The sequence below is a fragment of the Desulfosporosinus shakirovi genome (genome assembly GCF_020595055.1).
In the GTDB taxonomy this organism is placed as follows: domain Bacteria; phylum Bacillota; class Desulfitobacteriia; order Desulfitobacteriales; family Desulfitobacteriaceae; genus Desulfosporosinus; species Desulfosporosinus shakirovi.
Map to the genome: position 1 here is coordinate 1 of NZ_JAJDOO010000024.1, position 57,671 is coordinate 57,671.

The 57,671-nt window shown below is 42.4% G+C and carries 42 protein-coding genes (1 of these 42 running past the window's edge); 2 read left to right on the forward strand and 40 right to left on the reverse strand.

Going from position 1 to position 57,671, the window contains the following annotated elements; genetic code table 11:
* Positions 1-247: 247 nt before the first annotated feature.
* From LJE72_RS17860 to LJE72_RS17895, 8 genes are read right to left on the reverse strand one after another with little or no spacing between them, the layout of a single operon-like run.
* Positions 248-1,387 carry a cysteine desulfurase family protein gene (locus LJE72_RS17860; RefSeq protein ID WP_229249281.1) on the reverse strand — a complete coding sequence of 380 codons (1,140 nt, stop codon included), beginning with the start codon at positions 1,385-1,387 and terminating at the stop codon, positions 248-250.
* A 10-nt stretch (positions 1,388-1,397) separates the two neighbouring features.
* Positions 1,398-1,595 carry a hypothetical protein gene (locus LJE72_RS17865; RefSeq protein ID WP_229249282.1) on the reverse strand — a complete coding sequence of 66 codons (198 nt, stop codon included), beginning with the start codon at positions 1,593-1,595 and terminating at the stop codon, positions 1,398-1,400.
* Between the two features lie 4 nt (positions 1,596-1,599).
* Complete coding sequence (gene brxL, locus LJE72_RS17870; protein ID WP_229249283.1) at positions 1,600-3,090, reverse strand: BREX system Lon protease-like protein BrxL; 1,491 nt, start codon at positions 3,088-3,090, stop codon at positions 1,600-1,602.
* Between the two features lie 13 nt (positions 3,091-3,103).
* Positions 3,104-5,350 carry a BREX-4 system phosphatase PglZ gene (gene pglZ / locus LJE72_RS17875; RefSeq protein WP_229249284.1) on the reverse strand — a complete coding sequence of 749 codons (2,247 nt, stop codon included), beginning with the start codon at positions 5,348-5,350 and terminating at the stop codon, positions 3,104-3,106.
* A 1-nt stretch (position 5,351) separates the two neighbouring features.
* Positions 5,352-9,491 carry a hypothetical protein gene (locus LJE72_RS17880; protein ID WP_229249285.1) on the reverse strand — a complete coding sequence of 1,380 codons (4,140 nt, stop codon included), beginning with the start codon at positions 9,489-9,491 and terminating at the stop codon, positions 5,352-5,354.
* The gene (locus tag LJE72_RS17885; RefSeq protein WP_229249286.1) at positions 9,484-11,880 is read right to left on the reverse strand and encodes a phosphoadenosine phosphosulfate reductase domain-containing protein; all 2,397 of its coding nucleotides are present in this window, start codon (positions 11,878-11,880) and stop codon (positions 9,484-9,486) included. Before LJE72_RS17885 ends, LJE72_RS17880 begins: the two co-directional genes overlap by 8 nt.
* 2 nt (positions 11,881-11,882) lie before the next feature.
* Positions 11,883-14,063 (reverse strand): hypothetical protein, encoded by a 2,181-nt coding sequence (locus tag LJE72_RS17890; protein WP_229249287.1) that lies wholly within the window; start codon positions 14,061-14,063, stop codon positions 11,883-11,885.
* 45 nt (positions 14,064-14,108) lie between these two features.
* Positions 14,109-14,405 (reverse strand): helix-turn-helix transcriptional regulator, encoded by a 297-nt coding sequence (locus LJE72_RS17895; protein ID WP_229249288.1) that lies wholly within the window; start codon positions 14,403-14,405, stop codon positions 14,109-14,111.
* A gap of 334 nt (positions 14,406-14,739) precedes the next feature.
* Here LJE72_RS17895 and LJE72_RS17900 point away from each other — a divergent pair, with 334 nt between their 5' ends.
* The gene (locus tag LJE72_RS17900; protein ID WP_229249289.1) at positions 14,740-16,188 is read left to right on the forward strand and encodes an IS1182 family transposase; all 1,449 of its coding nucleotides are present in this window, start codon (positions 14,740-14,742) and stop codon (positions 16,186-16,188) included.
* A 355-nt stretch (positions 16,189-16,543) separates the two neighbouring features.
* On the opposite strand, the gene rlmD is transcribed toward LJE72_RS17900, so the two are convergent.
* The 17 genes from rlmD to gatC all read right to left on the reverse strand — a co-directional run bounded on the left by rlmD (position 16,544) and on the right by gatC (position 37,106).
* Entirely contained in the window at positions 16,544-17,827 is a 1,284-nt protein-coding gene (gene rlmD, locus LJE72_RS17905) for a 23S rRNA (uracil(1939)-C(5))-methyltransferase RlmD (RefSeq protein WP_229249291.1), read from the reverse strand.
* Positions 17,828-17,856: 29 nt separating this feature from the next.
* On the reverse strand, positions 17,857-18,564 hold the full coding sequence (locus LJE72_RS17910) for a CPBP family intramembrane glutamic endopeptidase (protein ID WP_229249293.1): 708 nt from the start codon (positions 18,562-18,564) through the stop codon (positions 17,857-17,859).
* A gap of 249 nt (positions 18,565-18,813) precedes the next feature.
* Entirely contained in the window at positions 18,814-20,142 is a 1,329-nt protein-coding gene (locus LJE72_RS17915; protein WP_229249295.1) for an acetyl-CoA hydrolase/transferase family protein, read from the reverse strand.
* 139 nt (positions 20,143-20,281) lie between these two features.
* Positions 20,282-21,460, reverse strand: coding sequence for an acetyl-CoA C-acetyltransferase (locus LJE72_RS17920; RefSeq protein WP_229249297.1), 1,179 nt, complete (start codon positions 21,458-21,460; stop codon positions 20,282-20,284).
* A 120-nt stretch (positions 21,461-21,580) separates the two neighbouring features.
* Positions 21,581-22,720 (reverse strand): acyl-CoA dehydrogenase, encoded by a 1,140-nt coding sequence (locus LJE72_RS17925; RefSeq protein WP_229249298.1) that lies wholly within the window; start codon positions 22,718-22,720, stop codon positions 21,581-21,583.
* 71 nt (positions 22,721-22,791) lie between these two features.
* Positions 22,792-23,574, reverse strand: a complete 783-nt coding sequence (locus tag LJE72_RS17930) for a short-chain-enoyl-CoA hydratase (RefSeq protein WP_229249300.1) — start codon at positions 23,572-23,574, stop codon at positions 22,792-22,794.
* Positions 23,575-23,601: 27 nt separating this feature from the next.
* Positions 23,602-24,447 carry a 3-hydroxybutyryl-CoA dehydrogenase gene (locus tag LJE72_RS17935; protein ID WP_229249303.1) on the reverse strand — a complete coding sequence of 282 codons (846 nt, stop codon included), beginning with the start codon at positions 24,445-24,447 and terminating at the stop codon, positions 23,602-23,604.
* 316 nt (positions 24,448-24,763) lie between these two features.
* On the reverse strand, positions 24,764-26,500 hold the full coding sequence (locus tag LJE72_RS17940; RefSeq protein ID WP_229249306.1) for a sigma-54 interaction domain-containing protein: 1,737 nt from the start codon (positions 26,498-26,500) through the stop codon (positions 24,764-24,766).
* A gap of 166 nt (positions 26,501-26,666) precedes the next feature.
* Positions 26,667-27,806, reverse strand: a complete 1,140-nt coding sequence (locus LJE72_RS17945) for an acyl-CoA dehydrogenase (RefSeq protein ID WP_229249385.1) — start codon at positions 27,804-27,806, stop codon at positions 26,667-26,669.
* Positions 27,807-27,846: 40 nt separating this feature from the next.
* Positions 27,847-29,034, reverse strand: a complete 1,188-nt coding sequence (locus LJE72_RS17950; protein WP_229249308.1) for an acetyl-CoA C-acetyltransferase — start codon at positions 29,032-29,034, stop codon at positions 27,847-27,849.
* Positions 29,035-29,137: 103 nt separating this feature from the next.
* On the reverse strand, positions 29,138-30,436 hold the full coding sequence (locus LJE72_RS17955) for an acetyl-CoA hydrolase/transferase family protein (protein ID WP_229249310.1): 1,299 nt from the start codon (positions 30,434-30,436) through the stop codon (positions 29,138-29,140).
* 177 nt (positions 30,437-30,613) lie between these two features.
* Positions 30,614-31,387, reverse strand: a complete 774-nt coding sequence (locus tag LJE72_RS17960; RefSeq protein WP_229249317.1) for a hypothetical protein — start codon at positions 31,385-31,387, stop codon at positions 30,614-30,616.
* Complete coding sequence (locus LJE72_RS17965) at positions 31,366-31,848, reverse strand: hypothetical protein (protein WP_229249319.1); 483 nt, start codon at positions 31,846-31,848, stop codon at positions 31,366-31,368. The genes LJE72_RS17960 and LJE72_RS17965 overlap by 22 nt, the downstream gene beginning before the upstream one ends.
* Before the next feature lie 655 nt (positions 31,849-32,503).
* Positions 32,504-33,634: a homocitrate synthase gene (nifV, locus tag LJE72_RS17970; RefSeq protein ID WP_229249320.1), complete on the reverse strand. Its 1,131-nt coding sequence runs from the start codon at positions 33,632-33,634 to the stop codon at positions 32,504-32,506.
* A 228-nt stretch (positions 33,635-33,862) separates the two neighbouring features.
* Positions 33,863-35,311, reverse strand: coding sequence for an Asp-tRNA(Asn)/Glu-tRNA(Gln) amidotransferase subunit GatB (gene gatB / locus LJE72_RS17975; protein WP_229249322.1), 1,449 nt, complete (start codon positions 35,309-35,311; stop codon positions 33,863-33,865).
* Complete coding sequence (gene gatA / locus LJE72_RS17980) at positions 35,298-36,788, reverse strand: Asp-tRNA(Asn)/Glu-tRNA(Gln) amidotransferase subunit GatA (RefSeq protein ID WP_229249324.1); 1,491 nt, start codon at positions 36,786-36,788, stop codon at positions 35,298-35,300. The genes gatB and gatA overlap by 14 nt, the downstream gene beginning before the upstream one ends.
* A gap of 27 nt (positions 36,789-36,815) precedes the next feature.
* Entirely contained in the window at positions 36,816-37,106 is a 291-nt protein-coding gene (gatC, locus tag LJE72_RS17985) for an Asp-tRNA(Asn)/Glu-tRNA(Gln) amidotransferase subunit GatC (protein ID WP_229249326.1), read from the reverse strand.
* Positions 37,107-37,289: 183 nt separating this feature from the next.
* Here gatC and LJE72_RS17990 point away from each other — a divergent pair, with 183 nt between their 5' ends.
* Positions 37,290-37,487 (forward strand): hypothetical protein, encoded by a 198-nt coding sequence (locus LJE72_RS17990; protein WP_229249328.1) that lies wholly within the window; start codon positions 37,290-37,292, stop codon positions 37,485-37,487.
* Positions 37,488-37,658: 171 nt separating this feature from the next.
* On the opposite strand, the gene ligA is transcribed toward LJE72_RS17990, so the two are convergent.
* From ligA to LJE72_RS18070, 15 genes are all read right to left on the reverse strand, one after another.
* Positions 37,659-39,641, reverse strand: a complete 1,983-nt coding sequence (gene ligA / locus LJE72_RS17995) for an NAD-dependent DNA ligase LigA (protein ID WP_229249330.1) — start codon at positions 39,639-39,641, stop codon at positions 37,659-37,661.
* A gap of 331 nt (positions 39,642-39,972) precedes the next feature.
* On the reverse strand, positions 39,973-40,905 hold the full coding sequence (locus tag LJE72_RS18000; protein WP_229249332.1) for a manganese-dependent inorganic pyrophosphatase: 933 nt from the start codon (positions 40,903-40,905) through the stop codon (positions 39,973-39,975).
* A 62-nt stretch (positions 40,906-40,967) separates the two neighbouring features.
* Entirely contained in the window at positions 40,968-44,315 is a 3,348-nt protein-coding gene (locus LJE72_RS18005; RefSeq protein WP_312038944.1) for a UvrD-helicase domain-containing protein, read from the reverse strand.
* A gap of 390 nt (positions 44,316-44,705) precedes the next feature.
* Positions 44,706-46,547 (reverse strand): ASKHA domain-containing protein, encoded by a 1,842-nt coding sequence (locus tag LJE72_RS18015; RefSeq protein ID WP_229249339.1) that lies wholly within the window; start codon positions 46,545-46,547, stop codon positions 44,706-44,708.
* 109 nt (positions 46,548-46,656) lie between these two features.
* The gene (locus tag LJE72_RS18020) at positions 46,657-47,886 is read right to left on the reverse strand and encodes a multidrug effflux MFS transporter (protein WP_229249341.1); all 1,230 of its coding nucleotides are present in this window, start codon (positions 47,884-47,886) and stop codon (positions 46,657-46,659) included.
* Positions 47,887-48,213: 327 nt separating this feature from the next.
* Positions 48,214-48,837 carry a cobalamin B12-binding domain-containing protein gene (locus LJE72_RS18025; RefSeq protein ID WP_229249348.1) on the reverse strand — a complete coding sequence of 208 codons (624 nt, stop codon included), beginning with the start codon at positions 48,835-48,837 and terminating at the stop codon, positions 48,214-48,216.
* A gap of 95 nt (positions 48,838-48,932) precedes the next feature.
* Positions 48,933-49,103, reverse strand: a complete 171-nt coding sequence (locus LJE72_RS18030; RefSeq protein WP_229249349.1) for a hypothetical protein — start codon at positions 49,101-49,103, stop codon at positions 48,933-48,935.
* 21 nt (positions 49,104-49,124) lie between these two features.
* The gene (locus LJE72_RS18035; RefSeq protein ID WP_229249350.1) at positions 49,125-50,297 is read right to left on the reverse strand and encodes a uroporphyrinogen decarboxylase family protein; all 1,173 of its coding nucleotides are present in this window, start codon (positions 50,295-50,297) and stop codon (positions 49,125-49,127) included.
* 69 nt (positions 50,298-50,366) lie between these two features.
* On the reverse strand, positions 50,367-51,164 hold the full coding sequence (locus tag LJE72_RS18040; RefSeq protein ID WP_229249351.1) for a dihydropteroate synthase: 798 nt from the start codon (positions 51,162-51,164) through the stop codon (positions 50,367-50,369).
* A 266-nt stretch (positions 51,165-51,430) separates the two neighbouring features.
* On the reverse strand, positions 51,431-52,072 hold the full coding sequence (locus LJE72_RS18045) for a cobalamin B12-binding domain-containing protein (protein ID WP_229249354.1): 642 nt from the start codon (positions 52,070-52,072) through the stop codon (positions 51,431-51,433).
* A 20-nt stretch (positions 52,073-52,092) separates the two neighbouring features.
* Positions 52,093-52,833 (reverse strand): GntR family transcriptional regulator, encoded by a 741-nt coding sequence (locus LJE72_RS18050; protein ID WP_248286450.1) that lies wholly within the window; start codon positions 52,831-52,833, stop codon positions 52,093-52,095.
* 208 nt (positions 52,834-53,041) lie between these two features.
* A complete protein-coding gene (asnS, locus tag LJE72_RS18055) occupies positions 53,042-54,433 on the reverse strand; it encodes an asparagine--tRNA ligase (protein WP_229249356.1) in 1,392 nt (463 codons plus the stop codon).
* Between the two features lie 78 nt (positions 54,434-54,511).
* Positions 54,512-56,530 (reverse strand): methyl-accepting chemotaxis protein, encoded by a 2,019-nt coding sequence (locus LJE72_RS18060; protein WP_229249357.1) that lies wholly within the window; start codon positions 56,528-56,530, stop codon positions 54,512-54,514.
* 502 nt (positions 56,531-57,032) lie between these two features.
* Positions 57,033-57,509: a DUF523 domain-containing protein gene (locus LJE72_RS18065; protein WP_229249358.1), complete on the reverse strand. Its 477-nt coding sequence runs from the start codon at positions 57,507-57,509 to the stop codon at positions 57,033-57,035.
* A 35-nt stretch (positions 57,510-57,544) separates the two neighbouring features.
* Positions 57,545-57,671, reverse strand: partial view of a MutS family DNA mismatch repair protein gene (locus LJE72_RS18070; RefSeq protein ID WP_396391414.1) — the 3' portion only. The gene runs 1,664 nt beyond the window's last position; 127 of the gene's 1,791 nt are visible here — the last part of the coding sequence; the start codon falls outside the window, past its right edge — the gene reads right to left on this strand; it ends in the stop codon at positions 57,545-57,547.

Genomic DNA, 57,671 nt, shown 5'->3' on the forward strand with positions numbered 1-57,671 from the left:
GCTGATCTGCCTTTAGGAATTCGGATGGTTTTTGCGAACATTTATTGACACTATCCTTATGTCCTCTTATTCATTCGATTATTTGAATGTTATTTGGATGTTATATAGATAATGGGAAGTTATAGTTATACAAATATAAGGCATTGCTCCTATTTTTCACCCTATCTTTTAATAAATCCAAATTTAATCGACTTTTCTTACTGTAAGACTATCTTTCTCCATAATAGCATTTAGCAAACGGATGTCATTAGCGGTTCGCGACGATTTTCGAGTATGCACTGGAAACCGCTGCAACAATTTTCTCGGCTTCTTCTGCGGTATTATACCTTCCGTATGAGATGCGAATTGATGATTTCGCTTGTTGTTCAGTCAATCCCAATGCAAGCAGAACGTGCGATGGAGTGTCTTTGCCAGAATTACAAGCAGAACTCGTGGAAACGCAAATTCCCTTCATGTCCAGCAAGTGCATCACAGCTTCACCAGAAACATAAGGAACGGTTATGTTCACAATACCCGGTAACCGCATTGCACCTTCGCCATTGATGCAAATTTCAGGGATTACTTCTTTCAGTCTTTTGATGGTAATCTTAACTAAATCGGAGAGTTTTTCTCTCATCTCAGTAATATCAGCTACACTTTCCTCAAGCGCACAACCTAATGCGACTATTCCTGCAACATTTTCAGTTCCGGCGCGAAGTCCTTGTTCCTGTTCACCACCAAATACTAATGGTGGCAATTTCAGACCTGACCGCTTATACAATATCCCAGTACCTTTCGCCCCGTTAAACTTATGGGCAGATGCAGACAAAAAATCAATCTGCAAGTCATGAACATCTATAGGAATATGTCCTGCCGCTTGAACTGCATCGGTATGAAATAAAATTCCCCTCTCATTTAGAAGTTTTCCAATTTCCTCTATTGGCTGGATTGTTCCAACTTCGTTATTGGCAAACATAATAGATACAAGTTTTGTGGTCGGCTTTATTGCCGATTTCACATCGTTTACCGAAATACACCCATTGCTGTCTACTGGCAAATATGTAACCTCTACACCGCATTGCTCAAGTGCATGGCAAGCATTCAACACGGAGTGATGTTCAATAGATGATGTAATAATATGAACTGCCTCACTGCAATAAGCTTCCGCAATACTTCGAAAGACCCAGCTATTCGCTTCCGACCCGCCGGAGGTAAATGTGATTTCAGATGGTTCTGCACCGATAGCCACGGCAACTTGCCGTCTTGACCGTACAATAGCTCGCTTTGCTTTTGTTCCAAGCGAATATTGGCTCGAAGCGTTACCATACTGATCCCTCAAAAACGGAAGCATATTTTCAAAAGCCAAATCAGATATTCTTGTTGTGGCAGCATTATCAGCATAAATCACAATTTTCCCCCTAAAACAGAATACAGCCTTGCTCTTTGAACTCTTCAATCTTTACTAACAGAAATTCAGTATCCACTTCCAAATATTCCGCAAGGCAATCAAGACAATAGAAATACTTGGAGTTTTTATCCAGCAGTTTCTTTGTCAGCCCGATTTCATTTTTATTTAGGTTTTCTTTTCCGCAAACATAACAGCTTTTCTTATCCAAAGTATCACACCTCTTGTTCTTCTTTGTCTGCTCGGACACTGAATACAGGAATATCCTTACCTCTATACTCCTCATCAAGAACACCAAGTTGATATTTTATGGTATCACGCATCTTACGTGCTCTATCAAGGCAATACCGCTTAAATTCACGAGCAGTAATATCGCTGGGTTGGCGCACATTGGGAAACAGCAACTTAAGATAGGCAGTCGCAATACGTTTGACAGCTTCAGTATCACGTGTATCTGCTGCTTCGGGAACTTCAATAAGTTCATCTACAATAGCTCGATAACTCATATCTTCACGTAGCTCGTGAAGTATTGAGCAAAAATATTCCGAATTTAACGCCCAACCTGCAACCTTTAGGTCATCATTCATTCGTGGTATGTTCCAACCCTTGATAAATCCGTGGAAGCGTTCTATCAGTGCCGATTCATGGAACACGGACGGCAACTCTTTAAACATATTGCTATAACCATCAGCATCCATTGTTTCTTTCCTTATGTTTCCACAAAGAATAACGCCAGCATCAGCAGTTCCTTCGTAGTTACCAACCGTAAAAATACCTGATTCAAGGTAGCCTTTTAATGCTGCTCGCATTTCATCTGCATCAGTAAATGATATGGTCTGCACTTCGTCAAGGGTTATGAAATCATTTCCTGACACCAGACCAACTGTACGCTTGTTTTGGTCGTAGAACATTTTCGCACGACTCATAATACCGCCGCTTGAAAGCCACCCATAACGGCTAACACGACCAAAAAGATACGACTTACCAGTTCCCTTTGGAGCAAGTTCTATGAGATTCAGGCGTTTCTCCACAAAAGGAAGCAAACGAGTTAGCATTGTTAGCTTCTTTTCCTCATCACCAAGGTATCCGCTTGCGTTGTAGTCTACCGCTCCTAACAGGACATCAATCCATTCAGATGTGTTGAACTCCCTACGAGCATCTTTGTAATAGTCAATATCTATTGTATATGGGCAGAATGTTTTAAATGCTGTTAGCTTGATTTTACCCCTATTCGCTCCTTTGGCTCTGTTTTTTTGAAACTCCATATCATAGTCATCCGGGGGACGATAACCTATCTCAACCATGCCCCAAGTTTCACGACCGCGCACCAAATCATCCTTACACGTTTGCCAAACTACATCCTCAATGATTGTGTCTTTGCTCGACAATCCGAAGTCCGGCAAAGCAAAGGACACTTCTCCTGTTTTGATGTCGATATCTATGGAAACCTTAGCCAGAAATTTTACACGCTCATGTTCAATTATCACTCGATTTTTTATAGAGGTCCAGTCATCCTTGCGAGGCAAGTAAGTACGCACAAAACGCACCAATTCGTCAGAATCGAAATAACCATTTTCGTCCTCAAATTTCTTTAGGAGCCAGTCACGCATAAAAGACGGCAGACTCAGTGCAGAAAAGAAGTTACTTTTCTTGAGGTCTTTATAGACGACCATCTCATCAAAGCAATTTCTGAGTTTCTCTATCATCAAAATTCACCTCCTAAAATAAGTCGAATAAATTGTCAAAATCGTCATTAGATTTTCCGCTCTTACCTTTCGCCTTAATCAAAACTTGACCGATTAAATCATCTCCTGCATAAACATCTGCTGGATAGTCACCAGCACGTTTTGTATCAGGAAGAGCGACCTCATAATGATTCTCATCTGTAGGCAAGGCGATATAACGCTTGCCATTCAATACAAGCGACACATCACTCAGTGTAGTATTGATAAACAATGTTATATTTGTTCCGGTACGGAAATCTACTGTTACATCATCCTCCACAAGTTTCACTGTTACATTGGCTTTTTTCAATGTAAGTTCAATAATCGGAATTACTACTTCCTCAAGAGAAGCACCTCCGTGAACTTCAACATTAGCCGCACGACTTCCTTTGAATCTGCCATAATCAGCAAGAACAAGGTATCCCTTCTCTGCTGCTGCAAATGGTAAATCATATGGTTCAAATAACTTACAGCAACGACCGGAATGCTCGCCTTTGGTATCTGTATCATACTTTTCTTCTTTACGGCGAAGAACGGCAAGTCGGGAAGCTCCGTGGTCGCTTGCTATTACAAAGTGCTTACAGCGACGTAAAGCCAGTTCAGTGGCAGCCCTATCAATAACCTCAGCAATTATTTCTAATTCTTTAACGAGATGAATAGGCATTTCGTTAATTGTAAAGTTATATCCCCCAGCATCCTTATGTTTCGTTTCATCAAGTGTATCCAACTTTTCCTTTTTTCCTGTCCAATCATCGTAGAAACTGCGATTCATTTCAGTTATAGTCGGCAAATCAGCACGAGCAATGTTTATGGAAATTGAAAGTCCTCGATTGCGTGCCAATTCTGAAATATATGCCAGATATTCAACTCCGAGAGCATCAAGCCAAAATAGGAATGATTCATTCTTGTCAAAAGTATTGATAATCTCGCTCCGTTGGGGAAGCAGATTATATTTGCGAAGTATGGAAAGTTCATCTACCTTAGTCAAAAAATCTTCTTCAAGGGCATTAGAAATCTTTTGGCGTTTATAAGCATCGAAATAGTCGGTCAGTAAGGCAGATAATTCGCCACAATTAAATATATACTGCTTCTGGTACGCTTCTAACGCAGGATACTTATCAGAAATTTGTGGAACAAATCCATTTTTTGCAACCCATGAAATTATTTCTTCTCGCTCAGTTTTCGTCCTGTCCGTGAGCTTATATATGCCTTCGGAAGGGTCTTTCCGATTATTGATGACAAAATCCGCAATATCCGGCTCAGGAAACTTTTCTACAAGGATTTTCCTTTCTGCATAGAAGTCCGAAAAGCGCTTGTCTGTATGATGAATGTCGATTATTTCATTCAGCACATTTGCTCTAAAGTCCTCGAAACAACTTGTTTTTTCTGCTACAAATCGAAGATAGGTGTTTTTAAGTGCAGTTGCCTTTTGCTTTATTGCTATGAAGTACAACCAGTTTCTAAAATCACTACCCGAGATACGAGCATAAAAATTCGTTTCAAGGTTTCCACTATAACCATATTTATCGAAAATTTTATCAACAGTGCTGTCCTCCTGATTAAGTTCCGAGAGCAACTCAGACCACTGAGTATCGCTGCCACAAGAACGAGGCAGTCCAAAGCCGAGAATAGTGAACTTTATACCTTCATAGGCATTGTTAATTCTGTGTATTGTAAACAAGGCATTATCGAGTTGCGCGGCTGTGTTGACAACGACATTTCCACACTCTCCATCTTCAAGCTTTGAGAGCATAGCTTGAAAACCTTGTTCTGCTGACAATCCAACAGAAGGGGATGAAAGAGTAAACGACAAATCACAGACCGCATTGTCTACAACGCTAAAGCGGCGGTTATCAAAGCGAGGGTCTGCTTGTAAATCTGCAATTTGTGTAACAAGCCCACGCAATACAAATACAACCTTTGCTCCGCCGATATTCATATCTTTTAGATACGATAAAACATTTGCTGCTTCTACATTTCCTTTAAAGCCCAAATACTCGCCAAGGCCTAATATGAGCAACTTTTTGTCCTTTACATTGACATCGGCTGTTTTGATATGCTCAAATAACTCGTCAGTATCCGGAAATTTGTCATATTGGCAAAAGGTACTTACTCTGACAGGAACAAATCCGAGAATGGAAAGTTCCTCAACGACAGAAGTAAGCTGTCCGTCGCTTACAAACAAGAAATATGGTGTTTTGACAGACGAAGTTAAGTATCTGCTTACCGCTTCAAGTTGCATCTTATTTTCCACCCCCACTTGCTAATATTTCAATTCCCACTGCCATACTTTCCTTAACAAGTCGTTTAAGATACTGCTTCAACTGTTGTAGATCATCCATTTCATCAATTTTATGGAGAGCTTTATCGCTGCCGCCGGAATTATATTCAGCTTCAGCCAGTTGTTTTACTTTATTCTTAACTGTTGGATTCCCATACCAGCCATAAGTATCTCCTTCAATCGACAAATGTTCAAGTGCATCTCTCACTTTGCCCAATTCAGGAAGCATTGCTCGGTACTCGCCAATAATGTCACGCACAAAAGCAACATTGCACTTTTCTTCATCAGATAAGACATCGAAGAGTTCTGTAGTTTCTAAGAATTCAAGTGCTGCTTTGATTTCAGCATCAGTTCCCCAACTCCTGTTTAGGGTTTCAAATGACTTTTTCGCAGCACCAAACTCAGCTTCTGAAACACAACATAATATAGGTGTTCTATGATGAACTGACCAGTCGTGAGGGTTCTTTGTGCCTGTTTTGTCCCTCCAGAGCTTAAAAAGCTGAGTTTTTAATTGACTTTTGCGATATTCCTCTGCAGCTTCTTTAACCTTTGAATTGCAGTCTGTTTTTGACAGTTCATATAGACCTACCGATGAATTTCCTTTTACATCGTTGATGTCATTGACACTCAAATTTTCAAGATAAAGTGCATAGACTTCAGCAAAAATTCTTTTGTCATTATTCAGCAAGTCCTTGATTTCTGCACTATGTTCTGTTAACCCCAACAAAAAAACTTTCAGTTGGTCGGGCAGCACATCTGAATGCTGATATACTTTCAATAGTGTATCAAATACCTTTGAGAGGGTAGGGTATTTTACGCGTAGTGTTTCACAGGAGATACCAAGAAATTTTAAACGCTCACGCCATTCCTTAAAAGCTTCTGACAGTGAGTGTGCTGAAGTATCTAAGATTGCATTACTTTTCTTTACTATGCCATATTCGGTCAGCAACTTACGGATTTCGTCTTCTCCAGTCTGTTTATCCCATAAGCACGAATGTTTAACTCCAAACAATTTGCGAATGTCAGCAATTACATTGTCTTCTGCATCGATTTCCTTGGCAAGCTCCATTATCCTGCCACCCTCAAACGAACGCAAATATTCTTCCATTCCTTTGCGACATTTATCGCTTTTCAGTAGTGCGAATAAGTTATCGGCAAGAGTAGGTTTTGTAGATGCAATTTTCCCAATCTCAACAGCCTTTGTATGTGCTTCATTTCCTTCTTTTTGAACAAGCTCAATATATTTTCGAACAACATCAAAGACCCCTGCTGCATCAATCTCCTCAAGCCCCCATACAGGCAAACCTAAACCACGCATTTTTACCGTAACCGCAGAAGCCGCTTGTCCGACAGATGAACACGAATTTGGAATAATGTCCCATGCTTTTTCGGTAAGCTCATAGAATGCTTTCTCATCAGGGGTCATCTTTACAATGTAAGTCGGCTTCGGTGTCTTTCCAATGTAGTTACCTATCATTTCTGCAAGCTTGTCCGGTGTCATAGGCTCATGTCCACTAGATGAATCGCTGTAACGATACGGCTCACTACCGTATTCTTTCAACAAGAAACCTGTTATAAATGCGGACAGATTGCATGGAGCAAAGCCATACTTGTTTTCGAGGAAGTCATATATTTCGCCAATGGAAATCTGTCCACTCTGGAATGCATCCTCAATAAGTTTATCTACTTCAATTTTAATTTTTGTGATACTAAGCGAGGAAACAGTTGGATTCTCCCAATATCTATCCATATTCCACACAGTAGGCAGAACGTGTTTCTCTATGCCCACGACAACACCACTTGTACTTTGGGTAATGCCGCCTTTAGCCGATGGTTTCGCCTGTGTCAGTTTCATCTGATTCTCTGTGAGATTTTTGGCAAAATCAAACACAAGCGGAAAACGGGTGGTAACAATAGTTTGAAGAACACTTGTTACTCCTTGCCCGTTACCCAGCTTTTCACCTTCCTGATTCGTATATGTATAAACAACAAAGTGGCCATTGTAAATACGGTTTTTCCATTCTTGGTCTAATACGCGACGGGCCTTATCCGAGTTCTCCCGTGATGACGTATTGTTATTTCCATTGTAATACATTGCCATTGCAGAAAATTCCACATACTGCTCGAACGCTTCCATTCCAAGCGGAGTTGATAGTGCATCTATAAATACAATATTCTCATATTGCTTATCTGTAATGACCTCTTTAATTGTCTTGCGGAATCCGGCAGCTTCAGTTTCGTCTTTTGAAAATGCGATAACAGCGTGAAAGTTCCAGCCCGTTGCTTTATCACGCATAATATTGATTGTGCGTGTGAAGTCAGTAACTGTTACAGGCGTGATTTTTCCTGTGTTCAGCTCAGATTCAAAACGCAAACGGAGAGCAGGTGAAAGCGACAGCACAGTAGATAGTCCGCCTTCTGTTACAAGTTTTGATGTTGTACTACTTTGACGAACATCTTTCTTATAGCCGTCAATCTTCGCTTGGTCGCCGGCAAGCACTGCAGCAACATAAACAGAACGCCCACCGCTTATCGGATGAAGAACTAATATTCCTTTTTTTTCAAGTCCCTTTGCTAAATTTTTGCAAGACACATCTAAACCAGAGGAGATGCCCTCAAACACATAGCTGAGATTTTGTTCTGTAGCCTTAAATAGGTCAATAGCACCACCCAATCGTTGATCTATCGCCTGCATGATAAGTACCGCTTTCAATACAGCTTGCTCATCTTCTCTCAGATTTTGCTGCTGAGGGAATGTGTCTAAAATAAGTCGTATATCGGAAGTAAGATTATCCTTACCATTTTCGTAGAAGAAGTTCCACAGCATATCTACAGTGAGCAGTGGATGGTCATCTTCTGGACCTGTGGTTTCAATAAACCATTGAAATGCTTTTACATCATCCATGTTTGAAGACTTGATGAAATCAAACATGCTGCGTTGGTTTGACTGGAATGCAGAAGCAATGTTTTTTAGTATCAATGCTGCTATTGGGTGAATCGGCACAATGTTTTTCATAACTTGTGGGTCTTCAATCTTTGCAGCCTTCATTACCGCTGTTCGTGAAGCAGCAAGTTGTTCATTTAAATCGCCATCCACTAATACATTCCAGCTATCCTTTGCAGATTGTTTCACATTGAACGCGTGCCCAATAAGCTCAAACGCAATATTGTCCGGAAGAGTTATCTCCGTAAAGTCAAAACGCTGCCTAACCACTTTCCATGACTGGTCTTGATTAGACATAACATAATCGGTTTGGTGTGTTACGACTATAAGATAAAACGGTATTTCTTGACATAGAGATACGATATTCTGAAATTCATCCAGTGAATTGTTGTTTTTAAAATATCCACTGAATTCATCCCAAACAAATACAATTTTTATATCGTTCTGTTTTATGACAGCACGAATCCATGCCTTAAGACTCTCAGCATCTAATGAAAATGCTGTAATACCATCTTCGGCAAGACGAAAAAGGTTGTTCATCAGATTTCTTACATCGCCGCTTCTTTGCAAAGCAGACAGCACTTCATCTGCTGTGGATTGTGAAAAGACCGCTGACCATTTTGGCTTTTTCAGCAGTTCGTCAATGATAAACTTATTTTCTTTAATCCAAGCGATAGCATTATCCTTTAGCGTATTTTCGCCTAAATGCTTTGCATTTGCCGAGATAAGGGCAGCCTTCAAACTCTCCTGTATAGCAAAGAAAAATTCGCGCGGAGTGCTGATACCGCCGGAAGCATAACGATGTGCTGTCACTATACCGCGAGACTTATGACCGAGCAGTTTTTGAAGCAAATCGCTATGCTTTTGTAGTAGCTCATACTTTTTCCAATAGTCTTGAAGCTCATCTTCCGGAGCTTCAAGGATTTTTCTGAGTGCCAACGCACACTGGCTCTTGCCTGTGCCATATGCACCATGAATCCAAAGAGAACGCTTTGTGCTACCGCCAAGCATATACTCGGTCTTTTTCAAAAGACTGATAAATGTTTCATGGGGATATGTATTATCCCAAGGAGCGCCCGCATTGATTGCAGAGTCATCAATGCAAGGAAAATACGCTTCGTCAATATCAAAATACTCACGATACTTGTTATTAGCCATTCGCTACGTCCTCCTTAAACAAATCAAGGGCATCCACCGAAGTTTTATCTTCTGCAAGTGTTATTTTTTCAAGGTCGTTCGTGAAGGATGCTGTAATGAATTCCGGATACCTCGCTGAAAGCCCCAACAGTATCGGTGTCATATCCTCACGGTCAAGACCGAAAATACGAGTAGGACTTATCCCATCACGGTCAATACTATCGTTGAGAAGCGTGGCAAGGGTAAACTCTTTGTAGTCATTACACGTTTCTGCAAACTTGAACAAACCGTACAAAACCACTCGTGGGTCGGTAACAGAGCATTTTGTTCGCACAAGTTCGCCTTCTTTAGTAACATATCCGAAGTTGAGGGTGGTGCCAAATGGAGTTTCTGTCAGACGTTTGAAAGCACCACAAATAGACTTGGCTACGGGCGGTTTAACATCATGAGCAACCAACATATCTTCAGCTTCTTTGCGTATGTAAGTCTTTCCAATGTCAAAATTTCTTACATACCATTCAATCTGTGGGTTTTCAAATACAAGATTAAGTAGGATTAATCCTTGTGCCACATCTGTATCCCAACCAATTGTAGAAACCAACTCAGTAAATTCGCTGACTTTATTCTTTTCAGCTAATTTTGCATCTTTTAAAAGACGCTTGAAAAATGATATTTGCTCTGGGCCTAAATTGTGTTCTGAGAAGAAGTCATTCTTCTTCTCAAAGAAAGCTGCTAACCATTCAGTTTTAGGCGCATGGTTAGACATTGTGTTTAAACTCCTCATGGGTTTTCCTCCTCCTTGCGGATGGCGTAATGAGTGATATCGTAAACATCCGCTATCTATTTCATGGCACTTATGACATTGAATACATCCATTGATACTTATTCGGTTTCCAACAAATCGTATTGCTCCATTTGGGCAGTTAGCTTCACATACTCGGCAACCATTACAGCAAGCGGCTTTGTGGAACACTTGGCGGAATAGTCTGCCTAACAGTGGATTTTTCTTTGCAACTTCTTCTTTTAACCGAGCAATATACCCTGTTTTTGTTTCTTGGATTGAAAAACCGTCTTTGTCTATATCAATGGTCTTAATCCATTCTTGCCAATCGGAAGCCGGGTTTTCGATTTCAATAATTAAAAATCCATCTTCTATGCGTTCAGAGCAACGGTTTGGATTATCAGCTAAATCCCTGCCATTCTTTCTTGCACTCCATCCACCGCTTTTCACATACTCATCTACATTTATATTGCTTCTTCCGTTCGATTGCTTTATGAAGTCAAAGTAGCTACTTACTTCGGCAGTATAGTTTTCAAATTCAACATAACCAGCCTTACCTCCACCCATAGGACAGCAGATACAGCCAACCCTTGCACTTCCTTTTTTATAGGCCCCGTTAATTAACACATCATTCACATATATATAAAGCCACACCTCTGCTGAAGTCCATTCAAGAATGGAATTGTGGCTGTATTGCCCCTTTATCTTTTTGCCGTCATTAAAGTAATCGTACTCTGCACGACTGGCACTTTCTTGTGCGCGAACACCCACAAATGCCAATCCGGTGTAATCGTCTTTCCCGGTAATCTCTCGTAGCTTTAATGTCTGCGGTGTGCTTTTATGCACAGAGCAACACCAACGCAAAGTTCGAGATGGGGGACCGAATAACTCCCATGATTTCTTTGGTTTGAGATGTGACTCAGCAATATAAAACGGTATCTCTTCCTCAATACACTGTTGGCGTGTTTTCTTGATAACATCATAGGTATCAGGGAACTCCATGCCTGTATCGCCAAATACTACAACAAAGCTACCTTTTGGCAATGCCTTTTTAACAAGGTCCAGAAGCACTTGGCTGTCTTTGCCCCCACTAAATGCTACATGGAAGCAATCGAGCTTGTTTTTGTACTTGGTGTAGATTGCCAATATCTTCTTAACGGTTGTCCGCTCTATGATCTCAAGCATCTCATGGTTGGCTTCAACCATCGCTATAATATCAATAGGGCGAAGGAAGTTACCATTCGGCTCTGGTTTAACAATATTGAATACATTCCCCTTATTATCGGTAAAAGTCGGTTGTTTGCCGGGCGAATCGAATAATACCTTCTCGCTCGTCTTGCCACCTGGGGTTTCCCTGTATTCACTGCACAAGTAAGCAAGTTGTATCTTAGGGGCAGTATAGAGATTGCCGCCTTCTAATTTTGCTACAAGCACACCTCGATACCAATAGTTATTAGCCTCAGCCCACATATAGGGGACATCGTTCTGCTTATCATATTTCCAATATTCATGAAAGCCCAGTGTGTCAAGCTCAGTAGCATAGACAGGACGTGGCTCTTTTGAAAAAACCGTAGGTGAGGAATTAAGCAGTATCCCACCTGTTTCTCGATCGTAATTATACGAGTACACGGCTAATTCCTCCTTTCTCGTATGGCATTCGCCAGTTCAATTAATTCATTAGTTTTTGTATAAGACCTCTTACCAATATAGCCGTTGTTACACAAGAAGTCTTCAATCGCTGCCTTCTCAAGCATTATACTTGATACAGCAACGGCATCAGCCATTATTTCAATATAGGATGCTGTACAATTTTTGCGAACAATTACCCCGGCATTTTTTGAATTTACCGCCAACACCTCAAAACGAAACCGTTCACTAAACCTACGACAGTAGCTTTCGAGTAAAAACAAATTCCATGCCTGTCCACAATCAGGAAATACCGAGAAGGTAGTAATACTCCTAAGTGGAAGATAATTATCCTCTACAAACTGGTCAAGAACATTGTCTATTTCAAGCACATTAAAACGAACATATTTTTCAGCAAGAAAGGTGTCTTCGTCTGCACGAATCATAACCGCATATCCCGCTTCCATCGGAATCCAACGGTGCGTTTCTCCCGTCAGCTCTCGCTCGAAATTCAGAAGGTCACGCAACGAACATTTTTCCAAAGAGCGACAATGTTCTTTCATAATAGATAGTGCATCAAGTATATCGCCCTTTCGTATTATGATTTTACCTCGCTTATCATACTTATCGGCAAGAACAATAGCAAATGCCGCATTTTGGACTGCCGTAAGTGATAATTCATAGTTGCGCTCTGCGATTTCGCTGAGTGGAATATCACTTAACGAGGAGTAACCGTCTTTAAGGTAGGCTGTTGCTACAAAATCAGCAATGGCAATGTGTTCTTCATCGGCAATATCTACTTTACTGATATATGTGTAAACACCTTCCGAATTCCATATGAAATCTCCGTTCTGCGACAAGACATACTTTATCTTATCAACAGGGACATATGGAAGTCGTTCTGAAAGCTGCTCATAGCTTAATAGAACATTGTCGCCCCATACACGAAGCACCTCGCATCCGATTTTTGCAAGTTCACTCCCTATTTGCACTTCAACGGCAAGGCAATTCGTTTTGTGTATAAATTGAGGATATAGGCTCATAAGAGTGTTCTTTAACATTTCCGCAGAGATAATGCTCGCCGGAAATAACCAATCCTCATTTTGTTCATAAAAAGCACTATAGAAGACTATCTCAGCACCTTCATTGGCTGCCGAATCAATTGCACTTTTGATTCTTTCTGTAGCATCTGTTTGGATAATATACACTTTTCCTTCAAACAATGTGCCGCAAGACAAAATCAACTCGGTAAGTTCCTCATCAGACAGCATGATTTCCTCACCGTAATCTTCCATGACGAATCTGCGGAAACGCCTTATCTCAATTGGCGAATTGATTCTAAAGCCTTTCGGGAAATGTTCTTCCAAGTTTTTCAGCAGTATATCACTACAAAAAGAGGTTGCCTCTTGTTTCGGGGATTTTACCGACTGTACAGCAACGCTCTGATTATCATTACCTGCAATGCTCTCTAAATATCGTCTGTATACCCCTAACCCAGCAGAAAACATACCACTCGTGTCACTATTTACTTTTTTATAATTTGGTGCAGTTTTAAAGATGCTCCATAATTCGTCCAACTCAGAAACCGTGCGGCAAGCGAACACATCTCTGCTTCCTATGGGAGGAGCAGATAGCTTCATCGGAGCAGAACGCAAACTACGCATATATTGCCTCACTACGTGTTCTAAGTATAACGTCCCTTTTGCGTTTGGTTGAGTTACCAACCATGCAATCACATCTTCGGGGTTGATAGCTTTAATTGGCTGATTGCCTGCATCAACCTGTTCTTTAATCGTAGCATCCTCTATAACCTCACCTGTAAGCGACACTTTTTGTATCCACGGTTTTTCTTTTAGAAACTTTAAGTATAGCTGTCCGGCAACAATAAATACTTTATATGTACTCTTGTCAGTAACTCTCAACAGATTAGCTTCCAACAGCTTGTTGTATACTGGCTTAAAAGCGTTGAACCGCATATATTCCCAAATACCGTCAGTGCTAATTTTCTTTTGGATAGCATAATCCGAAATCTTGTCTAAGCAAGAAAGAATAACTCCAACCGGATATTTCTTTACATTGCCGTCAACAAGCCAATTTAAGAATAATTCTCTCATTGAAACAGATGCCAAGGAAGCTTGCGTGGAATTGGAACTATTAACTATATTCAATTGTTTTATTTTATCCATTCCTTGGACTCCTTTCGTAGTTTCAAATCTTTAGGCACATTCACTTTAATCATTGCTAACACTATCCGATGAAGTAAGATAATTATTAAGTTCAATGGTATAGATACCAAAGTAGTCAAGCAAATCACTTGTGCCACAATTTGCACGAAAAACTAACAACAACGCTACAAAAGTATTCCAAGTCATAGGTCGCTTCTTTTTTTCGATGTCTATTAACGTCTGCCTGCCAATTCCTATCTTGTCCGCCAGTTTAGCTTGCGTTAAACCAAACTTTTTTCTTAGTACCACAAGGTTATCGGCCATAGATACCATAAGATTATCTTTGTTAATATCACTATGCACGAATGTATTACCTCCCTCAGAAATTAAAACGGTTATAAAATATATCATAACAGACAAAATGTAATTATATCGTACAAAATATTCACATTTCCGTCAAGAGGAATTTAGGGAATTCAGATAAAACCATCGCTCATACTTTGCAACAGCAATTGGGATAAAAGACAATTATCTCAATCAGAATGAGCATCTATATATAAAAAAGAGAATGCCAGCTAAATCGAGGCCACTGAAAAAGTCCTATTTAGCAAAAAAAGGTATGCTACCTCATAATTTTGAGGGAGTTATATCTTTTTTGTTTTATAATTATAGTATCAATTTCATAGAGGTGGGTGCTATGATTCAAAAACAACAATCAATGATCCTCAGTCCATTTATAGATATCTATGATATAGTCGTTTCAAAGGATAATCTATTGAGAAGAATCAACGAACTAGTTGATTTCTCTTTTGTGTATGACGAACTTAAGGATAAATATTGTATTGATAACGGTCGAAATGCTATCGACCCTATTCGGATGTTTAAATATTTATTGTTAAAGTCTATCTATGACTTGTCTGATGTTGATGTAGTTGAACGTTCAAAATATGACATGTCTTTTAAGTATTTTCTCAATATGGCACCGGAAGAAACAGTTATTGAGGCGAGTTCATTGACCAAGTTTCGGAAGCTGCGTTTGAAAGACCTCAATCTTTTAGATATGCTGGTCAACAAAACTGTAGAAATTGCTATCGCAAAGGAAATCATCAAAAGCAAAGCTATTATTGTTGATGCCACACATACGAAAGCTCGCTATAATCAGAAGACCCCTAAAGAAATCCTGATGGATCGGTCAAAGAAGCTGAGAAAAGCCGTATATAAAATAGATGAATCCATGAAAAGCAAATTCCCCTCCAAGAACACAACAGACATATTGGAGGAAGAAATATCCTACTGTCAAAATCTCATTGATGTGATAGAAAAGGAAGACAGTATTTCCAGATATCCAAAAATAAATGAACAGCTAAATCTTTTAAAAGAAACCATCGCTGATGATATCGAACACTTGCGAATCTCGGAGGATCAAGATGCGAGAGTTGGACACAAAAGTACAGACTCCTCATTTTTTGGGTATAAAACGCATCTTGCCATGAGTGAAGAACGAATCATCACCGCAGCTACAATTACAACCGGCGAAAAAAGTGACGGCAAAGAATTACAGACACTGATTGAAAAAAGTGGGGCTACCGGCATGAGCATTGAAACAGTCATAGGAGATGCAGCCTATTCGGAAAAAGAGAATATAAAATACAGTAAGAAGAACGACATTAAACTAGTAGCTAGATTAAATTCTTTGATTACTCAAGGGAAGCGAAAAAATGAAGATGAATTCGATTTTAATAAAGATGCCGGAATGTATGTGTGCAAAGCGGGCCATATGGCAATTCGGAAAGCCCGGCAGGGTAAGAAAGGGAAGAAAAATCAAACAAATACATATCACTTTGACATTGAGAATTGCAAGAGATGTCCATCCAGAGAAGGTTGTTATAAAGAAGGAGCCAAAAGTAAGACCTATTCAGTAAGTATTAAATCCACCGAACATACCGAACAGGCAAAATTTCAGGAAAGCGAATACTTTAAAGAAAAATCTAAAGAACGATATAAGATTGAAGCTAAGAATAGCGAGTTAAAGCACAGGCACGGGTATGATGTGGCATCATCCTCGGGTCTTACAGGTATGGAGTTACAAGGGGCGATGGCCATATTTACCGTAAATCTAAAAAGGATACTAACCCTAATAGGGTAAAAAAAAACCACATATCCCCGGTAAAACTAGAAAAAGACGGCCAACATTCTGATGCTTTGAATGTAAGCCGCCTTTTTTCAATTATAAACCCAATACTGTAGAAAAACATTAAGTTTTTCAGTAGCCTCGCTAAATCCGACATTCTCTCATCATTGCCCAGTCTTAAATTTACTTCACACTGCGTAATATAGACAGGTCTAAACACTCTAATCTACGCAAGCATTAAACATGTTTACACACTCCATGTCCAGCACAACCGATACGTCAATTTTATCTCTCAGCACCTTATTCCTGAAATCATCGCCATCCGTCGTAAAAGTCATATATCTCGCTAAGTGCTGAAAACTAAGGATTTCTACGTATCTTTCCTTTGCATTCCTATTACGCACTCCACATGCGTCGTCCACGGAAACATATCCACCGGCTGTACACTGTCTACCTTATATCCTCCAGCTGTGAGTCCCCCCAAATCCCGTGCCAAAGTACCCGGGTCGCAAGACACATAGATGATGCGTTGAGGCTTCAGCTCTAGCAACCGTTGCAAAACATCAGCATGAATCCCAGCACGTGGAGGATCCAGGACTACTACATCCGGTTCTTCCTCTATCTTCATCATCCGCTGTTCAACTTTCCCTTTCAAGAACTCGATGTTCCCCACAGCGTGATTGTTGACGGCATTTTGAATTGCATTTTCAACGGCATACGGGTTTTCCTCGATAGCCGTTACTTTCATGGCTTTTGTGGCTAAAGCTAAGGTCAGGGTTCCTATTCCCGAATAAAGATCCCATACAATCTCCTCGCCTGTCAGGGCCACCGCATCCAAAACCAACTTGTATAGGAGGTCTGTTTGGCGTGAATTGACTTGTAAAAATGCTAAAGGAGACAGTTCAAAAGTTAAGCCAAGAATCCTTTGTCCGAACTCTTCATCTCCCCAAATCAGTTGAAGACTTCCTTCAGCATCAAGATTCCAAACGGAACGAAGCCCTTCCTTCCAAAGAGCCTCAAAGAAATCATTATTTGCGGGGGCTGAAAGGGATTCGCCAGGCATTCCCCCGATTATTAAAAGCCCTTCGTTCTTGGTATTTTCCCGGAATGTTAACGTATGTATTTCGGGATAACCTTCCCCTAACAGCTCTTCAGTCCGTTTTATCCAACGATTCATGGATTCGCTTAAGAGCAGGCAGTCATGAAAGTTTACCTGATCCTTGGACTTTTCCTTGTAATATCCCAATTCTCCTGTTGGCCGACGATGAAGACGCGCCTTATTTCTATAGCGCCATGGATGCTCCATTCCAAGTGTAGGTTTGACCTCCGCGCTTATTTTGCCGATTCTGGTAAGTGCATCTTCAACCCAGCGTTGTTTCCACAAAAGAGTCTCCGCGTAGGTTGTATGCTGAAGCTGACATCCTCCGCATCCTTCGAAGGCAGTACAAGGCGCATTGATGCGCTCCGGAGAACGCTGTATTAGGTTTAAAAGAGAGGCTCGTTGCCATTTTTTCTTCGCTTTTGACACTGCAACTTCTGCTGTTTCTCCAGGCAGTAGTCCCGGCACAAACGTAGCGATGCCATTCATGTACCCTACTCCTGAACCATCTGAAATAAGCCTTAAGCATTCGATATTTGGTTTATTGCTATTCATTTAGATAACACCTCGTATAAAATTACTTTCTATCGACGCTGAATCCACAATGCAAGGGCCATAAGTATATTCCACGTCCCATGAGCAACGATGGCTGGCCAAATACTTGAAGAACGTTCATACAACCATGTAAGCACAACTCCACCAATAAATAATGGTAAAAAGCGAATAATTTCTAAATGCAATGATGCAAAGAAGAGTCCTGTCAGTAGTATTCCTTTACCTCTTCCGAAGACTTGGCGCAACGGCGGGTAGATTAAACCGCGAAAAAACATTTCTTCTTTAATCGGAGCAACAACTCCCCCCAAAAAAGTGAGGAGAATGAATTCCCACGTGTAGTTTGCCCCTTTTACCGCTATGGCAAAACTCTGGGGAGCAGGAGTTCCAAGCAATTTCGTTAAGAAGTTTCCTAAAAGACCGACGCCTACAAACAATACTACTCCAGCGATAAAGCCCAGCAGTAAAAAGCCTCGAGAGGATTTAACAAATCCTAAGTCGGAAAACGGTCGGCGTATAATTTTAAGGAACATGAAGATTATTGCGAAGTAAAGCAATACATCTCCTAAACCTACAAGGATAAAATCGAGAATCCCACGCACAGAATCTAAATCCTTGGGGCTCTCCAACCAGCCAAGTGGAAATTCTATTATTGTGATAATAGCTACTAAAAGTAATCCCTGCCAAATATTCCAAACCGGTTTTCGCGGTGGTAACCTCAGTTTAGTTTTTTTATCCATCTCACTCATCCTCTGATCTTATTACACTGTTCATCTCAGGGATCATTATACCTGCTGTTCAATTTCCAATCCATTTCCAATTCTAAACTCTAAAACAAACATTGTCCACAAATATAGAAAACTAGCGCGCCAAGACTGCCTTACCGGCATAAAAAAAGAAGGGGCTAATCAAAGACCCCTCCTTAACCCTTCAGGTAAAGGAACTAATAGGTATTCTGCTCATTTAATATGATGCCCTATATTTAAGAACTATGCAAGCTTACGCCAAATTTTAAGATCTCTAGCCTCAGCCATCAGAGCTTCCCGGAAATCAGGGTGAGCAATTGAAATCAACGCTTCAGCACGTTGCCAAGTAGACAACCCTTTAAGATTAACTTTTCCAAACTCTGTGACCACAAACTGTACGGTTGGACGAGTATCCGTAATTGCGGAACCCATCGTCATTTGTCCTTTAATGCGAGAATGCCATTGCCCGCTTTTATCCTTATAGGTGGAAGGTAAGCAGATGAAGCTTTTCCCCCCTTTGGAATTATAAGCAGCTTCCACGAAATCAAGTTGCCCCCCTGCGCCGCTAATCATGCTGGGTCCAGCTGATTCTGAACAAACTTGGCCAGTTAAATCAATTTCTAAAGCACTGTTGATAGAAATTAGTTGGTCATTTTGAGAAGCAATAAAAGGATGATTGGTGTAATCCACTGGATAACCTGCTAACGAAGGGTTATTCCGAAGAAAGTCATAGAGTTTCTGTGTGCCGGCCGCGAAAGCATAGACGATTCTTCCTCTGTCAAGTTGCTTGCGCATCCCAGTAACCTTCCCTGCTTCCACCATATCCACAAATCCGTCAACAAACATCTCTGTGTGAATGCCCAGGTCTTTAAGATCTGATTCAGCAATCATTTTACCTAAGGCATTCGGCATTCCGCCGATACCCAATTGAATACAAGCGCCGTCCATAATTTCAGGCAATACATACTCGGCAATTTGCCTATCAAGTTCAGAAGCAGATGCCGAAGGTAAGATAGGAAGTCCTCGGTGTCCTCCCTCAACAACAAAATCCACCTTTGAAATGTGAACTGCATGATCATACCCGCCATGAGTGCTGGGCATATCCTCGTTAACTTCTACTATGACAGCACGTGCCTTTTCAATAGCTGCAGCGTAGTGAGAAACCGTAACTCCAAAACTGAAATATCCATGTGCATCCATGGGAGCTACTTGAATAGCCACAACATCCGTTTTTACATTTTCACGTAAATACCGTGGTAATTCTGAATATTTGAGGGGGATATAATAAGCCCGACCATTTTGAACCAATTTACGTTCGCGTCCGCCAAGATGCCAGCTATTCCATGTAAAATGCTCACCGGTTGGATCACATTCCATACAAGTCACTGGAGTAATAATTACGCCGCCACGCAAATTAACATCATAAAGTTCATCTTTACGACGGGCCAAAGCCTCATCAAGTAACCCGGGCATACTTGCAGCCCAAGCAAACTCAATCCAGTCACCGCTGCGAATTACTTTTACTGCTTCATCTGCTGAGACACACTTTTTCCGATACTCTTCCATATACATTGTTACATCCCCCTTCTGCTCCCCAATTACTAATCTATAAAAACGCTTTAATTTCAAGTTGGAAGTGAACCTTAGAACAACTCATCTTTAAATGTAGAAATGTAACACAGGAATATAAACGTAGAACAGTCGTCCAGGATTAGCGTTCTACGACTAAAGCGATCCCCTGACCACCGCCGATACAAAGTGTTGCCAATCCGAGATGTGCGTTGCTGCGCTTCATTTCGTGCAGCAACGACACGAGAATACGTGTTCCTGAAGCTCCAACCGGATGGCCCAGAGCAATGGCCCCACCATTAACATTCGTCTTAGCCATGTCCAGTTTCAACTCTTGAGCGACTCGCAAAGTTTGGGAAGCAAAAGCCTCGTTAGCCTCAACAAGATCGATCTCTTCAATTTTCAGCCCAGCCTTTTCCAAGGCTTTACGGCTGGCAGGGATAGGGCCCGTCCCCATGATTTTGGGATCTACGCCGGCTGAAGCCCATGATTTAATGGTTGCCAAGGGTGTTATGCCCAGTTCCTCTGCCTTTTCTTTCGACATAATAACCAGGGCAGCAGCTCCGTCATTAATCCCCGAAGCATTGGCGGCGGTAACGGTTCCATCCTTTTTAAAGGCTGGCCGCAATTTGGCAACAGCTTCGTAGGTGGCTCCAAAGCGCGGAAATTCATCTTGAGAAACAACTACCGGATCCCCTTTGCGTTGGGGAATGAACACAGGTACTATTTCCTCCTCAAACTTTCCGGCTTTTGTAGCAGCCTCGCAACGATTTTGACTGGAAACTGAATAACGATCTTGTTCCTCGCGAGAAATGCCAAACTGTTCCGCAATATTTTCAGCCGTAATGCCCATGTGAATCTTGTCAAAGGCATCTGTTAAGCCATCGTTAACCATGGAATCCACGATAGTATCATTGCCCATTCTGTAACCGGTACGCGCTTTGGGCAACACATACGGAGCAAGGGACATACTCTCCATTCCACCTGCCACTACAATATCCGCATCCCCAACCATAATGGTTTGAGCGGCACAAACGATGGTTTTCAGTCCGGATCCACATACTTTATTCAGTGTCCAAGAGGGTACTTCTTGAGGGATTCCAGCCTTGATTGACGCTTGACGAGCGGGATTCTGTCCTAATCCGGCCTGTAAAACGTTACCTAAAATAACCTCATCGACTTGCTCAGGGGTAATCCCTGCTCTTCTAATCGCTTCTTTGACAGCTATGGCACCTAAGTCGGCAGCAGGCATTTGCCCTAATGTACCGCAAAAAGAACCGACAGGGGTACGAACCGCACTCACAATAACAACGTCTCTCATTGATTAGTCCTCTCCTTCTGCAACAGTGAATAGTCCGAATTTCTTAAATTACCTAAACCGAATTACTAGTTTACAACGAAGCGCCTTTTTCGGCGCTTCGCTAAGTATTAATTAAATCTTCTATTTAAGAATATTTGCGCTAATGACGATCCGTTGAATTTCGTTGGTTCCTTCATAAATCTCGGTGATTTTAGCATCACGCATCATGCGCTCAGCTGGATACTCCCGCGTATATCCATATCCACCGTGCAGTTGAACACCCATTGTGGTTACCGCCATAGCAGTCTCGGAAGCGAAAAGTTTAGCCATGGCAGAAGCTTTGCCAACAGGTTTATGTTGAGATGCTAAATATGCCGCTTGATAAACAAGGAGACGGGCTGCTTCAATTTGTGTTGCCATGTCTGCCAGTTTAAACTGAGTATTTTGGAACTCAGAAATGGCTTTGCCAAACTGAACTCTTTCCTTGGTATATTTCATGGCTTGCTCATAAGCCCCTTGGGCGATACCTAAGGCTTGGGAAGCGATCCCGATTCGACCAAAGTCAAGTGTTTGCATGGCGATTTTGAAGCCTTGTCCTTCTTGACCGAGCAAGTTCTCAGCAGGAACCCGGACATCTTCAAAGACTAATTCATAGGTGGCTGAAGAACGAATCCCCATCTTCTTTTCTTTTTTGCCAAAGGAGAAACCCGGCATTCCTTTTTCCAGAATAAAGGCGGCAATCCCCCGATTTCCTTTGCTCTTATCCATTTGAGCAGTGATCACATAGACATCGGCATAGTATGCATTGGTTATAAAACATTTAGTGCCGTTTATGATGTAATCATTGCCATCACGAACAGCCATCGTCCGAGTTCCTGAAGCATCGGATCCAGCCATAGGCTCTGTCAAACCGAATGCTCCGAGCTTCTCCCCAGTAGCCAACGGAACTAAGTATTTCTTTTTCTGCTCTTCAGTTCCAAACAAGGCAATTGGATTGGCACACAGACTGGCATGGGCAGAAATAGTTACTCCCACCGATGCATCGACGCGAGAAAGTTCTTCGACTGTAATAGCATAGGAAATATAGTCCGCGCCAACGCCGCCGTACTCTTCAGGAAATGTAACACCTGCCAGGCCCAGATCTCCAGCCTTTTTCCATATATCTACAGAAAATTCTTCGGTCTCATCGCGTTCTTCTGCTCCCGGGCCGCATTCTTTCTCAGCAAAATCCCGAACCATTTTACGCATCATGATATGGTCTTCGGTTAAATCAAAATTCATATGAATCAATCCTCTCATTTATAAATCTTTTTCATGTCTCACCTAAAGGCTCGTCTTTTAAGATTGAAAGTTTATTTTCCTTCAAAGACGGGTTTACGCTTTTCTAAAAAGGCACCGCATCCCTCGGTTTGATCTTGTGTGCTGAAAGTCAGTCCAAAAACTTCCGCTTCGTAGGCTTGGGCACTATCTATGTCCATATTCATACCGCGTTGGATCGCACTCTTACTTAACTGAACTGCTGCAGGTGCCCTTCCGGAAATTCGTTTCGCAAGCTTTAGAGCTTCTTCCATGAGAGTATCTAAGGGATAGACTTTATTCACTAATCCGATACGATGGGCCTCTTTAGCATCAATAACGTCTCCGGTAAATAGTAACTCACTGGCTATGCCAGTGCCGACTAAACGAGGTAAACGCTGAGTCCCACCAAATCCGGCTGTAAGTCCGAGGGTTACTTCCGGTTGGCCAAACTTTGCATTCTCACCAGCCATCCGAATATCACAGGCCATAGCCAATTCGCAACCACCTCCTAAAGCGAATCCATTGATGGCTGCAATTACCGGCTGTGGCATTAATTCAAGTTTTCGGAAGGTTGCATGCCCCAGTAGGGCAAAGCGGCGGCCTTCTATTGCATTAAACTCTTTCATCTGAGAAATATCTGCCCCAGCGATAAAGGCCTTTTCCCCACTGCCTGTAATAATTACAGCTTTGACACCGGAATCACTCCCCAACTCATCGAGCACAGCGGATAGTTCCTTCAAGGTGTCACTGTTTAAGGCATTTAAAGCCTTTGGGCGATTAATGGTTAGAACCGCGACGGCACCGTTCTTTTCCAGTAACAGATTGGTATAGTTCATGTATTTTGCCCTCCTTACAGGTTGGAGTTAAGCATTGTATTTATAGAAGCCGCGACCGGATTTCCGTCCAAGCCAGCCCGCCTTGACATATTTTCGGAGTAATGGGCATGGGCGATATTTATCGCCTAATCCCTCATGAAGGACTTCCATAATAGATAGAACCGTGTCCAAGCCGATTAAATCTCCTAACGCTAAGGGACCCATCGGATGATTCATACCTAATTTCATGACATTATCAATTGCCTCGACAGAGGCTATTCCTTCATAAAGCGTATAGACAGCTTCGTTAATCATGGGAATTAAGACCCTATTAGCAACAAAACCTGGGGCATCGTTGACTTCCACAGGGGTTTTACCCATTTTTAAGCTGAGATCTTCGATTGTTTTATACACTTCATCACTGGTGGCAAGGCCTCGAATAACCTCTACCAACTTCATTACCGGAACGGGATTCATGAAGTGCATCCCAATGACTCGATCCGGCCGTTTTGTAAAAGCGGCAATCTCGGTAATTGGTAATGAAGAGGTATTAGTGGAGAGAATTGTATTTTTTGGGCTTATGACATCCAATTGGGAGAAAATCTGGGCCTTTATTCCCATATTCTCTATTGCCGCTTCAATCACTAAGTCAGCTGATACCGCATCTTGCAGAGAAATTGATTTAGTAATACGACCTAAAATCAGGTCCTTTTCTTCCGCCTTAAGTTTTCCCTTTTCTATACTTCGGCTAAGATTCTTATCAATAATTCCGAAACCCCTGTTCACAAATTCCTCTTTAATGTCATTTAAAATGACTGAGTAACCTGCTTGGGCAGCAACTTGGGCGATTCCACCACCCATCTGTCCAGCTCCGATAACCATAATAGTCTTCACACTTAATCCTCCCTTATGTTTTTAATTACAAAGACCGTTTATAGGTGATTAGGAATCTTACTGAATAATCTTGCAATTAACATGCCAACGAATATTCAGTATCTTTGGATAATTTAGTATTCGCTGATATCAAGCTTCTGAGCGTTTAACTCGATTGATGCTACAAATCTTCAAAAAATAAATATATGTACACATTAGTATACATATATCACTCAAGAACTCTACAGTCTGTACTACTGCTGATGTTAAACACTGTCTACAAAAAGATACACTTATCAAAAAGTAGACATACTTTAATTCCCTTTTTACCTATCTATTACAACTTGTGCAATTGATGTTTAATTAGTTTCTTATATAAGCCTGCCCTGGACAAACCCAAGGATTTTGCGGCCTGGACTTTATTTCCATTGGTATTTTTAAGCGCAATAATAAGAGCATCCTTTTCCACTTCATTAAGAATCGTTTCTAACGTCCCTTCAACATAAGGACGCACATCATGACTAGCTATGATTTGCAGATAGCTTGGCAGATGCTTAAGTTCAATTTCAGTACCATCAACCATGTTGAAGGCCCTTTCAATAATATTCTCAAGCTCTCGGATATTACCTGGCCAGCGATGTTTCTTCAAAACGTCTTTAGCCTCATCTGTAATTCCCGTCACTGATTGAGCAAACTGAAGATTAAACTTCTTAATAAATGTTTTAATCAGGATTCCTAGGTCATCTATCCTTTCTCGCAAGGGTGGAATCGTCAAGGTTACTACGTTTAAGCGATAATATAAGTCTTCGCGAAATTGTTTATCTCGAATCATCTCCTCGAGATCGCGATTAGTCGCAGCAACCAACCGGAAATCAACTTTATGAGATTTGTTACTTCCTAAGCGTTCCACTTCTCGTTCCTGAATTACCCTTAACAGCTTAGCTTGCATACTCATTTCCATGTCCCCAATTTCATCCAGGAAAAGAGTTCCCCCATTAGCCAATTCAAACTTACCTATCTTTCCCCCTTTCCTTGCACCGGTAAATGCCCCTTCATCATAACCAAACATTTCAGATTCGAGCAGATTCTCAGGTATGGCGGCGCAGTTCACTTTAATAAAGGGACCTTCGCTGCGGGAGCTTTGCGCATGCAACAGCAGAGCAAATAATTCTTTCCCTGTCCCGCTTTCTCCTCTTAGAAGTACAGTCGATCCAGATTTAGCCACGCGCAGAGTAGTTTGTATCAAAGAACTCATCATACGATTTTTACCATGCAACAGCTCGAGAGCTGAAGAATTGTTCTCCGACACTGTCCTCTTATAATAGTCCAGTTCAGAACGCAGAGAATCAATCTTTTTGGTTAAAGCATAGAGCTCGTTAACATCTTTGAAAACAACCTTACCTAAAGCGCCCACGATTTTACCGTCCTGCATAATCGGAACTCTGCTAGCGATTATTTCATGTCCATTTAGATCATGTATGTATCCGTGCACTGGTTGGGCGGTTTCTAGTACTTCAGTAAATTTTGGATTATCGTAGATTTCAGTGATGGGTCTACCTACCAGTTCCTCTGGCTTTTGATCAAAAAAACTAGAAAATGCCTGATTCGTCATAGTAACAATTCCCTTTTTGTTCACCACGATGAGCCCGTCATAGGCTGTGTTTAGTACGACTTCAAGAATGCGTTGAAGTTGCTTGGTTTTCTCATGTTCGATTACTAAGCTGTCAAGGAAATTCTGCAGAATCGTAATGTCTTGAAATACAGCGACGGCCCCCACAAGTTCTCCATGAACATAGATTGGAGTTCGATTGCTTAATAAGATCGTATCATTAAGGGATAACCTCTGGGCTAGCTCAGCTATTCCAGTTTCGAAAACCCTCATTAACCCAGTTTCAGGGAAATGACTGGTGATAGGTTGACCAGTAAGATTGGTGACTGGAATCTTAAGGATATTAAAAACTGCTCGATTAGCGTACATAATCATACCTTGAGGATCAACAGCAATAATTGCATTATTTGTGTTATCTAATATTTCATCAAGGGTAACCGAAAAGTTTTGTCCCTCAAGCAACATTGGTCAAACCTCCTGCAATTTGATATTATCCAATAATTCGCCCCGAAAGAGATAATTCCTCCTTATTGACTATTCATCAAACATTAATGCTACTTCACAAAGCACCTCTTCAGTTGAAGAAGTGCTTTGTGCTATACCTTTTTTCTCATGCAGTCGGTCTGATTCTCTAAGCCCTCAGGTGCTTGGCCACAACAATTCTCTGAATTTGGTTTGTTCCTTCATAAATTTGGGTGATCTTTGCATCTCGCATATAGCGTTCAACTTTATACTCTTTGCAATAACCATAGCCTCCAAAAATTTGCACCGCATCTGCCGTCACCTTAACTGCCGTATCACTAGCAAACATCTTGGCCATCGAGGCTTGTTTACTGTAAGGAAATCCGGCCATCCTCAGAGAGGCCGCCTGGTAAACCAACAGTTTCGACGCTTCGATTTGAGTCGCCATATCTGCAAGCATGAATTGAATTCCTTGGAAATTACCGATGGCTTGTTTAAACTGCACACGTTCTTGCGAATAAGCTAATGCCGCCTCCAGCGCTACTTCTGCTATCCCCAATGCTTGTGCGCCAATCCCGATCCGTCCGCCGTCCAGCAGAGCCATCGCAACTTTGAAGCCTTGCCCTTCAGCGCCCAAAAGATTTTCTGCCGGAACTACAGCGTCTTCAAAAATTAATTCACAGGTTGCGGACCCATTCAGACCCATTTTTTCTTCTTTTTTCCCAACTTTAAATCCAAGTGTATCCTTATCGACCAGAAAAGACGATACCCCATGCGGCCCCTTCCCTCGATCTGTGGAAGCCATGACTAAATAGACGTCCGCATAGCCTGCATTGGTGATAAAACGCTTTGATCCATTGAGGATGTAGTGGTCATCTTTTCGTATTGCAGTCGTTTGCAGACTAGATGCGTCTGAACCGGCATTAGCTTCTGTCAAAGCGAAAGCTCCAATAAATTTACCGCTTGCCAGATTGGGAAGGTATTTTCTCTTTTGCTCCTCTGTTCCAAAATAAAGGATTGGAAAAGTTCCCACAGATGTATGCACTGCTAAGATAACGGCTGTAGAAGCACATCCTTTGGCGATTTCTTCAATAGCCAAAATATAAGATAAGAAGTCCGAACCTGAGCCGCCGTATTCTTCCGGGATAGGTATCCCCATCAGTCCAAGCTCACCCATTTTTCGAATGGTTTTTAAAGGGTATTCATGGGTTTCATCAGTGATCATTGCTAAGGGAACGATTTCCTCTTGGACGAAATCGCGCACCATCTTCTGCATCATTAATTGATCATCATTGAATTGAAAATCCATTCTCTCCGCCCACTTTCGATCACAATTCCAGACTTTGTCCTTACTCTTCGTACACTTCCAACATGATTGCATCCCCTTGCGCTGCCCCGCTGCAAATCGCAGCAATCCCAATTCCGCCCCCACGACGGCGCAATTCATAAATTAAGGTCATAATGACTCTTGCTCCACTCGCCCCAATGGGATGCCCTAAGGCAATAGCCCCTCCATTGACATTGACAATCGCCGGATCCCAGTTAGCAATCTTTTGACTTGTGAGGGCAACTGCCGCAAAAGCTTCATTGGCTTCAATTAAGTTAATATCCTGAATAGTCATGCCTTTTTGTTTGAGGAGTTTATTGATGGCCAGTCCTGGAGTTGTGGCAATATAGGCAGGTTCTTGTGCTACACTGGCATGCCCCAGTATTGTTGCCAGAGGTTTTTTTTCCATTTCACGTGCCTTTTCCTCACTCATTAAGACCATTGCACCAGCCCCATCATTTACCCCCGGGGCATTCCCTGCTGTAACAGTTCCATCTTTTAGAAAAATAGGTGGTAGCGCTGCAAGCTTTGCCAGAGTGGTATCTCGTCGAGGTCCTTCGTCTTTAGCAACGAAAAGTGCCTCCCCTTTTCGTTGCGGGATTTCCACCGCAGCAATCTCATCCACAAACTTTCCCTCTTCGATGGCCTTAGAGGCTAATTGTTGGGACCTCAGAGCAAATCCATCCTGTTCTCCACGTGAAATTCCATATTCTTCGGCTACAGTTGAGCCGTGTATTGCCATATGAACATTGTGAAAAGCACACCACAGTCCATCATTTACCATCAAATCTATCAGGCTGTCATTTCCCATACGATAGCCAAAACGTCCCTTTGTCAAAGCAAATGGTGCATTAGACATACTTTCCATTCCACCGGCAATAATAACCTCCGCGTCTCCTGCGCGAATGATGGTTTCACCCAAGGTCACTGCTCGCATTCCGGAAGCACATACTTTGTTGATCGTCTCTGAGGTCACTTCCATTGGGAGTCCGGCTTTGATACTCGCTTGCCGCGAGGGAATCTGTCCTGCTCCACCCTGGATAACCATTCCCATAAGAACATTATCTATCATATCTCCCTGAAGACCCGCACGTTTAAGCGCTTCCCGAATGACATGTGCTCCAAGATCTACCGCCGAAATATCCTTCAAACTTCCGCCCATTGTACCGAAAGGGGTTCTTGCTGCACTTACAATTACTGCTCTAGACATTTAATCGCTCTCCTTACTCATATTGCCGCGTTCCTCTCTACCAAAAATATTACCTCATTTTTCAGAATATTTTCCAAAATCTATTTTAACATTTCATTAAGTTTTAAACTAAATTCATTTTCTTTGCCGCTACCGTAAGTTCTTCACGAAAACTTGGGTGCGCAATAGCAATTAGCGCTTTTGCTCGTTGCTTAGCCGATTTCCCTCTTAACTGTGCTACACCATATTCCGTAACAACGTAGTTTACATCATTTTTCGAGGTCGTTATAGCCGAGCCTTGAGTTAAGGTCGGAGTAATCCGAGATATTTTCCCGTCCTTCGCAGTTGCAGGAAGAACAATAAATGATTTTCCACCCTTGGAACGATTTGCCGCCCGTACAAAATCTGATTGCCCTCCGGTTCCGCTGTAAGGGGTACTGCCCATGCTCTCAGAACAACATTGACCCAAGAAATCCACTTGCACGGAAGCGTTAATTGTGACTAAATTATCATTCATCCCAGCAAGGCATGGATCATTTGTAAAGTCCACCGGATGCATCTCCAATTGGGGATTGCGGTTCATGAAATTGTAGAGACGTTTTGAACCTAAAGCAAAAGTTGCTATAACTTTACCCGGCAAATAATTCTTACTTCGATTGGTTACTGCGCCGCTTTCAATTAGGGTTAAAATTCCATCTCCAAACATTTCCGTATGAATACCTAAGTCATGTTTATGAGTAAGTTGCATCACGACAGCATCAGGAATCGCCCCGAAGCCGATCTGAATTGTAGAACCATCATCGATTAAATCTGCCACATATTTACCAATCGCTTCCTGAACCGGACCAATGACAGGCAGGCCTACTTCTGTAAGCGGGGTTTGATCTTCTACAACGGCTGAAACTTGAGAAATGTGGACTAAACAATTTCCATTAGCGTAGGGAACATTAGAATTCACTTCCAGAACAATAGTACGTGCTTTTTGAATTGCAGCCATTGTATAATCTGTACCTAAGCTGATAGAGAAATACCCATGTTCATCCATTGGCGAGGCAAGAGTAAAGACGGTATCAACCGGAAGAAGTCCATCTTGAATCATTCTGGGCATTTCACTAAAATAACTTGGGATGTAATCAATCCATCCTTGCTGGCCTCCTGCTCGGGTTACGCCCCCTAAGAAATAGGCCACGTGGCGGACATGTTCGACTGTTTCAGGATCAATATATCCGAACTTTCTCAAAGGAAGAATCTGAAACACCTTGACATCATGATACTCCCGGCGATGCTCGGATAAAGCCGTCAAAAGCGCTGGTGGCTCTCCCACCCCTGTTGGTACCACAAGACAGTCCCCATTCTGAACCAGTTTGATCCCCTCTTCTACCCTTCGAAGCTTAGCTTGGTAAATTTCTTTAATCTTTGACATCTTCTCACCCCACGTATTTTTTTAGAATCTATATCCTTGACCCTGACTACTTGTAATCGGGATCCGTCTCTACTTCGCTGTGGGGGAGACTCCGACTCCGCCACCAGTGTATTTTTGGATAAGCGCTATGCGAAGTCAACCCTTCAGCGCTAGTATTTTGTTAATGTTTGTGCTTTCTTAATGAGAACTTGACGTAGTTTTTGATTCAACTACATCCACATGCTCCGCAGTCGACTTGTAAAAAGGAACTTTCGACATGAACCAATCGTTAAAGAGAAGCGGGATAATCGCCCAGAAAAGCCACACCAGCGGTTTGTTGGCATGATTAGAGTACTCAGGCTTCAGTCCTAATAAGGGTAAACATACAGAGTAATAAATGAAAAACTGGGCCACTGCAAGTATACCAACGATCCCGGTCCGAACAATCCATCCCACAACACTTCCCCATTTCTGAGGCCAATTGTCAAAGTAATGGTTCCAGATTAAAAATGGGAACAAGGTAAACCCAGCCAGTGTGGCAGTATTATAATAGCGCCATGCCAAGGACGCCGGCCCGTCCGATGCCTTCGGATCTACAGCCCCCCATACTGCACCCATTCCAAACATCAAAATTTTGACTGTCACATAGGCCATGACAATAATAGAAATAATAGCAACCAACCCACTCCAGGGTTGCTTTTTAACTAGGTGGAAGAGTTTCCCTGACCATACATTTGCCGTCATGAAAAGGTAAACAACCATCCACTCCCAGATTCCAACCACATAGTTCAAGTGCGGAAGACCATCAATTATTCCCCACCAAGGAGCTGCAGCTGCTAAAGGTTGCTTTAAAACCACACTTACGTAGAAGGGGAAGATAAGTGCGCCATAGGCTAAAAGCGTAATGACCGTGGTTAAAGACCACTCTGCCAAACCTAAGGCAGGTTGGGTCAGCTTTCCCCCCAAGGCCATTTTTTAAAGAGAATTGACCAAAAGGTATAGGTGACAAAGCCCATTAGGACAAACATCGTAATAGCTCCGCCAGCATATTCTCTGGCGTGTTCTATTGTTACACCTTGTGCTACTAAGGCTTCAACACTCCAAAGCGGAAGTACGAGCTTACCAAGAAAGCCTTGAAACACACCATAAATAATGGCATAGGTTCCTATGATATTAACCGCAATCATTACGATTCCTCGTGTTATTGGTTTAAACTTCTCAAAAGGCCAATTTCCAAAAACAATATGCTGCCAAGCACCAAACAAGATCATCCATGCTAAAAACTCAAGCATAGGGTGTTCATAGTTCGTAAAAATTCCTTGGGGAGATGATAATATAAACCAAGTTATCAGTGCGATGAGTAAAAAAGAAGCCGTTGATATAATACCTGTTAAGGGCTGAACCCAGCGAGCCTTCAATTGGTGATCCGACATTGACATACCTCCTAATATTTCGTTCTTAAGGCTCAATCCTTCAAATTAACAATGCCATCATTGTTTTCTTTAGGCATTCCTCCCTTTGTTTATGGATAGAAGTGTTGTCCTATAGATATCAGAATATACTTAATTATCTGCAATATTTATGCCATACCAAATATTCTGAATTTTACGTCAACACTTTGCCCTTCTATCAAGGATTTCTGAAGTTTGTGCATAGGCTAATTACAAAAAAACCGATCCGATACATGTGCACATTTGTTTACACTTTATGGCGTAAGGTCATATGGTTGCTTCCATTTCCTGACCTTGATCAATATCTACTTTTTGATACATGTATTCTAAAGTGTACACTTATTAAATAATGGTAAATAACAATTATAACTTTTTCCCTTTTGGTCGATACAAATGTCGATTCATTTGAAAATTCTACGGAATATTTATGGATTAAAAAACTATCCTCCGACAAACGCAGGAGCACAGGTGCATAGTGCCAACTAAAGAAACTTAGCCGGACAGATGCCATTGGCACAGGCGGCAACCCCAGTTGCACTTATACTGGTGAAAAGCACTTAACATTAACTATATTTTCTGGCTAGTATAATAAAAAAGACGGCAAAAGCCGTCTTAATTAGTTACTTTTCTTACTTTTTCACTTTCGTTGCTTCAACATATCGCTATAAATATAAACTAATTCTTTGTCAAACAGTGATCGCTTCATATCCACAGCTAATGCCCTAACTCGTTTGAGCATCTCATTGGCGTCTTCATCCGTCATCTCTTTGCCATACTCATTCCAAAATTTGGCCTTAATTGATGCGGTTCCCGAGTGTTTTCCAATCACGATCTGCCGTTCGAGTCCAACATCCTCAGGACTGAACGCCTCGTATGTGCGAGGATTCTTAAGTGCTCCATCTGCATGAATTCCCGACTCATGGGCAAACATGTTACTTCCAACGATCGATTTCCATGGTGGAAGCATCCGCCCTGAAGCCCGGGCAACATATTCAGAAACCTCAACAAATCGCTCTGTTGCAAAGCTCAGATCCGTATCCAGTAAGTGTTTTAACGCCATAACAACTTCTTCTAAAGCGGCATTACCGGCACGTTCCCCTAAGCCATTTACTGTTACACCAACATGCGTCGCTCCAGCCTTTACTCCAGCAAGAGCGTTAGCCGTTGCCATTCCGAAATCATCATGGGTATGCATCTCGACGTCAATGCCAGCCTTTTCAACTAGGATTCTAATTTTATCATAGGTTGCAAATGGATCTAAAATCCCTACTGTATCACAATAGCGCAAGCGATCAGCGCCCGCCTTTTTTGCTTCTTTTGCAAATTGTATAAGAAAATCCATATCTGATCGGGAAGCATCTTCCGCATTAACGGAAATATACATTCCTTCCCGTTTGGCAAAGGTCGTTGCCTTAACCATCCGTTCTAAAACATCCTCTCGAGTGGTCATGAGTTTATGTTCAATATGAATGTCTGAGGTAGAAATAGAAATCGCTACGGCATCAACACCACAAGCCAGTGAGGCCTCAATATCTGAAATTACGGCCCGATTCCAGCCCATGATGCTTGAATTTAATCCTAACTTTGTAATATCACTTATTGCTCGCTTTTCATCTCCGCCCATGACCGCGACTCCGGCTTCAATCTGATGAACTCCTAGCTCATCGAGTAACCGAGCTATGCGTAATTTCTCTTGATTCGAAAAAACAACGCCGGCGGTTTGCTCGCCATCACGCAAAGTAGTATCAACAATGGTTAAATGTCTCAATTAGCTCACCCCTCTTCATCGACTCAAAAAAAACAAATTACTTGTAAAAAAATATCAACATCATATTTAATTATACTACCATAATACCCCAAAAGTTTGAAGGTGGTCTAATTCCTTATACTGTATACTTGATACTTGAATTTGATTTTCGTGGATTATGCTTTATGGCTCAATATCCTTTATGATAAGGGCTTCTCGTAAAAGAGAAGCCCTTATCATAAAGCTTGGTTAAGATAGTTTTTCTTTGAGTAATTTATTGACCAGACCCGGATTAGCTTGTCCCTTGGTCGCCTTCATGATCTGACCCACGAGAAACCCGATTGCTCGATCTTTTCCCGCTCTGAAATCCTCTACTGATTGAGGGTTAGCTGAAATTACGTCGTCGATTATTCCAAGCAGTGCACCTTCATCACTGATTTGGGCAAGTCCTTTTTCTTTGACGATAACCTCGGCGTCCTTCCCTGTACTGTACATATCTTCCAGAACACTCTTAGCGATTTTACCGCTAATCGTTCCTTTATCAATGAGCCCGAGAAGCTCCGCTAATTGAGGTGCTGAAATCGGAGAATCAACTACATTGCACTGATTTGTATTGAGTAAACGAGTAACATCTCCCATAACCCAATTTGCCAAGGTCTTGGCATCCCCATAACTCGAGAGAGCCTCATCAAAAAAATCCGACAAAGCTTTTGATTGCGTGATAACCCCAGTATCATAAGCTGACAATCCTAAGGCTTGTAACCGAACACGACGTGCCTCCGGGAGCTCGGGAAGCATTTTACGGATTCTTTCCACCCATTCTCGATCAATAACTAACGGTGCCAAGTCGGGTTCAGGGAAATAACGGTAATCATGGGCTTCTTCCTTGGAGCGAAGGGTTAACGTGACCCCTTGTCCTTCATCCCAAGTCCGAGTCTCCTGAATCACCTTTTCACCTGCGTCTAATACTCTGGACTGACGTGCTATTTCATATTCCATGCACCGTCGCACTGAACTAAAGGAGTTCAAGTTTTTCGTTTCCGTTCGTGTTCCCAGGGTTGTCGCTCCCATGGGTCGCAAGGAAACATTAATATCAAATCGTACTGAGCCTTGTTCCAAACGACAGTCCGAAACTTCCGTATACTCCAAGATCTGAACTAATTTTTCCAAATAAGCCAGCACTTCAGGAATTGAGCGCATATCAGGCTCTGACACGATTTCCAACAGGGGCACACCAGCTCGGTTATAGTCTACCGAAGACTCATTAGAAGTTGTAATGGTATCCCCGCTATGCACAAGCTTACCGGCATCCTCCTCCATGTGGGCCCGAGTAATTCCAACCCACTTTTTCTCCCCCTCCACTTCAATCTCTAAACCGCCTTTGCCACAAATCGGCAAATCGAACTGGGATGTCTGATAATTTTTGGATAAATCCGGGTAAAAGTAATTTTTACGGTCAAACTTAGAAAACTCCGCGATTTCACAATTCAACGCTAATCCAGCTTTGATCGCGTAATTAACCACTTCGCGATTTAAAACGGGGAGAGTACCTGGCATTCCCAGACACACCGGGCAGACATGGGTGTTTTGCTCTCCTCCGAACTCAGTTGTACAGCTGCAAAAAATCTTTGTCTTCGTTTGAAGTTCGACGTGAACTTCCAACCCACAGACCATTTCATATTTATTAGCGACTACCACAAGTCAGCACCTCCCCTGACAGATTTGGTTTTAACGAGTGATAATTCGTGTTTTGCTCAAAGGTATAAGCTACACGGTACAACGCCCCTTCACCAAAGGCTTTACCCATCAGTTGCATGCCGATCGGCAGGCCATTAACGAATCCCGCAGGAATAGAAATTGCCGGAATACCCGCCAGGTTAATCGGGACGGTCGTAATGTCAGATAAGTACATAGCCAAGGGGTCTGCAGATTTCTCCCCAAATTTAAATGCTGGTGTCGGAGCCGTCGGGGAAAGCAGAACATCAAACTTCTCAAAGGCCTTATCAAAATCCTGCTTAATCAGGGTTCTAACCTTTTGTGCTTTAAGATAATAGGCATCATAATATCCTGAACTCAAGGCATAGGTTCCAAGCATGATTCTTCGTTTTACCTCCTGTCCAAAACCTTCAGCCCGAGTCTTCTTGAACATACCTAAGACATCGTCAGAATCAGCCCGATACCCATAACGAACGCCATCATAACGAGCTAGATTAGAGCTCGCTTCAGCAGTAGCAATCAGGTAATACGCCGGAATTGCATATTCCGTATGAGGTAAGGAACATTCAGCTACTTCTGCCCCCAGATCAATCAGGGTTTGAATCCCAGCTTTAATCCCTTTTGCAACATCAGGATCAATTCCATCCCCAAAATACTCACGGGGAATCCCGATCTTCAGACCTTTAATGTCGTTAACCAGAAACTTCGTATAATCGGGCGTTTCATAGGGAACTGAAGTAGAATCCAGTGCATCATAGCCGGCAATCGCATTCATCACCAAGGCATTGTCTCGTACGGTTTTAGTGAAAGGACCAATCTGATCGAGTGAGGATGCAAAGGCTATTAAACCCAACCGTGAGACCGCTCCGTAGGTGGGCTTCATTCCCACCACTCCGCAGAACGCGGCCGGTTGGCGGATAGATCCCCCCGTATCTGAGCCCAAGGTAAAAGCTGCTTCATCCCCTGCTACAGCAACAGCAGACCCTCCTGAAGATCCCCCTGGGACACACTCTAAATTCCAAGGATTCCGCGTCTTGGTAAAATAAGAATTCTCCGTCGACGAACCCATGGCAAACTCGTCCATGTTCAGCTTACCGAGAAGTATGGTTCCCGCAGCCCGTAGCCGATTTGTGACGGTGGCATTATAAGGAGGAACAAAATTCTCGAGCATTTTGGAAGCACAGCTTGTCCGAATCCCTTCTGTGCACATATTATCTTTCAGGGCCATGGGAATACCCTCTAAAGGTTTTAGGGCTTCCCCCTGGGCGATCTTTTGATCAACCTCAGCCGCTTGAGTCATAGCTTCATCTTCTAAGACGGTTAAATACGCTTGCAAATCGGGATCCACTGCCTGTATCCGGTCTATGTATGCTTTAGTCAATTCTGTGGAGCTTATATCTTTATGAACGAGCAGTTCATGCAGTTCACTGACTGACTTTCCTATACTCACTGATTCCAACTTCGCAATCTCCTTTCCAAGCTAAAACTAAGTCAAACTAATTTTCGGTACTCTAAAGAAACCCTCTTCCTCATCAGGGGCATTCTTGAGGGCTTTTTCATGATTAATCGAAGGTCTCACTTGGTCCTCGCGCAGTACATTGTGCAAAGGAACAGCGTGAGCCGTTGGCAGCACATCGGTCGTGTCTAATCTCTCCAACATGGCCGCATAACCTAAAATGGAGTTAAGCTGCTCAGTATACTCTTGAGTTTCCTGTTCAGTTAACTCTAGGCGCGCTAATGCCGCTACGTATTCAACGTCTTCACGTGAAATTGACAACTTATTCACCTTCCCTTGGATAGTTTGTTGCTTTATCCTCTATCATAACAAATATAGGGGAAGGGAGCAATAAAAACCACCTACTTTCCGCGGCAAGAACCTTATAGGCATTTAAGTTCTTAATCTGGGATTATGTTCCTTTAGAGATAAAGATGATATACTTTCACATGGAGGTGATTGTCTATGGGAGGCAACCCAATACAATTTGATTTCACGATTTTAGCTACAGTCTTTTCCCTTTTACTTCCCTTACTCTTCATCTACTTTATGGTAAGTGCAATACGTTTTTTTAAACAAAAAGAAGCAACGGATAAAGAGCTATTACAAAAGCTGGATGAGCTAATCAAGTTACATACTCAGCAAACTGAAAACAAAACGTGAAAGAGACCGTAACGAAACTTGAGATTTTTTCAAGCTGGTGGTGCGTTATCCCAAAATAGAGGACTGTACACCTTTGAAGTGGTGAACAGTCCTCTAATATATCAGGGGATTACAAATAGAGAAAGGATGTAATAAACTGGAAAAAAGTTTCATTACATCCCCTTTCATTAATTAATGCTTAAGCATCTCTTCAAATTCCTCTTCGCTCAAAATCGGCACTCCCAACCCTTGAGCCTTGACAAGCTTAGAGCCAGCCTTCTCTCCAGCAATGACAAAAGCCGTCTTCTTACTAATACTGCTCGCTGCTTTTCCACCATACTCCTCGATGAGTGTCTCAATCTCTCGCCGTTCCCAACGTTCCAGCGAACCAGTCACCACGATGCTTTTACCCGCGAATATCTGTGGTTTAGTCGAAGTTCCAGCGGTCATATTTACACCGGCTTCACTCAATTTAGTTAAAAATTGCGCCGTACTCTCCAACTTGAAAAACCGAACCAAACTTTCTGCCATCGCAGGCCCGATATCTGGGATCGCTTGGAGGTCCTCAAGAGTTGCTTCCTGCAGTTTTTCCATAGAGCCAAAGGTCTGAGCCAAGATCTTCCCTGCTTTTACTCCCGTATGGCGAATGCCCATGGCGAAAATCAACGGTGCCAGTCCTCGCTCTTTGCTGTCTTCAATTGCCTTCATCAAATTTTCCGCTGATTTTTTGCCCATCCGTTCCACCGGAGTCAAATCATCGAAGGTTAATGAATACAGATCGGCGGCATCCTTGATCAACCCAGCCTCTAGAAGCTGTTGAACAACCGCAGGTCCTAACCCATCAATCCCCATGGCATCTCGAGAGACAAAATGAATTATCCCCTCACGTTGTTGAGCCGGGCAAATGATACTTTGACAGCGGTAGGCCGCTTCCCCTTCCTCTCGCAAAACAGGACTCTGGCATTCTGGACAGAGATCCGGCATTTCAAAAAGCTTTTCCTCGCCGGTGCGTTTTTCGGGCAGGGCTCGGACAACCTCTGGGATCACATCCCCAGCTTTATGTAAGAGTACATGATCTCCGATAAGGATATCCTTTTCTCGAATGTTATCCAGATTATGGAGTGTAGCGCGGCTCACTGTAGACCCTGCTACGGTAACAGCTTTAAGGGCCGCTGTAGGTGTCAAGACTCCCGTCCGCCCTACTCGGATGATGATATCTTCAATGACCGTTTCAACTTGCTCTGCTGGGAATTTATAAGAAATCGCCCAACGGGGGCTTTTTGCGGTAAAGCCAAGTTCCTGTTGAAGGTCAAATTCATTCACTTTAATTACTAAACCGTCGATATCATAGGGGAAGCGATGACGCTCTGTTGCCATTTGTTCACAATAAGCAATGACCTCTTCAATATTGTTAAAAACTTTATATTCAGGGTTTACAACAAACCCCTGTTCTTTTAAATAGGTAAGCACATCTATTTGGTTATATAAACCCAATTCGTTAGCCGATAAAACTTGATAGGCAAAATAGTCAAGTTTGCGCTCAGCTGTGACTTTCGAGTTCAACTGACGTAATGACCCTGCTGCTGCATTACGAGGATTAGCAAAGGTGGATTGCCCTTCTTCTTCACGATCTTGATTCAAACGAGCAAAAGAGGCTTTTGGCATATACCCTTCTCCCCTGACACTTAACCTCGGAACCGTCTTGTTCAAACGCAGAGGAATCGATCCCACGGTTTTGACATTAGCGGTAATATCTTCTCCTACAGAGCCGTCTCCCCGAGTGGCTCCACGAACCATAAGCCCATCCTCATAGGTCAGGGCAACTGTTAAGCCATCGATTTTGAGTTCTACCACATAGTCCACTGAGGCAGATACTTGGCCTACTCTTCGGTCAAACTCACGCAAATCTCCCGGGTCAAATGCATTGTCCAAACTAAGGAGGGGTTCCAAATGCCGCACTTTCGTGTACTCTTTGGCTACCGCTCCCCCAACGCGTTGAGTCGGAGAATCCGGAGTAACCCTGTCTGGATGCTTGACCTCCAAGTCCAGAAGCTCACGCATGAGAGCATCGTACTCCGCATCCGTGATGCGGGGCTGGTCTAATTCATAATACTGCTTATTGGCCTCTTCCAGAGCTTTACGAAGCATCGCTATGCGCTCGAATTCATCCTGCACCGAAATTCCTCACTTCCAACGTAAATGTGACTTAATTATAATTCATATGACAAGTCTTTAAAAGTAAATAACTAATTCATACTATTCTTTCCATGATGCCGCTTACTAAATCATTTATCCACCTTAATAAAAAGGCGACTAAAACTTATAATTTTTTTCTTTATTGTTTCGCCAACCCACAAATAGAGGATTATTCACCAACCAAGTGGAGAATAATCCTCTATTATCCTGAAAATCACTAAACAAAAAGGGGTGTAACAAACCTTCAAACAGTTAGTTACATCCCCATTAATTCACTCTCTGATTCGGCGAAGTTATTAGGAAATAATAATTAACCTTGGAAATATGTTGTCATTTGTGGAACAACTTGCTTCTTACGGGAAAGAACGCCTGGCAGCGCAACGCTTCCATTGACAATCTCTTTACCGAAGGCTTTAGCTACTTCTTCAGGGTTGTCCCCTTTAACGATCAGCTCTGTGTGATCAGTTAAAATATCTGTAATCATTAAGCAAAGATATTTCATTTCCTGAGCTACACGATGAGCTTCAATAGCAGCGGTTAAGTTTGCCCGAACGTCTTCAAATCCTTCCATTCCCATGAGGCTGACTTGTCCGACACCAATTTTGTGTGATCCCATGGTGAAGGCTTTGAGGTCCTCTTCAATCATGCTTTGTGGGGTACGCTCTGCAATGTTGGAAGACGCTTTGAACATATCAATACCAAAGGTTTTAGGTTCAACTCCAGCAATAACCGCTAATTCAGCAGCGATTGCCTTATCTTCCTCAGTGCAAGTTGGGGATTTAAAGATTACTGTATCAGAAAGAATAGCTGCGAGTAAAATTCCAGCAATTGCTTTTTCAGGAACTAAGCCAGCTTCCTTATAAGCCTTAGCTACAATTGTGCATGTGGAACCAACAGGCTCGATGCGGATATGGATAGGATCAGAAGTTTGAAGGCCACCGATTTTGTGATGATCGATAACTTCGATAAGTTTAGCTTGGTCTCCGCCAGCAACCGCTTGGCCCCACTCATTGTGGTCAACGAGAACTAATTTTTGACCTGCTTCTACGGACTCTAAGACCTGAGGAATAGCTACTCCATAAAAATTAAGTACATACTCAGTCTCTTTATTGAGTTTTCCGGCTGAACAAGGAACAACATTGGCTGTCCCCGTGAGTTCTTTCAACTTAGCCAAAGCGATCGCTGAGCAAACTGAATCTGTATCTGGGCTTTTATGACCAACAATATACATTACATCAGACATATTTAACACCTAAACCTTTCTCTTCTTCAATTTTTGAAATGCACCATGGGATAAAAAATGTCTCACAGTTTCGTTAACTTGGCATACTCAGCCATTAATTTCTTGATTCCACTGTCAAAAACAATCGTCAGTTCTGCCTGATTTCCTTCTCCCTTAATGGAGACAATAATCCCTCGACCAAACGTCGCGTGTTCCACTTTTTCTCCTATATGATGCGCCTCACCCCCTTTAATAACCACTTTACTTCCAAAATCCTTTTCCCACGACCCCGAACCCAAAGGAATGGTTCGATCTGACACAGCATTCCGTCTCCCTGCCGGTTTAGACGGAGCAGCAGGACGACGTTTTGGCGGATCAAGCGGGTCAATATCCGTCATTAATTCCGACGGAATCTCCATCAAAAAGCGAGAGGGTTGATTGTATTGCGTCTTACCATAGAGCATCCGCATCTCTGTATTACACAGGTATAATTTTTCCCTCGCTCGAGTGATGGCGACATAACAAAGTCGGCGTTCTTCTTCTAAAACAGCCGGTTCCACGAGTGAACGGCTACTGGGAAAAATACCATCTTCCATACCAACGACAAAAACAACCGGGTATTCCAGCCCCTTCGCACTGTGCATGGTCATTAAAGCTACAGCTTCTTCAGCTTGGTCTAATTCATCTATATCAGCAACTAAAGAAACCTGCTCTAAGAATCCGCTCAGGCCCGGGACAGCCTCTTCTTCAGCCCCATCATTTAAGGCATTTTGAGCGGCCAAAGTTGCTTTCGCATCATACTCAGCCGTTACGGAGAGAAATTCCATCAGGTTTTGCAGACGCGTCTCCGCTTCGGGTGTATCTTCCGCCTCCAAGATCCCTTTGTACCCTGTCTTGCTCAGAATCTCCTCCACCAAATCAGAGACACTTGACTCTCGGGCAAAACTTATCAAACCCTGCATCAGGTGGGCAAAGGCAATTAAGGGTTTCTTAGCACGTGTCGTCAATTCCGGAATATACTCAGCCTCCAAAATCGCGTCCAGCACAGGCATTCCTTGTTCATTAGCATATTCTAAAATCTTTTGCAGAGTGGTGTCTCCCAGACTGCGTTTAGGCACATTAAGCACACGGGCAAAGCTCACTTGATCAGCAGGATTATAGAGGACTCGCAAATAAGCTAAGATGTCCTTGATCTCCATACGCTGATAGAATTTCAGCCCTGAGAAAACACGATAGGGCGTAGACTCCTTCATCAGACGCTCCTCCAGAGCTCGGGATTGGGCATTCGTCCGGTAAAGAATCGCGAAATCATTAAAGGGGCGACCTTCCAGCTCATGTAAGCGTTGAATGCGATTAACGACATAGCTGGCCTCATCTCGCTCATCAGCCCCAACATAACACACCACAGACTGTCCCTCGGAATTTTCAGTCCAGAGTGACTTTTCTTTACGTGATTCATTATTACTAACCACTGCATTAGCTGCATTAAGAATCTTCTGGGTCGAACGATAATTTTGTTCCAATTTTATGACTTTCGCTTCCGGATAATCCCTCTCAAAATCAAGGATATTTTGGATATCCGCCCCGCGCCATCCATAGACGGAATTGTGCACCACAACTCCTTCACATACAAATTGTCTAAATTCTGGAACAGAGAGATCATAAACATACCCGTCATAATCTTCAACTTCGACTGCCTCAATAGTATCTTCAATAATCTTGCCACTCTCATAAATAGGCACACTCATCGTAGGTCTGAAATGAGCAAAAGGCATAAAACGAAAACTTTCACCATCTGTTAGCCTTGCCTTCTTATGGATCTCCAACCCATCTTCAATTTGAGCGAGCTTTTTAGCATACACATCTGCTTCGTCATAGACCACTCTTTCTGTTTCGGTTCTCCATGTATTTCTCTGTCCATTACGAACTGGAAAACCGTATCCTGCGGCTTGGCGTTTAAGTTCTTCACCAGAAGTAATTAGCGCGATTCTGTGACTGCAATAATTAGTCGCTCCTGATTTTCTCCCCGCAAAGAAATTTACATTAACAATCCTTCTGACGGATTGGCCCCTAATCACTGCGTTGCTGAAATGGTGTGGGTATTCTTCAAAGATCATATGATCTTTCATTATCTTAGTAGCTGCTAGGCCGGTGTTAACTTCTCTAAATAACTTATCAATATATTCCTGACCAATCACCAGTTTACGTCCAGCAGTGTGAAACACCATCGTCGGAATTCCATAAGTGACAGAAAGCAGTTGTTCATAATAAGCAGCTTCCGCCTTGTCTATGCAAACCTTTAGAATCCACATTTTATCTGCATGTTCGCCATTTAGACGAACGAATAACCCGTTGACTATTTCGCCCTTCCTGCTTCTTACTCCTTGAGTCTGACCAATTCGGTATCCTGTGCCGCGTTTATACATTAAATAAACGTAATATACGCCTGGATTAGAGTTAACTCTGGCAAAACCTATATGATTGGGAGTGGCTTTAATCACTTTACCTGTTTGGGTCGTAATTTTTATCACAGGCCCCTGGTAGTGTTGCTTTGAAACATGATCGACGGTTCCTTGTATCGTTTCTCCTTGACCAGAAGCGCAGATAAGAGTTTGATTCACTTCGACATCCTCAATGGGAATAGTCCCCTGAGGAGTACTCACATGCATACCTTGGAGAATGCATTGATCATCATCTCCCACCACGCAGAGATTGCGATATTCGCTGGCCAAAAGTTTAATCAGCATATACTGTGCATGGTTCGTATCTTGGTACTCATCCACCATAATATAGCGAAATTTATCCTGATAGTACCGATAGACATGGTCGCTTTGCTGAAAGAGCTGGACCGTGAGCATGATAATATCGTCAAAATCAAGAGCATTATTACTCTTCAGTCGTTTCTGATAAGAACGGTAAATATCTACAACTTTTTGTTCAAAATAACTGGCAGCCTTATAGGAAAACTCTTCAGGATCTTGCAGCTTGTTCTTAGCATCACTTATAACCGCCGCAACACTCCGTACTGGGAATTTCTTTTCGTCATAATTTTGTTCTTTTAAACAGGCTTTGATGACTGACTGTTGATCTCCCGTATCGTAAATAACAAAGTTTTTAGTATATCCTGGCAGATTATCAATTTCACGCCTCAAAATGCGGACACATGCAGAGTGAAATGTCGTGACCCAAAGTCCATATCCCACACTGCCCAGCAAGGTGGTCACTCGTTCCCGCATCTCTTTTGCCGCTTTATTGGTAAATGTAATTGCTAATATTTTGCTGGGTTCTACTCCCTGAGCAATCAAATGGGCAATTCTGTAGGTTAGAACTCGAGTCTTCCCCGATCCTGCCCCCGCCAAAATTAGAAGCGGTCCTTCTCTATGCTCTGCAGCTTCCCGCTGCATAGGATTTAAATCATCTAACCGGTACAAGACCACTTCACCTCACTTCTTGTGCTTATTATAACATACTGTACGTCCTGCTGTAGCTCGATTTGCTATCAGTCATGTCTTCTTTAAGATATCACAATAATTATTTGTTATACCAAAAGGTAATGGACGCCATAAGGGAACTTATATTATAAGCCATTCGAACACAATTTTGAAATATTACCTCCTCTACAGAGTATAGGAACTTCTGGTTTTTCATTTTTAAGGAAAAATATGCAAGAAAACCGGTGTAAAAACAAATAATATGCCGAAGGAAGGTGGCGTGAAAGGGCAAATGACACTACCCCTCTCGAAAATAAAATATAGCAACATAAATAAGGTTAATGGAGACTTGCCTCTATTAACCTTATTATTATTTCCCTCACTTAACCATTAAACCACAACCTTAAAATCCAGTCCTTTCAGAAATTCTTGCTGAAATTCCTTCTTATTAGAAAGTTCCACATGCTCAGCCCGCCTAGAAAGCAAATCCGCTCGAGTTCTCTCTTCCGTCGATATCAAGGCCATTTTTGCCCCATCACCAGCAGCATTCCCAATCGTCACAATCTGTTCCAGTGGCAAGGACGGCAACAATCCAATTCTTACAGCACTTTCCTTCCTAATATAATTGCCAAAGGCTCCGGCAAGCAGGACTCTGTCGATTTCCTGTGGAGCAATTCCCATTTCCCGACATAGAATCATAATCCCAGCCATAATGGCCCCTTTTGCAAGCTGCATTTCCCGAATATCTTTTTGGGAAAGTATGATATCCTCCCCTGTGGCGGAATCATCCCCCCATACCAGCACAAACTCGCTTGCCCGTGGGGTTTTGCGCAACCGGTCGCGCACCGGGGCGGGAAGCTTCTCAAGTACAGATCCGCTGGCATATCGTCCTGTAGGGGTAATAACCCCAACTTTATGCATTTCGGCGATAGCATCAATCAGGCCGGAGCCACATATTCCTCTTGGCTTGCCCCCAGCGATGACATCTAATTCAATATCCTCAGAAATCAGCACACCTTCGATAGCACCCTCTGCCGCACGCATACCATATTTAATCTCCGCCCCTTCGAAAGCAGGCCCCGCCGCAGCCGAACAGGTTAAGATTCTATCCTTCCCACACAGAACAATTTCTCCGTTCGTGCCTATATCTACAATTAGGCTGACCCCGGGTAAACGATCTGCTTGTGCCGCTAACATAACTCCTACCGTATCTGATCCAACATAACCAGCCACATTGGGAAGCATAATAACCGTCCCAGCGTCTAAAATTCTCAGTCCCAACTCCTTCGCTTGTACTTCAACCGATCTACTAAAGACAGGTATAAACGGTGCCGGAGCTAAATAAGTCGGATCAATTCCGAGAAACAGGTGAGCCATTGTTGTGTTGCCCACAGCTACAGCCTGGTAAATTTCCGCCCTGCTTATTCCGCTTTCTTGGCATAATCGCGCAATAATTGCATTGAGTCCTTCGACCACCTTTTCTTGTAACTCTCTCAATTGGTCCGGACCCTTCGCTGCGTGAGTAATCCTAGAAATGACATCAGCACCGAAGGCCTGTTGGGGATTTGTCACTGCACCACTGTTAATAACCGTCCCCCTGTTCAGATCCATTAGATAAACGACAATCGTTGTTGTCCCGATATCAACCGCCGCTCCAAAACAACGCCCGGAGGTATCACCTGGTTCCACTCCTAAAAGTTCATCTCCATCTAACACTGCCGTCACCAAGAAATCTCCCTGTCGTAATACCCTTGGTAAAGAAGCCGCCAATGAACGGTTGAAGTCAATCCCTGAAACCGGCAAAGCAGCCAGCAGCCGATCCCAGTCTGGAGTCTGATCCTCCGCACTTGGCTTAGTCAATTTTATCGGATACTTTCCTACACTTGGTGTTATAGCAGCGTGCCCTATACCAACAAAATCCGTCTTCCGCTTGTAGACATCCTTTTGTTCTTGAACTTTAACAACCGTATCCTCAGTTAAGACCTGTTGACAGGCTAAAACTTCTCCAGCTGATAATTCGGAAGCACTTAGAAACTTTTTTTGAACCAGCGACACTTGAGCTGTTAGAGAAGAGTTCTTTGACAGAACTTGAACTTTGCATTTACCACAAGTCCCTTTACCGCCGCAAGTGCTTTCCACTTGCACCCCAGCGACACGCGCGGCTTGCAGAATAGTAGATCCAACTGGAGTCTGAACAACTTTTCTTGATGGTAAAAAAGTGATATTAATCATCTCTAGCACTCCTTCGTTAAAGCAAAGCACTGTTCCAGCAACCGTTCCATTATTATTTTAAAATTCCCCAATACATTGCCCATAAGGCTTTGGCATTTGAGTTTGAAACTTAACTTGCTTTATTTAAAACTTGCTGAACAAAGGACTTTTTAGAAATCCGAGTCCAGACCACCAGACTTGCGGCGGCAAAAACTATATACATAAGCCCCATTACCAGAACTCTATTTTCCCAGTCTAATGAAATAATGATCATCCCGATGCTGCCAAATACTGTAAAGGCAAAAGTCATAAGTGATACAACTGCTCCAGTATCTCCCCTTTGCTGCTCCATCATGAGATTAGCACTTGGAGGGCGGGTGATGCTCCCCGCCAGGGTTGCAGGAATTAATGCCAAGGTAAATAACCAGGGGCCATGAATCCCAATCGTGCTTATAAATGCACCGCTTATGCAAGCAATAACAAAGCTTGCCGTGATCAGCCAAACAGGCTTAACCAGCCTGGATATCTTCATATATAGCAAGGGACCCATCACCATGAAAAAAGCATTAGCTGCAAAAAAATAACTGTAAACCTGTTCACTTAAGCCAAATTGGTTTACATAAATATAGGATGAAGATGAAATGAAGGACATCATAGGGATTGCCATCAGGGAAAAGGTAAGTAAAAGGGACATAAATCCTGGGTTTTTAGCGACAACTCCTAAACTCCCTAAGGATTGCAGGATACTTCCATTAGACCGCTGGTCAATGGTTTCTTCCAGAGCAATCACTGCAAGGGTAACTAAAAGACCCATAACTGCCAAGACCATAAATACCCCGCGCCATGAAGTAACCCTTAGGATCAATGCCCCAACTACCGGGGCTACAATTGGGGCAACCATGGTCATTGAGGTAACTATAGCCAAAACAGATACACGTTTGCGTCCGGAGTAGCAATCCTTTACCATTGCTTGTGCAACTGCTGTAGCCGCCCCACTGGCAATTGCCTGTATAATTCGAAACCAAATTAGTTGATACACGTTTCCGGAAATAGCGCACAAAGCACTAGATAAGGTGTAAATAGCTAACCCTATAAACAAAATCCGTTTGCGTCCGTATTTATCGCTGAGAGGTCCCCAAAAAAGGGAGCCTGCAGCATAAAAGATAAAGAACAAAATCAGTGTAAGATTAATTAAACTGGGAGCAGCATTAAAATTTTCAGCCATCCGTGGTAAGGCTGGAAGGTAAAGATCGGTTGACAAAGGAATAAACGCACTTAAGAAGGCTATTAAGACAATCAGACCTTTTTCCCCTAAATATTTTTGGCTTTTCTGATTAACTTCAACGATGTTAGTTTTCATTGTTCTCTTGACTCCATTCTAATGACGTTTTTAATATGTTTTAGTTTACACCTTAAGGCACTCAAATGAAAGCCAGACTAGGAGGCACCCAAATCGGGCACCTCCTAATTGAGGGATATACGAAAAATAAATCGATCATGCAGATACATCCACTTTTTACTCCAAACCAGTTTGCAAGCGAACCAGCCGAAGGATGAGGAGCACTATCATTCATGAGAATCCTCCTTTGTCCTTTTGCTAAAAGATGAGTAGAGGCCTAAAAGGCCTCTATTCATCTTTGATTAAATCTCAGCAGCTCTCCCTTTTGCCGCTTATGCAACAACAGATTTATAGACTAAAGATTTCTTCGGCAACTTTAATTCCATCCGTAGCTGCTTGAGCACTGTAATCTGCACCTACATAGTCTTTGATAATATCATCAATATAGTTACCGCCAATCAGAACCTTGGTGTTTAATCCTGCAGCCCGAATAGCCTCAATCGTTTCTTTCATGGATTCCTGACAGCCCGTTAATAGAACACTCATCCCAACTAACGGGGCATTTGACGCCTTAATAGCCTCAATAAACTTTTCCTTCGAGACATCCACTCCCAAGTCTATAACATTATATCCAGACCCTTTGAGGAGCATCACGACAATGTTCTTGCCTAGATCATGGATATCTCCTTTGACGGTCCCCATGACGATACTCCCTTTATACTCTGCATTGCTTCCAATTAGGAGCGGCTCCAAAATAACCATAGAATCCTGCATAATTTCACCGCACATAATCAGTTCACCTAAGAAATACTCACCGGTTTCAAATCGACTGCCAGCCTCAGCCATACCTTGCTGGAGCGAATTAACAATTTCCAAAGGCGAAACTCCACTATCTAAACGTTCCTTAACCAACCCCGCTACCTGCTCCTCTTCTAATTCAGCAATTGCAATCGATAAAGCATCTGTTAGCATATATCCCCACTCCTTTTGATCGATATTTCTGCCATTATAGTCTCTTAGCGATTTGACTTTATATCTCTGATTTCAAAGTTTTCATAGTTTCCGTCTTAGCGTTGCGCCCAAAACCAAATAAAATTATAGGCAAAATCATCGAGCTTTTCCCATTCTTTTTTTGTAATTGCCTCATTACCGGGGAACTCACCAATCTCCGCCTTTTTAACTTCCCATGGAACACACACACCAGGATCAGGATTTAATGTTTTTTCTTTTTCAGACATTGATATACCCCTCCTATCCTATTAATAAATGCCGTATTTTCTAGCTGCTTCGATCATAGCAATCGCATTTTCTTTCTTAGCATCCCCCATGACAACTCCACCTGTATCCAAGATAAATCCTCCATCATAGGCTAATTCATCGAAGGTTCTCTTAATATGTTCTTTTACTTTTTCCGGGGTGCCATAGGTCAACAGAGTCGTAGGCACTCCGCCTTGCAGGCAGAATCTCCCACCCAAGATTTTCTTAGCTTTTTTAGCATCCGTAGTGTCAATCTGAAAAACAATGCTTTTATCCGGCAATTCCAAAATCTTCTCAAGATAGGGAGTCCAGTCCCCTTCAGCGTAGAACAACATTCTCTTCCCCTTAGCCCACATTCCCTCGATTGTAGCCTTTAAGGATGGCCAGTAGAAGGTATCCCATTGTTTAGGATTGAGGAACGGATAGGCTCCACGATGAAGCGGCGCAAAACAAGGGAAACGAGTGTCTGCTCCAGGTCCTGCCAAACCGCAATTAACATTATGGGGAGTGATTGCATCACAGGCAGCTAAAACTTTCTCCGGCCGGCGACGAAGGTCTAAAAGGACCCCTTTCATTCCTCGTAAGGCATCACCCAAAGTGTCAAAAGGCGCTTTAGTAAACCCTGTTCCTTGTCCGACAATTCCGTTTTCCACGGTCCATTTACCCCAAGCAGCAGCCATAATTCCACCTTGCATGGCAAAAGCGGCCGCCCCTTTGATTAAGGCCACAGTAGATCTATAGGAACCGGGATTCTCTAATTCCGTACTAATATTTGGCAAATAGTGATTTACAAGCCATTCCGTAGGACTGGCAATAAACTCGTCGTAATCCTCTGCTTTCATGTACTCTTGCTCATTGAATTGGAAGGTTGAGTTTTCGTCCACCCCTATGCCTGGAAATTTATACAACTTAGAACCCATTGCATCAAACATCGGAGGCCACCATAATGCAGGACCACCCTTGAAAATATCAAAATCTAAGCCCGGTAACATCTCACTTACAACGTCAGTACTCTTATCGAGGTCATAATAAATCTCTTGGAGTGTGGTCCCTGTGTACTTAGTAATCCATTCTCCAACCCCAAAGGCTACGGGAACCATATCCGGTTTTCCACAATCCATGGCCGTTATGTAGCGCTCTAATCTCTTTTGATAAAGCATTTCCTTTTCGTTCATACTGATTTCCCCTTCCTGCGTTCTCAAATTCTAGTTTAACCTAACGGACTATAGCCAATAGAACTTTCCTTAGTCTTCTAACAATTCAGCGCGAAAGGCTTTTAAAAATTTCTTACCAAAACGATCCTTACCTAAAAGGAAATCGTTAGTAATGACTGAGGTCATAATCTTCTTGTCCAAAGGATCGAGGATGGCCGCATCCATGTCAAAAGCCATGCAAAGTGTTAAGAAATGTCGATTGACCACCTTCCTTTTCGGTGCATTGAAAGAGATGTTACTTAACCCGGAAACCGTCTTAACCTTTAATAACCGCTTAATATCCGTAAGGCACTGAAAAAACATCATTGCATTATTGTGGCTTACTGCTTGTGGAAGTACAAGTGAATCGATGTAAAGATTTTCTAGATCATAATTATTTTTAGCTAATATCTCAATCAGACGTTCTGAAAGTATCATTCTCTCTTCAGCGGTTTTCGGTATCCCGTTATCATCTAAGGTTAAACCGACGACAGGACACTTATATTCTAGGACTAAAGGCAGTACCTCATCAAGGCGATTTTTTTCCATTGAAATAGAGTTGACTAAAACCTTGCTCTTGTCTCCTTTAGCGGTTTCCAAACTTTTTTTAATTACGGCAGCAGACGTACTGTCAATACATAGAGGAGTATCTGTCACTTCTTGAACCGTTCGTACAAGCCACTCCATATTGACTGCTTCATCCCCTTGTGCAGTATTTAAATCTAAGTAATCAGCTCCTGCAGCCGCTTGTCTTAGGGCCAGGTCCTGAATTGCAACGCTATCTTTATCATTTATTAGCTGTCGAACACTAGGGATCGAGCTATTTAACTTTTCACCAATAATCAACATCTTAGAACCCTCCCGAGCCTAATTTCTTATGGTCTTAATAAGCTTATAATGTTAAAGCCATCAACCCCTTTAACTTCATAATCAGATTATTAGTAAGTATGCCTGAAAAGCTACCAATTCGTACAGATGTATATACAAATTTTGCACTAAAAAAATAAAGGAGTTGCGAGAATGTATAGACAATTAATTTCGTCTAAATATTAACACGACTCCTCTGTGCAGTCAATATCGAATTTTTGAAATATTTGGTACAGTCTTAGATCCGTTTAAACTAAATTCTCTTTTATCTCTAAGATTTCTCGATAAATTTTCATTGCTTCCGTTACGTCGTTTGCGTAAAAATCTGCACCTGTAAATTCTTTCACCTCTTGATTAACCGGATACCCACCTACCACTACTTTTACCTTATCTCTCAAACCGGCATCCACTAATAGATCTACGACCTTCTTAATAGAACCAATACAAAAAGAAAGCAAAACGCTTATCCCTAAAATCGATGCTTTTGTTTCATTGACTGCTTGTATGAATCTCTCAGGTGTTACATCCACACCTAAATCATGCACTTGATACCCTGATGACCGCAATAGGTAGATAATAATATTTTTACCAAGATCATGAATATCCCCTTCAATAGTTCCCATTACGATGGACAGGCCTTTTACAGCGCCATTTGTAGGGATATAGGGCTCTAAGATCCGCATAACCCCCTTCAGTATTTCTTCTGACATAATTAAATCAGAAAGATAATAATGACTATCGCTATATTTTTCCCCTACTACCTCGACCCCCCGACGGCAACTCTCAATAATTTCCCCGGAAGAATACCCTGCTTTGACCCTCTCCTCAACCAGCATTAGGGTCCTCTCTTCATCAAGGTCCGCCATAGCTATTTGTAGTTCGTCTTTCAAATTAAGAACCTCCAATTAGCTTAATCTTTTTTATACCATCCGTCATAACTAGTCAGTTTATATCGGTCTCCCCGGTAAACAGCTTTGCTCCATCCCACAGGTTTAAGATCCTGATCATAAACTGTCTGCTCAATCAAAAATACCGGAGAATTAGATGCTATCCCGAGGATTGACGCTTCTTCTTCAGTACATGCCGCAACTTGGAGGACTTTTTTTGCGCTCATTGGCACATATTCTGTATGCGTGGCAATGAGGCCCGGCAAACTCGGATCTTTGAGTTCCGATTCCAGGATTGGTTTACTCTTACTATATATCGTGTATTTCACTTCATAAGAAAGTCGTTCATCTTCAGCCGAAAATACTGTTCGGAAATATAAGAATCGCTTGTAATCCTCTCCTAGTTCGAACTTATCCCGAAGTTCCTTATCTGCTCGAATAATCTTAGCCTCTAAGAGAGTGGTTTTATAGTTTAACCCTCTCTGTTTAATCTCCTGATTAAAATCATTGAGCTCAAAGACGATATTATCTAATTTAGGCGTAGCTACGAAGGTGCCTCTGCCTTGCTGTGCATAAACCATACCAGCCGACACCAACTCCGCAATAGCCCTCCTAACTGTCATTCGGCTAATTTCAAAGTGTGACGAAATTTCATGCTCGGTTGGTATTGCCTCACCCGGTTTGAGATCACCTCTGCGTATTTGCTCTTCGAGCAGTTTAAATAGCTGGTAATATATCGGAATCACTGAGCTCTTATCTATCATATCTGTTTGAATCACCAAAAACACCTATTCCTAACTATAATTGTCTATACATTTCAAACTTGTGCTAATTTTAGCATGCCCTTATTTGGGTGTCAACACGAAGGAGTCAATCAAAAAACAGATGTACTGAACTGTACATCTGTCAATAAAATTCACCTGCCAAGACATAAGTTCGTGCTAAGTCAGGTTTAGTACTTAAAGTTTAGATTTAAAACTCGCTGGAATTAGCTGTCCTGGGAAAAGAGATTACGTCTCGGATATTGGATATTCCCGTCAAATACATAATAACCCGCTCAAATCCCAAACCATATCCGGCATGTTTCACTCCACCGTACCGTCTAAGATCAAGGTACCACCAATAATCCTCTGAATTTAAACCGACTTCTTGCATACGACCTTCTAAAACCTCGATTCGTTCCTCCCGTTGGCTTCCTCCAATGATTTCACCGACTCCGGGAACGAGCAGATCCATAGCGGCTACCGTCTTGTTATCGTCATTCAAACGCATATAGAAGGCTTTAATTCCCTTTGGGTAATCCGACACAAAGACAGGTTTTTGGAAGATTTTTTCTGTGAGATAACGCTCATGCTCAGTCTGAAGGTCCATCCCCCATCGAACTGGATACTCGAACTTGGCATTTTCCTTTTCCAGCAGTTCCACGGCTTCAGTATAGGTAACACGAGCAAATTCTGAGTTCAGGATATTTTCCAAACGGTCAAACAAGGTCTTATCAACAAAGTTGTTAAAGAAAACCATTTCCTCCGGAGCATTGTCCAAGGCATATTGAATCAAAAACTTCATCATTTCTTCAGCCAAATTCATGTTATCTGCCAGGTCCGCAAAGGCGATCTCTGGTTCGATCATCCAAAACTCTGCAGCATGTCTCGCCGTATTTGAATTTTCCGCTCGAAAGGTGGGGCCAAAGGTATAAACCTTTCGGAATGCCATGCAATAGGTCTCTACATTAAGCTGCCCACTTACGGTCAGGCTTGTAACCCGTCCAAAAAAGTCTTTGGAAAAATCAACATTTCCCTCGCCATCCTTGGGAGGATTAGCCAAATCCAGGGCAGTTACCTTAAACATCTCTCCAGCGCCTTCAGCATCACTTCCTGTGATGATCGGAGTATGAACATAGACATACCCCTTTTCCTGAAAAAACTTGTGAACCGCATAGGCGATCATTGACCGTACACGAAAGACGGCGGCAAAAGTATTGGTTCTGGGGCGCAAATGCGCAATCGTTCGCAAATACTCAAAGGTATGCCGCTTTTTTTGCAGGGGATAATCAGCAGAAGCCAGCGAAAGCACCTCAATATTCTCCGCCTTTAATTCAAAGGGTTGTTTGGCTCCCGGTGAAGGGACCAGTTCTCCTTGAATGCGAATTGCAGAGCTAATGGTGAGCTTGCCAATCTCGGCGAAGTTGGTAAGACCCTCTTCAAAAACCACTTGAATATTTTCGAAGAAACTCCCATCATTTATCTCTATAAAGCCAAATGCCTTGGAAGTACGAACTGTACGAACCCATCCGGACAGTTCGACTTTTTGATTGAGAAACCGAGTCGTCTCTCTGTAAATCTCCTTAACCAGTGTCGATTGCATAGATTCCCTCCTGAAGCCATCCTATTAAGAATGTAAGAATTTCCTAATTTATAATTATACCTGATTAAATTCTTAACTTCAAATTATAAAACGCTTACTTTGAGTCTTCATTTCTTCCATCAATCCCATTAGCTCACAAATACTATCCCCAATCGTACAGATCGTTGCACTCATTTCTTCGGTTGAAGCGGCAATTTCCTCTGCAGCGGCCGCATCTTCCTGGCACATACCCAAAATATCAGAGACTGACCTTGTTATTGCCTGTCCCATTTGGACAACTTGCTGAACCTCTTCCTCCATGACTCCTAACATATGAGCTACAGCTTGGGTCCCCTGGGATATTTCTGAAAATTGTTCTAATGCCAGATTTCCAATGTCTGATTGTTCATTGATTAAATGAACCGCTTCTTCTGAAGCTTGGGCTGAGTTTTCTACATTTAATGTCACTTGATCGATCAGCTCCGCAATCTGCGAAGCACTTTCCCTTGATCCTTCAGCCAACTTGCGAACTTCTTCGGCAACAACGGCAAATCCACGTCCGGCTTCCCCTGCACGCGCCGCCTCAATGGCAGCATTAAGGGCAAGGAGATTCGTCTGATCAGAAATACCGGTAATGATCTGAGTAATTCCTCGAATTTGTCCCGTTTGTTCTTTAAGAAGGTGACTTCCGGTCTGAATTTCTTCTACTTTTTCTGTAAAGCTTCGCATCTTCTCCGCTAGTTTCTTCATTATTGATTCTCCGCTGACTGTCCGTCCACTTACGTCAGAGGTGCTTCCAGCGATACGCTCCATATGTTGGGCCAAAGTTTGAATACTTTTATTGATGCCTTCGCTTTGTGCACTCATCTCACTTGTACGATGAGTAATAGTTTGAGCACTACTGGCAACCTGGCTAACACTCTCGGCCACTTGGTTTGTTCCGTGGGAAGTTTGATCGACGGCTGATGAAATTTCCTTTGTCGAACTCTCCACCCGTTCCACCACTTGGTTAATTGAAGAGCATATTTCCTTGGTATTCTCCAACATGCTTTTCATAGCCAGTGCTAAGGTTTCCAACTCTCCATACCAATTTGTCTTAATGTCAATTTTTAAATTACCTGTCGCGAGGACCTCCGCATCTTCCGTTAACCGAATGATCGGCCGGGTAAGAGTTAAAGAGACAAAATATCCTGCCACTACTCCTAATACAAGCACCACTGATCCAACCATCAATACCCAACGGTTTAGGGCCTTTAATTCTTGTACCACCCCCTCCCGTGAAACTGCTGTCTTAATATAACCTTTCACGTCTCCACGGTAATCTTTAAAGGGAATGAGGGAGACATTAAATCGACCGTCTCCACTCACACTAAATTGAGCTTGTCCATCAGCTAATGCCTTCACAGTGCTTTCGGACATTGTAAAGTCATCTTGACCGGTACCCGCCAGCAACCCGCCATTCTCTTTCACATTTTTGACCATGGAAGCAGATGGATCTAGAAGATAAATAAAATAATCTCCTGGGTTCTTCTTTTGTAACGCCAGTAAAAAGTCTTCCCCGAAGTCCATTCCGTATTCCACTGTCCCAACCCATTGCTCTTGATACTTGACCGGAACAACAACTCGAAATCCATATCCTTCGACCCCTTCTTCCAGTCCTTCCACAGTCTTATGTTCTGTATTGGCCGCCACTACAGTAGGCCGAATCTTTGACAAGTCATCTCCGAATTTTTTCGGCGAATGTGCTCTGTAAAATGAAGTGGCCGGTGCGAGGTGAAATTGCAGTTGGCTAAAGCCTTCTTGCTTAATCTCGTCAAAAACGGGCTGAACAAGACGGGCAACTGTAGCTCGATCTTGCTCTGCTAAAGCTTTCGCCACATCAGGGTTCATCGTCATCGAGAGAACAGAGGACTTTGCCCGATCCATACGATTTACGAATTCATCTTGGATTCCTTGTTCTACGAGTTTTTGCGTTTGGAGTTCACTTGTTTTGAGTAGTTTCTCAGTATTCCATAAACTTGCACCGGATAGGGCCGCCACCACTACAACAATCACAATACCAGCAACGAGAGTAATTCGGGTCTTAATTGACATGGAACGTTTGGTCCCCCTAGGCATTGAAAATCCCCCCTATCTCCCTAATTTCTTATAAAATATTACTTTTTTCTTCAATTTTGTTGCAATAAAAAACCAGCTATTAATATGCTGGATTACAGCTGTTAAAGATTGCACAAATTAACCTCGAAAAGGAACCCATCTCTTCGAGGCCTGAATCTCGCAAGAGGCATTTACTTTCAAAAACCTTTAAACCAATAAAACACCTCTCTACAAATAATTTTATTGCTTTTAAAATAAACGTTATAATTTTCTAGTATCACTATAATATACTAATTCAAATAAAAGTAATGAAATAGGAGCGACACATTTATTGTCATCTGCACGACCTTCTTAGTGGTGTATCACATTTTAATGAATTATTCTTTGTTATTCCGCTAAAATGCCTCCTTTAGAAAAGAAGCAACAGAGAACTTCCCAATTAACGAAGACGCTGCTGCTTTTACATTTTTAACGTTTTAAAAAAAATAACTAAAAACCAAACCTAAACAAATCCATGCCCCTATTAATCACTCAAGAGTTCCTTTAGGAGTTCCTCAGTTAAATCTTCCTCTGAATAAATTGGGATTTTTTGTCCTCTCAACAGCGCCGCAGTCACTCCCTGCCCGGGGATTATTCGATGTGTAAAGCTTCCATCATAGATATAATTCACCCCACAAGAAGGGCTTCGTTCCTTAAGTATCGCCGCTGAAACATCCATCATCTCTGAGATTTTCAGAACTTCATTTGCCCCTTTTATGAACTGACCAGTGACTGCTTCCCCACGCTCTCCCCGCGCTAGACTCGGTCCACTAAGGACTTCCTGACCACTCCCATTCATAATCTCCACCGGTTCCCGTGGAGTTGGCAACCCCCCTAGTTGTTCAGGGCAAACCGGAATAAATCTTCCCAGGGAGCAATATTTCAGGATTAATGAATGAGCATTAGACTCACCATTATACTTTGTATTCAGCCCCAGCAAACAAGCACTTACTAGAATCACTGTACTCTCCCTCTCATTTCCAGATCTTTAACAACCTAAGCCAATCCATCCACATCAATACCCGCCATTTTAATTAGATACATGGCGTTACGAGTGGTTGAAATTCCCGGGCGAAGTTTATAGTCAAAATGTATCTCATCATTTTTATAATACTCACGAAAA

Coding starts and splice junctions, on each gene's coding strand:
- brxL (WP_229249283.1), bottom strand. CDS start 3,090: ATGATAGAGAAACTCAGAAATTGCTTTGATGAGATGGTCGTCTATAAA.
- pglZ (WP_229249284.1), bottom strand. CDS start 5,350: ATGCAACTTGAAGCGGTAAGCAGATACTTAACTTCGTCTGTCAAAACA.
- LJE72_RS17880 (WP_229249285.1), bottom strand. CDS start 9,491: ATGGCTAATAACAAGTATCGTGAGTATTTTGATATTGACGAAGCGTAT.
- LJE72_RS17890 (WP_229249287.1), bottom strand. CDS start 14,063: ATGGATAAAATAAAACAATTGAATATAGTTAATAGTTCCAATTCCACG.
- LJE72_RS17900 (WP_229249289.1), top strand. CDS start 14,740: ATGATTCAAAAACAACAATCAATGATCCTCAGTCCATTTATAGATATC.
- rlmD (WP_229249291.1), bottom strand. CDS start 17,827: ATGAATAGCAATAAACCAAATATCGAATGCTTAAGGCTTATTTCAGAT.
- LJE72_RS17910 (WP_229249293.1), bottom strand. CDS start 18,564: ATGGATAAAAAAACTAAACTGAGGTTACCACCGCGAAAACCGGTTTGG.
- LJE72_RS17915 (WP_229249295.1), bottom strand. CDS start 20,142: ATGTATATGGAAGAGTATCGGAAAAAGTGTGTCTCAGCAGATGAAGCA.
- LJE72_RS17920 (WP_229249297.1), bottom strand. CDS start 21,460: ATGAGAGACGTTGTTATTGTGAGTGCGGTTCGTACCCCTGTCGGTTCT.
- LJE72_RS17925 (WP_229249298.1), bottom strand. CDS start 22,720: ATGAATTTTGATTTAACCGAAGACCATATCATGATGCGTAAAATGGTT.
- LJE72_RS17930 (WP_229249300.1), bottom strand. CDS start 23,574: ATGAACTATACCAATCTGTTACTGGAAAAGAACGGTGCCGTCGCGGTT.
- LJE72_RS17940 (WP_229249306.1), bottom strand. CDS start 26,500: ATGTTGCTTGAGGGACAAAACTTTTCGGTTACCCTTGATGAAATATTA.
- LJE72_RS17945 (WP_229249385.1), bottom strand. CDS start 27,806: ATGGATTTTCAATTCAATGATGATCAATTAATGATGCAGAAGATGGTG.
- LJE72_RS17950 (WP_229249308.1), bottom strand. CDS start 29,034: ATGTCTAGAGCAGTAATTGTAAGTGCAGCAAGAACCCCTTTCGGTACA.
- LJE72_RS17955 (WP_229249310.1), bottom strand. CDS start 30,436: ATGTCAAAGATTAAAGAAATTTACCAAGCTAAGCTTCGAAGGGTAGAA.
- LJE72_RS17960 (WP_229249317.1), bottom strand. CDS start 31,387: ATGGCCTTGGGGGGAAAGCTGACCCAACCTGCCTTAGGTTTGGCAGAG.
- LJE72_RS17965 (WP_229249319.1), bottom strand. CDS start 31,848: ATGTCGGATCACCAATTGAAGGCTCGCTGGGTTCAGCCCTTAACAGGT.
- LJE72_RS17990 (WP_229249328.1), top strand. CDS start 37,290: ATGGGAGGCAACCCAATACAATTTGATTTCACGATTTTAGCTACAGTC.
- LJE72_RS18000 (WP_229249332.1), bottom strand. CDS start 40,905: ATGTCTGATGTAATGTATATTGTTGGTCATAAAAGCCCAGATACAGAT.
- LJE72_RS18015 (WP_229249339.1), bottom strand. CDS start 46,547: ATGATTAATATCACTTTTTTACCATCAAGAAAAGTTGTTCAGACTCCA.
- LJE72_RS18020 (WP_229249341.1), bottom strand. CDS start 47,886: ATGAAAACTAACATCGTTGAAGTTAATCAGAAAAGCCAAAAATATTTA.
- LJE72_RS18025 (WP_229249348.1), bottom strand. CDS start 48,837: ATGCTAACAGATGCTTTATCGATTGCAATTGCTGAATTAGAAGAGGAG.
- LJE72_RS18030 (WP_229249349.1), bottom strand. CDS start 49,103: ATGTCTGAAAAAGAAAAAACATTAAATCCTGATCCTGGTGTGTGTGTT.
- LJE72_RS18035 (WP_229249350.1), bottom strand. CDS start 50,297: ATGAACGAAAAGGAAATGCTTTATCAAAAGAGATTAGAGCGCTACATA.
- LJE72_RS18040 (WP_229249351.1), bottom strand. CDS start 51,164: ATGTTGATTATTGGTGAAAAGTTAAATAGCTCGATCCCTAGTGTTCGA.
- LJE72_RS18050 (WP_248286450.1), bottom strand. CDS start 52,833: ATGATAGATAAGAGCTCAGTGATTCCGATATATTACCAGCTATTTAAA.
- asnS (WP_229249356.1), bottom strand. CDS start 54,433: ATGCAATCGACACTGGTTAAGGAGATTTACAGAGAGACGACTCGGTTT.
- LJE72_RS18060 (WP_229249357.1), bottom strand. CDS start 56,530: ATGCCTAGGGGGACCAAACGTTCCATGTCAATTAAGACCCGAATTACT.